The sequence below is a fragment of the Paracoccus aestuariivivens genome (genome assembly GCF_009711225.1).
In the GTDB taxonomy this organism is placed as follows: Bacteria; Pseudomonadota; Alphaproteobacteria; order Rhodobacterales; family Rhodobacteraceae; genus Paracoccus; species Paracoccus aestuariivivens.
Genome location: NZ_WMIE01000001.1, coordinates 112,258 through 167,832 on the forward strand (window position 1 = coordinate 112,258; position 55,575 = coordinate 167,832).

Genomic DNA, 55,575 nt, shown 5'->3' on the forward strand with positions numbered 1-55,575 from the left:
TCGTCTTCCAGCCGCGAGATGCGATCCTTCAACGCAAGCTTCTGCTTTTTCAGGCGTTGCAGGGTCAGCGAATGGGTCAGGCTTTGGCTGACCAAGGCGGCAATGGCCTCGTCCAGATCGCGATGCTCTCGCCGCAGCACCTCAAGGCGGGCGCGGCTGATTTCTTCGCGGGACATCTCGTGCTGGGCGTTCATTTGCGGCCTCGGGCTGGACTGCGGGTGTTATACCCCAGCGCCCCGCCGGTGTTAATGGGCTTGCTGACACGGGTCTTGCGCAGCAACTACCCCGCCCACATATTGAACCTGCCGGATCGCCATTCTGGGGTTCGGCCGACAGTCGCTTTGATGCAAAGGGCTTGGGTATATGACCAAGATCAGTTTGGCCGCTCATCCGTTCCTGCTGGGATTCGATCAGCTTGAACGTCTGGCCGAGCGCGCCGCCAAAGGTGCCGAGGGCTATCCGCCCTATAACATCGAACACCAGGGTCCGAACGGATTCCGCATCACCCTTGCTGTGGCGGGGTTTTCCGATGACGACCTGTCCCTCACGCTCGAGGACCGGCAACTGGTGATTCGTGGCCGTCAGGCCGAAACCGAAGAGGGCCGCGTCTTCCTGCATCGCGGCATCGCCGCCCGTGCCTTCCAGCGCAGCTTCGTGCTGGCCGACGGGGTCGAGGTGGTGTCGGCAGGGCTGGAAAACGGCCTTCTGAACATCGACCTGCGCCGCTCAGTCCCTGACAGCATCGTGCAGACCATACCGATCAGCCGCAAATGAAAGGGGATCGCAGATGAACGAGAAATTCGAATTCAACACCGAGGCGACGGGCAATATCGTCTATATCCGCCGCGTCGAGATGCAGTCGCTGCCCGAGGACGTGCGCCGTCAGGTTCCCGATGCCGACGCCCTATACGCCGTCCATGGCATCGACGGGGAACGCCTTGCGCTGGTCAAGGACCGCGACATGGCCTTCATGCTGGCCCGCCAGAACGAACTAGAGCCGGTCAGCGTCCACTGACCGCCAATCGCGTCGCCGCCCGTCTCAAGCGAAGCGGCGACGCGGCTACCGGACCTAGGCCGGAGGAGCCGTCGTTGTCTCGGCGGCAGGTTCGGTCACGGCGCGCTGCAGGGTGACCGTGCCGCTGGTTTCCTTGGTCCCGCCCACGCAGGTCGCGGTAAAGCTGGTCAGGCCGTCTTCGCCGGGGGCTTCGGAATAGGTCGCCACCTTTCCACCGACGCAGCTATTGCCCAGCACCTGCTGCACCGTTTCGGAATCGAATCCCGCCGGATTGTAGGAACCGGTCAGATTTCCATCGGCGACGGTGACGGTCAGGTGGTTCGGATTGGCGACGGATTTTTCTTCGGGCGTGGCGCAGGCGGCGAGCAAGGCGCAGGACGCGAGAGCCGCACCCAGTTTCGTTACATTCCCAGTCAGCAGAGTCTGCATGATTCCTCCCAGAAAGTAGCGGTTAAAACCCCGTCACGATTACAAACGCGGATGAATGCGTCAACTCGGACAAAAACGGTCGGCGATTTCCCCCTTGGGACACTTTACCGACCGTCCCGATCCGGCCACCCTGTCAGCGCAGCTTGCAGGAGGGAATCATGAAGCTCAGCGCCCGCAACATCCTTGACGGCACCGTGACCGAGATCGTCAAGGGTGCCGTCACCAGCCATGTCCGCATCGACATCGGCAGCACCACCATCACCGCCTCGATCACCAATTACGCTGTGGCGGAACTGGGTCTGACGGTCGGCAGCAAAGCCTCGGCGGTGATCAAGGCTTCGGATGTGATGGTCGGGGTGAAGTAACCCGCCTAGCCCTGCGGAAAGCCGTAGCGCTCCAGCATCGCGCGCACCGCGCGGTCATTGCCATCGCCCGCAAGATTGGTCGCACGCAGGTTTTGCGCCTGCGTGCCCGGCCATTCCGTAATGCGGAAGCGCCCGCCGATCTTGGCCGGACGCGACCCCGCCAAGCGGTGCATCCAGTACAGCCAGACATCATCGGCCATAGGCGCAAGCTTCTGGAATTGCTCGGCATCGGTCACATCGGGATGGAAAACCCCCGGCGCGTAAAGCACGCCACCGACTCCGGTCGGAAAGATCAGACCAGAACAATCCGGACTGCCGATATTACGCTGCCAGTCGTCATAACTGCGCACCTGCCCGTCCAGCAGCGTGACGCGGTGGGCGCGGTGACACACCACCCCCGCATCGGCATGGTCCAGCAAAGCCTCCAGCCAGTCGCTTTCGTAATAGATGTCATCATCCGCCGTCACGATATAGGCGTCGGGCGCTTCAAGCAGCGTCGGGATGATCTTCTTGTAGGACCGCCATTTCGGGCAGATCCGAATCTCGACCCCGCTCAAGCGGCAGGATTGCGGCAATTGGTCCTGATCGCCCTCGTCCAGCCACACGATGACCCGATCCGCCCGCACCGTCTGCGCAAGAAGCGAGCGCAGCACCAGATGCAGACTGGCAAAACGCGGCGGATAGCTGGTCAGGCTGATGACCAGTGGCGCGTTCAGACCATGCGGACGCGCAGAAAGATCGCGCGCCATGATCTCGGATTCGGCCAGACGGATGCGACGCGCATGTTTCCAGCGCCGGAAGGCCGCGCCGATCATCCCTGCCACGCCTTGCGCAGCCAGTCGATATTGCCGATGCGGCGATACCATTTGTCGCCCTGACCGCTGAACACGTCCTCCATCTTGGGCGCGCCCGCGAACAGCACGATCCGCGCCCCCTCGGGCAGTTTCGGATCGCTGAAATAGCTCAGTAGATTGCGCGGCACGCAGTCGTTCTTGAAGCTGACGCACCATTCCTTGGGCCAGTAATGCAGGTTGCCATGCGCGGCGAGCTGCGCGCTCTGGAACTGTTGGCTGATCTCGAAATTCGAGGTCGCGGCCTTGGGATCGGCGAGATAGGCGTCAAGGATATAGCTATGCGCCCCGACCTCGTAGCGGAACACCGAGGAATTCCCGACCGAATTCAGGAAACGGTCGCGACCGGGATTGATCTTGCGCAGAGGTTTGGGCCGGAACAGATCGTCGTCGCGGATGATGAAGAAATCGCCCGGCAGATCGAAAAACGGCGACAGATCGTCCACGACCACCAGATCCAGATCCATGAACAGGGCGGTCATGCCGGTCAGCCCGCCCAGATCGGGCCGGTGCAGCGCAAGCTTGCGCCAGCGCGTGTCGCCATGCCCCTGTGGCAGCCCCAGTTCCGGCAAAGGCATCGCCTCGACGCCGGAATCGATGCCCTTGGGATCGTCGGTGAAGCAGATGAACCGGTGCGGGCGGGCAAGGTGGCGCTTCACCTGCCGGTAAAGCCGGTTCACGTCATCGGCCCCGTAGATCGTGCCCCATTTCATGGTCAGGATGAGAACCGGCTCGGTCATCTGCGCACCTTATGCTGATTTGTCACCGCGATAGGCGAAGGGGGCGTGCCGGTCAACGCCGCCGCCCCCGCGTTCACGCGCTATTCAGCGCCGATCAACCCCATGGATTCCAGTTTCAGCAAGACCTGCTGCGCCGCGTAATCGACATCGAACCCTTCGGTCTGGATGCGCAATTCGGGGTTCTGCGGCGCTTCATAGGGGTCCGAGATACCGGTGAACTCGGTAATCTTGCCCGCCCGCGCCAAGGCATAAAGCCCCTTGCGGTCGCGCCGCTCGCATTCCTCGACCGAGGTCGCCACATGCACCTCGATGAAGGCCCCGTAATCCTCGACCATGTCGCGCACGGCACGTCGCGTCGCTGCATAGGGCGCGATCGGCGCACAGATCGCGATACCGCCATTCTTGGTGATCTCAGATGCGACATAGCCGATGCGCCTGATGTTGATATCGCGATGCTCTTTCGAAAAGCCCAACTCGCTCGACAGGTGCTTCCGGACCACATCGCCGTCCAGCAGCGTCACCGGACGCCCGCCCATCTCCATCAGCTTGACCATCAACGCATTGGCGATGGTCGATTTCCCCGACCCCGACAGGCCGGTGAAAAACACCGTGAACCCCTGCTGGCTGCGCGCCGGAGAGGTCCGGCGCAATTGCGTCACCACCTCGGGGAAGCTGAACCATTCGGGAATGTCCAAACCCTCGCGCAAGCGGCGGCGCAACTCGGTCCCCGAGATATTCAGCACCGTCACCCCGTCCCCGATCTCGTCGGCGGGCTCGTATTGGGCGCGCTCCTGCACATAGACCATATGCTTGAAATCGACCATTTCGACGCCGATTTCCTCCTGATGGCGGCGGAACATGTCCTGCGCCTCGTAGGGGCCGTAGAAATCCTCGCCCTTGCTGTTCTTGCCGGGCCCCGCGTGGTCGCGCCCGACGATCATATGGGTCAACCCGTGATTGCGCCGGATGATGCCATGCCAGACCGCCTCGCGCGGGCCAGCCATCCGCATGGCAAGGTTCAGCAGGCTCAGATGCGTCGTCGAATGGGGATATTTGTCCAGCACCGCCTCGTAGCAGCGGACGCGGGTGAAGTGGTCCACATCGCCCGGCTTCGTCATGCCCACGACCGGATGGATCAGCAGATTGGCCTGCGTCGCGCGTGCGGCGCGAAAGGTCAGTTCCTGATGCGCGCGGTGCAACGGATTGCGGGTCTGGAACGCCACCACCCGCCGCCAGCCCAGCTTGCGGAAATGGCTGCGCAGCTCGTTCGGACTGTCCCGCCGCGCCCGAAAATCGTAATGCGTGGGGGCCTGCAACCCCTTGATCTTGCCGCCCAGATAGACCGGCCCCGCGACATGATGCAGGTAATGCACCGAAGGATGCGCCTCGTCATCCGCGCCAAAGACCATCTCGGCCTCGCGCGATTTGTCGGGATTCCATTTGTCGGTAACCGACAGGATGGCAAGGATCACCCCCTCGGGATCGCGCAGCGCAATATCCTGCCCCGTCTCGATCCCGTCGGCAAAGCTTTGGCTGACATCCAGCGTGATCGGCATCGGCCACAGATAGCCCGAGCCCAGCCGCATTTCCTTAAGCACGCCATTGTAATCCGCCTCGGTCAGGAAGCCTTTCAGCGGAAAGAACCCGCCATTCATCAGCAGTTCCAGATCGCAGACCTGCCGCGCCGTCAGATCCCATGAGGGCAGGTTCCCCGCCTCGGACTTCAGCCGGTCGGCGGCCTCGGGGCTGACGTAAAGTTCCGGAATCGGGACGAGATTGGGCAGGGTCATCGGCTTCTCGACGTTTGGAATGCTGCGGCCAGATTGACCAGCCCGCGCCCGCCTTTCAACCGCCCATGCAAAAGGCCGGGACAAATGCCCCGGCCCTCGCAATCCTGAACCGCAGATCAGGCGGGAATTTCGGCCACATCCACGTTGGGCGCACCGGCCATGTGATGCTCGGCCAGATAGCGCTCGGCATCCAGCGCCGCCATGCAGCCCATACCCGCCGAGGTCACCGCCTGACGATAAACATGATCCGTCAGATCGCCCGCAGCAAAAACGCCGGGAATCGAGGTGCGGGTCGTGCCCGCCTCGACCTTCACATAGCCGCCGTGATGCAGTTCCAGCTGATCCTTGACCAGTTCCGAGGACGGCGCATGGCCGATCGCCACGAACACGCCATCCGCGCCCACGACCTGCTCGGCGCCGGTCTTGACGTTGCGCAGACGCACGCCGGTCACGCCCAAGGGTGCTTCGGTCCCTTGCACTTCGGCCATCTCGTGATCCCAGATGATCTCGACCTTGGGATGCTTGAACAGACGGTCCTGCAGGATCTTCTCGGCACGCAGGCTGTCGCGGCGGTGGACCAGCGTCACCTTGCTCGCGAAATTGGTCAGGAACAGGGCTTCCTCGACGGCGGTGTTGCCGCCACCCAGCACCACGACCTCGCGGCCCCGATAGAAGAACCCGTCGCAGGTCGCGCAGGCCGAGACGCCAAAGCCCTTGAACTTCTCTTCCGAATCCAGGCCCAGCCAGCGCGCCTGTGCGCCAGTCGCCAGAATCACGGCGTCAGCGGTGATTTTCGCACCCGAATCCAGCTCGGCGACAAAAGGCCGCACCTGCAGGTCCAGCTTGGTCACGGTGTCGATAAAGATGCCCGCGCCCATCGCCTTGGCATGGGCCTCCATCTTGACCATCAGGTCGGGGCCCTGGATCTCGGTTTCACCCGGCCAGTTCTCGACTTCCGTGGTGATGGTCAGCTGCCCGCCCGGCTGCATGCCTTGGATCAGCACCGGCGACAGCATCGCGCGCGAGGCATAGACAGCGGCGGTGTAACCGGCCGGACCCGAGCCGACGATCAGCACACGGGTGTGCGACGGAAGGGTTGCGGGGGCCGAATCTACGGGGGCGTGGGACATGGGAACTGGACCTTTCGCGTTTCGCGCCCTAGGTAATCACCCCCGCCGCGTCATGCAATGCACCCGCAAGGCAACCGCGTCGGCGGAAATAATATTGCGCAACCGGACCCGGCAAGATAGCTTCCGGCAAGGTTTCGGGCAAATACAAGGCCCAAGAGGAATAGAATGAGCGCCGCCCGACTGGACGAGATCGACCGCAAAATCCTAGCCGAGCTTCAGTCCGACGGTCGCATGACCAATGTCGAACTGGCCCGCCGTGTCGGCATCTCGGCCCCGCCCTGCCTGCGCCGCGTCCGCGCGCTCGAGGAAGCGGGCTTCATCACCGGCTATCACGCCGACATCAACGCGCATGAACTGGGCTTCGATGTGCAGGTTTTTGCCAGCGTGCGTCTGGTCAGCCAGTCGGAAAAAGACCTCGCTGCGTTCGAGGCTCTGGCCCGCGAATGGCCGCTGGTCCGCGAATGCCACATGCTGAATGGCGAGATCGACTTCATCCTGAAATGCGTCTCGCCCGACCTGCCCAGCTTCCAGCGCTTCCTGACCGAATGCCTGACCTCGGCCCCGAACGTGGCTTCGGTCAAGACCAGCCTTGTGATCCGCTGCGCCAAATCCGAACCGGGCGTGCCGTTTTCCGTGGTCGAGCAACGCGCCGCCGCAAGCTAGTCGCCGCTTGCCGCCTGACTGAAGGTGAAATCCTCGGTCGCGACCCGCTTTTCGTTCAGCATCGCCAGCAACCGCGCCTTCACCTCGGCGTGGTTCTGGTCGATCATGCCGTGCAATTCGGTCTCGAAATCGTCGCGGTTGAAATATTCGTCGATATTCACGATGGCCGCATCCGCGCCGAACCAGATCACCGCCGCCGCCCCTGCCCCGCAGATCACACTGGCAATCGGTCCTCCGGGCGAACACACCGCCGCGCCGGTCGCCGCGCCGCCCCCGATTCCGGTCGCCTTGACCGCGCCCTTGGCTGCGGCCTTGCTGGCGACCTTGGTCGCCATTTTCTTGGCCATGGTCGCCGCCACCGCCTTGATCGCGGGCTTTGCCGCAACCGTCATCGCCACCGCCACCGGAGCGGTGATGGCCACGCGGTTGATCGCATCCTGCTGGATACTGCGCGTCACATCGCCAAGCGCGATTCCCGCGCCCGCGCCCTGCAACTCGGTCTGGATCTGCTGATCCAGCCGCGCCGTGAAACTGGCCAGAAATCCCGCATCCAGATCGTCGGCGACCTTGCCTAGGCCCGCGGCCAGATCGGGAAACAGCCGCGATTCCATCGCATCGCCCATCTGGCCCAAAGCCGCCGAGCCGAGTTCGGTATATTCGCCCAGCACGCTGTAATGGAACTCGGCATAGGAGGGGATGCCCGCATAGACGGGCGCGTAAGCTGCCGCCAACAACTGGTCCAGCCGCGCGGCCTGCGCCTGATAGGCCGCCTCTCCGGCGTCGCGGATCATCGCCTCGATGCGGGATTGCGGGATCTCGCGCGGCGCGGGCGGGATGATGCGCGCCACGACCGGATGATCGCGCATCGCGGCCAGCACGGACAGCCCGATGACGATGACGGCCAGCAGCCCGATCACCGCCCAGAAACTGCGCGCGAACAGGTGCTGCCGTTTCATTCGTCCCGACCCGAGATCAACCGACCGAACTCCATCACCGCGACGAAACTGCGCGCGACCACGAACGAGACCAGCGCCGCATCGACGCTGAAGATCAGCCCGACCCACAGCGCCTCGCGATGCTGCGCGGCCAGCCACAGCTTCGCCCCGTCGAGTGCCGCGAACAACCCCAGCCCCTCGCGCAGCCAGCCGGCGCGCGGCGGCAATTGCGCGATCTGCGCGGCGACCGCCTCGGACAAGCCGACCGAGGTGATCTCGTGCGGGACCGCAATCACCGCCCAGTTCAGCCAGACCAGTGGCAACAGCGCCAGCAAAGCCGCCACCGTGCTACCGATCCCATGTCCCATGACCCGCGCGAAAGGGGGCGTCAGGCTGCGCCCAAGCACGCGGATGGCCCATTGGCTCAGCAGCCCCGCCACGACGCAAAGCGCCAGCAGTACCGCGATGACCAACGGCGGCGAACGCAACGCGACCCATGCCAGAACCGGCACGCCGACCAGCACCGAGGCCCCAGCCGTCAGCCCCGCCCCCATCCTTCCGGTGAACCAATGCCCCAGCGCCGAGCCGGGGATGACCACCACCTCCAGCTCTGCGCGCCTGCGCGATAATCTGGGCCGGTACACCCCCAGCCAGATCGCCACGCCCAGCGCCACCAGCGCCAAAGCCGCCCAGTCGCTGTAGGAAAATCCCAAACGCCACGCCGCCAGCGGCACCAGCAGCAGGACCAAAGCCCTCGCGATTTCCACCAGCGCGGGCATCACTCTTGTCCGACGCGCGGTGTACAGGCAGTGTACGGGCTGTGTACGTCTGCCACAGGACGTTTTTCTTCAATATCAGATAGTTGCTCCGGACGTTGCATGACGGGCGAACGCACCCGTTGCATCAAAGCCGGATGACCGAAATCAGCCGTCCGTAATCCGCCTCGTGGTTATGGGTGGTGCGGCGATACGAGAAGAACCGGTCCGGTTCGCTATAGGTGCAATGCCGCGTCCATTCGGCTTCGACACCCGCTTCGCGCAACCGCATCAAGCCGAATCCGGGCAGATCGAACATCGGCTTGCCATTCGGTCCGCCTGCAAAGAAACGGTGGTGATCCGCGTCTTCCGCCAGCACTTCCTCCATGAATTCATTGCCGACCTCATAGGCTTTCTGGCTGATGCACGGCCCGATGACGGCACGGATTCGGGTCGCGCCCAGATCGGTCATCGCCCCGACCGCCGCCTCGATCACGCCCGACAGCGCGCCGCGCCAACCGGCATGGACCGCACCGATCACACCCGCCTCGGGATCGGCCAGCAGGATCGGCTGGCAATCCGCCGTCAGAACCGCCAGCGCGATTCCCTGCTGGTCGGTCACGATGCCATCGACACGAATCTTTGAAAAATCAATTGGTTCATCGCCCGCGCGCAGCACAGCGACATCCGGCGAATGGACCTGATGCACCGTCGCCATGCGGTTCGGGGCCACGCCCATGGCATCCGCGACCCGACTGCGGTTGATCGTCACGATCTCGCCCTGATCGCTCGAGCCGTAGCCGCAGTTCAGCCCTGCAAACAGCCCCGAGGACGCGCCGCCCTTGCGGGTAAAGAAGCCATGCCGCACGGGTTCGAGCAGCGGGTGGGTCAGGATTTCAAGCGTCGTGTGCATGAGGCTCCAAGGGATCGAAACCGGGCGGCACCGGAGCATTGGGCACCCAGAACGCCAGAACTTTGAATAGCTGACCCATTTCCTCTGGCGCGGTCAAGCGATGAAGCGCGGCCATGGCGCCAGCATCTCCGGCCTGCGCCAAACGCTCGGCCCGCGCGGCGATGCCCAACCGCCCCAGCCATTCGCCTTGCGTGATCATCCGCGAAGACATTGCCCCCACCCTTTGCGCCGTCATCGCCAAAGGCAGAAAATCGACATGCGCCGTCAGATCCGCTTCGCCCGGATGGGCCAATGGATCTTCGGGAAGGTGCTCGCGAAGCGCTTGAAAACTATCGCCTTTTCCGTTCCAGTTTCCGTAATCAAGCATGATGGCACAGCCGCCGAACGCCGCGATCCGGCCCGCAATTTCGGCCGCAACAGGCGCGGCGCCCGGGCACAGCTCGCGGATTTCGCCCTCGGGAGCGGCGGCCCCTGCCTCGGGCGCCGCAAGTCCAAGCGTCAGCTGTCCATCGGGGTCCAAGGCCACGATCCGTTCGGACCAGCCCTGCGCAACACGTTGATATTGCTTGATCGGAAGCGCATCGAAGAACTCGTTCGCGACCAGAAACAAGGGTTGCGCCGGAAGGTCGGCCGCGTTGTCCAGATGGGTGATCTGGCCCAACTTCTTGCGCTGCATCTGACGCAAATGCGCCGAGGCCTCGATCAGCGTGACTTCGGCCGCTTCAATCATACCCGGCACGATCCGGATCGTGCGCAGGATATCGGCCATCAGCGTCCCCCGCCCCGGCCCGATCTCGGCCAAGGTAAAGGGCTTCGGCGCCCCCTGATCCAGCCAGGCCTGAGCCAACGCAAGCCCGACCATCTCGCCGAACATCTGGCTGATTTCCGGAGCGGTGGTGAAATCCCCCGCCGCGCCAAAGGGATCGCGGGTCGCGTAATAGCCATGTTCGGGATGCAGCAGGCAAAGCTGCATATATTCATCCAGCCGCATCGGCCCCGTCAGCCGGATACGCGAGGCGATCAGCCGCCCGAGCGGCGTCATGCGGCCACCTGTCCGACCTGCGGCCGCCTCCGCGCATAGATCACAAAAGCCAGTCCGATCAGCACCATAGGCAGGGACAGAAGCTGCCCCATGCTAAGGCCCCAGACCGCGCCTCCGACGACATGGCCCAGCGGATTGTCTGGCGTAATGAACTGCGCATCGGCCTGCCGGAAAAACTCGACGACAAAGCGCGACAGGCCGTAGCCCATCACGAATGTCCCCAACGCCAGTCCCGGACGCCGCAACCCGCCCCTGCGGACCAGCAAAACCAGCACGAACAGCAACAGGACGCCTTCAAGCGCGGCCTCGTAAAGCTGGCTCGGGTGACGGGCGCAGACTCCGGTCACACCTGCGCAGGTCTGGGCCGCCTCACCCGGAAAAATCACGCCCCAAGGCAGATCGGTCGGTCGGCCCCATAGCTCGGCATTGATGAAATTGGCGACGCGCCCCAGCCCCAGCCCGATCGGCGCGGCGACGGCAAGCGCATCCGCCAGCCGCAGCGGGGCGATCTCGTGCTTGCGGCAATAGATCCACGACGCCAGAACGACGCCCAGAAAACCGCCGTGAAAGGACATACCGCCGTGCCAAAGCTGCAGGATCTGGCCGGGATTGGACAGGTAATAGGCCGGCTCATAGAACAGCACGAAGCCAAGCCGCCCGCCCGCGACCACGCCGACAACGACCCAGGTCAGCAATTCCTCGGCCTGTTCGGGGCGCATCGGCGCACGGTCGCCCCAAAGCGCCGGACGCCGCATCAGCCAGACCAGTATCCGCCAGCCGGCAATTAGCCCGATCAGATAGGCCAGCGCATACCAGCGCAGCGAGAAGGCCATGCCGAACAGGTTGATGGTGAAGATTTCGGGCGAAATGTCGGGAAAGGGGATCATGGGTTCCTCGTCGTCCGGGGCGCAGGCTAGCCGCGCGGCGGGGCGTGTCAACATGCGCCGCCCGATTGAACCGCGGCCTTGTCGGGGCCATATAGGGACAAACCGATATCCGAAAGGCCCGCCATGACCGCGAACAACCGTTTATTCGACGATCTCTCGAAATTGATGACCAATGCCATGGGCGTGGCGCAGGGCGCCAAGGACGAAGCGCAAACCGCGTTCAACAGTTGGATCGACCGCTGGCTGGCCGAACGCGACTTCGTCACCCGCGAGGAATTCGAGGCCGTCCGCGAAATGGCGATCAAGGCCCGCGCCGAAAACGCCGCCCTGCAGGCCCGCCTCGACGCGCTTGAGGGTAAAAGCGGTCAGGGCACCGAGGCCTGATCTTTCAATCGGCCCTGTTGGTCATATAGCAGGATCTCTCCCGCTTCCGTCACAACCACGATCCAGTCGCGGGCGAATGTGACGGCGGCGGCGGTCGCGCCTTCGGGCAACACGATCTGGTCCGGCAAATCCGGTAGCGGCGCCTCGGAAAGGCGCAACCAGAGCAGCGCCACGATCGCCAACACGCCAATTCCCATAACCGCGGCCAGCGAGGTCACGAGGATTCGCAGCCAGCGCAACATCGGCAGCGCTTCCTCAGCCCCCGGTTCCGCCCTATCATCCCGTGCCATGCCTGAAATCCTGATCCACGTCCCCGAGGGACTTTCCGACCGGCTTGATAAGGCCCTTGCCAGCCTCGCGCCAGAGGAGGCTGCGCTATCGCGTTCGCGCCTCGCAAAACTGATCACCGAGGGCGCGGTCCACGGCCCTTCGGGTCCGGTCACCGACGGCAAAGCGAAAAGCGCAGCCGGAGAATACCGCATCGAAATCGGCGATCCCGAGCCGCTTGAAGCCATGCCCGAGGCGATTCCCCTGAACATCGCCTATGAAGACGACGATTTGATCGTGATCGACAAGCCTGCCGGAATGGTCGTCCACCCTGCCCCCGGCGCTCCGAACGGAACGTTGGTCAACGCGCTTCTCGCCCATTGCGCCGACAGCCTTTCCGGCATTGGCGGGGCGGCGCGTCCGGGCATCGTCCACCGGATCGACAAGGAGACCTCGGGGCTTCTGGTGGTCGCCAAGACCGACCGCGCCCATCAGGGTCTGGCCCGACAATTCGCCGATCACTCGGCGCACCGCCGCTATCTTGCCGTCGCGCATGGCATGATCGACGCGGGCGATTCGCGTCTGGGCGGCTTGAAAGGCGTCGTGTTCGAACCCGGCGGTGTGCTGCGCATCACCACCATGCTTGGCCGCCACCCCGGCGACAGGCAACGTCAAGCGGTCAGCTTCCAGCAGGGCCGCCATGCCGTCACGCGGGCCAAACTGGTCGAAAGCTTCGGCACGCCACCCTCGGCGATGCTTGTCGAATGCCGGCTGGAAACCGGACGCACCCATCAAATCCGCGTGCATATGGCCTATGCGGGGCTGGGGCTGATCGGCGACCCGGTCTATGGTGGATCAAGAAAGCCCTCGGTCAAGGTTCTTGGGGCGAATGCTGCGGCGGCGATGGCCGCTTTCCCGCGCCAGGCGCTGCACGCCGCCGAGCTGGGTTTCCTGCATCCGGTCAGCGGCGAGATGCTGACCTTTACCAGCCCGCTGCCGGACGACATGGCGCAGCTGCTGACGATATTGCGTGGCGGTCCCGCCGCCGGTGCTTCCATCACGGAACCCGGCGCGCCATGATTGCGTTCTGACAGGCCCGCCGAAGCGCGGGAAAGGGATTTAAAGATGGCCAATTTCGCAAACCTTCCGGCACCCAGCCCCGAACAGGGCCTTAACCGCTACCTACAGGAGATCCGCAAGTTTCCCCTGCTGGAGCCGGAAGAGGAATATATGCTGGCCAAGGCCTGGGTGGACCATGAAGACCCCGAGGCCGCCAAGCGTCTGGTGACCAGCCACCTGCGGCTGGCCGCCAAGATCGCCATGGGTTATCGCGGCTATGGCCTGCCGCAGGCCGAGGTCATCTCGGAGGCCAATGTCGGTCTAATGCAGGCCGTCAAACGCTTCGATCCGGAAAAAGGCTTCCGGCTGGCGACCTATGCGATGTGGTGGATCCGCGCCTCGATCCAGGAATATATCCTGCGCTCGTGGTCGCTGGTGAAAATGGGCACGACCTCGGCGCAAAAGAAGCTGTTCTTCAACCTGCGCAAGGCCAAGTCCAAGCTGGGCGCGCTCGAGGATGGCGATCTGCGCCCCGAGAACGTGACGCAGATCGCACATGACCTGAACGTTTCCGAGAAAGAGGTCATCGACATGAACCGCCGCCTCTCGGGTGGTGACGCGTCGTTGAATGCGACGGTCGGCTCGGGTGACGGGGAATCCACCGCGCAATGGCAGGACTGGCTTGAGGACGACAATGCCAATCAGGCCGAAGCCTTTGCCGAGGCCGACGAGATGTCGGCACGGCGCGAGATGCTGATCTCGGCGATGGATGTGCTGAACGACCGCGAAAAGGACATCCTGATGGAGCGGCGGCTACGCGACGATCCGATGACCTTGGAGGAGCTTTCCGCCCGTTACGACGTCTCGCGCGAGCGTATCCGCCAGATCGAGGTTCGCGCCTTCGAGAAACTGCAGAACCGCATTCGCGAGCTTGCCCGTCAACGCGGCATCGCCGTCCCCGAGAATGTGTGACAGAATGGACCCGGATTGCCGATAGCTGGCAGTCCGGGTCGAACACCTCTCGCCAGATCGCGCGGGGCAACGGAAACGATTTGTGACTGAACCGCCTCCATCCCCCGACAGAATCACGAAAAATTCCCTGTTCACGACGATCGCATCGGTTGACGGTTTCTGATGGTTGCCTATGCTCAAAATCGTGCAGCGGGGGTTCTGGCGCAGGAATGACGGCGCTTAACCAATATCAACGGCTCGAAGCCGCAGGAAGCTGGCGCGAGACTGCCAAGGTCGAGCCGCGCGATGTCATTATTTCCTTTGGTGACGCCACCTTGGTCCTGACCGACCCGAAAACCGATGTGCCGCTGACGCATTGGTCCTTGCCTGCGGTCACGCGACTTAACCCGGGGGTCACACCGGCGAGATACGCCCCCGGCATCGATGATGACGAATACCTGGAAGTCGATGACGATTTGATGATCTCGGCCATCGAAAAGGTCCATAATGTCATCGAGGCGAACCGGCCACCCAGCCGCCATTTGCGCGGTTGGGTCATGCTTGGAGCGCTGATCCTGCTGGCGATCGGTGCGGTGATATGGATCCCGCCCGCGCTGCTGCGTCACGCGACCGACATCGCTCCTCCGGCGCAACGGGCCGAGATCGGACGTATGGTTCTGGCCGAGATCGCGAAATCGACCGGCTCGGGCTGTTCGCGCCCCTCAGGAGACATGGTGCGCCACAAGCTGGCGGCCCGCTTGATCGGACCGGATGCCGATATCGCCGTCCTGCCCGTGTCGCTGCATGTGGCACGGCGGCTGCCGGGCCCGTTGACGATCATCGGCGAAGACATGATCCAGGGCGAGGCCACACCCGAGATCGCCGCAGGCCACATCCTTGCCGCGCAGGCCGCCGCTGCCGAAGCCGATCCCCTGCTCGAGGCACTGCGTTTTGCCGGCACGCGCGCGACCTTCCAGTTGCTGACCAATGGCCAACTGCCGCCGCACGCCTTGTCGGGTTACGGCGAGGCACTGCTGTCCAAGGCTCCGCCCCGCCCCGAAGACGAGCACCTTCTGGGTTATTTCGCCCGCGCCGGAATTGCGAGCGAGCCTTACGCCCGCGCCCTTGATCCTACGGGCGAGGCCGTTCTTGGCCTAATCGAGGCCGATCCCTTCCGAACGGCCACGCCGAAACCGGTTCTGGGCCAAAGGGACTGGGCCGCGCTGCAGGAAATCTGCGATCAGTGATCAGCGCGGGACCGCGTTGCCAAAACCCGCCTTACGCAAACGCTGCAGCGCCTCGTTCACGGAATCGTCGGTGGCAAATGGTCCCGTCAGCAGGATTTTGGTATCCGCACCCCTTTCGGCCAGACGACCGCGCAGGACCGGAAAGCCCAAGCCTGCGATCTTGCGCGCCAGTTTTTCGCCCTCGGCGCTGTCCTTGAAGCTAGTGATCTGGATGTGACGCGGTTTCGTCGGGCCCGATTGGGCCTTTTTTGCGGGCTCTCTGGGTTTGGCGACCGCATCGGCCTTGGGATTATCCTTTGCTGGCACCTTAGTGGGGAGCGCGGGTGCCACCTTGGACGCAACCTCGATCTTGCTGACGGGCTTAGCCTTGCTGGCGCTGACCGGACGCGCAAAGGCCAATCGCGACAGATCGGTCGGCTTCAGCCCGTCACAAAAGCCCTGAGTCGGGTCTCGCGCGGCATCGCCTGCAGGTTTTCCACCATGCCCGAGCAGCTTGCATAAACGCAGGTTCGGATGGATCTCGCGGCTCATGCTAGCGCGGACGGCCGGCGCGGCGCGGATTGCCGCTTTCAGGTCGTCCAGCGGAGCCGTCGGCGCTGGCTCCGGTCCCATATCCGGCAAAGTATCGAGGGGTCGGGGATCGCTGGCCAGCTCGCCGGGCCGCAGATTGGTCAGGACCAAACGCGACAGGTGTTCGCTCACGATCTGGCTGCGGGATTTGCCTGCATCGGGGTCCAAAGCCGCCAGACGGGGCCGACCGTCCAGACCACGCACGGAAAGGGTCGGAGGATAACCGCAGATCGCACTGCCGTCGCGCGCGACCCGCACCGTCCAATTGCCCTGTTCCCGCAGGAAAACGCAGCCCTTGCTGTCGATATATTGCCTGCCCGCAAAATCCTCGGGCGGAGATTCGGCCGGTTTCAAACCAGCCGCCAGCGCCATGACCGGCGCCAGCACCCCCAATAAGACCCAACCAAGCAATCGTTCCACGTCCAGCCCCCGAATCCTGTCTGACGCATGGATAAGGCAGCAGGGCTGAACGTGCGGTTAACGCAGCTCTATTTTGTGCCAAACATCCGGTCGCCCGCATCTCCAAGACCGGGAACGATGTAACCGTGATCGTTCAACCGCTCATCCAAAGATGCCGTCACGATCGGCACATCGGGATGGACTTCCTTCATACGCGCGACTCCTTCGGGCGAGGCAAGCAGGCACAGGAAGCGGATGTTCTTCGCGCCCTGCTTTTTCAACATGTCGATTGCCGCAACCGACGAATTACCCGTGGCCAGCATCGGATCGACGACAATCGTCATGCGCGCATCCAGTTCCTTGGGAACCTTGCAGTAATATTCGACCGGTTGCAGCGTCTCGGGATCGCGGTACAGGCCGATAAAGCCCACGCGCGCGGCCGGAATGAGTTCCAGAATGCCGTCCATCAGGCCGTTTCCGGCCCGCAGGATCGAGATCAGCGCCAGTTTCTTGCCCTCGAGCAAAGGGGCCTGCATTTCCTGCATCGGCGTCTCGATGGTGATCGTCGTCATCTCGAGTTCGCGCGTGACTTCGTAGGCAAGCAACAGGCTGATCTCGCGCAGAAGGCGGCGGAAACTGGCGGTCGAGGTGGTCTTGTCGCGCATCAGGGTCAGCTTGTGCTGAACAAGCGGATGGTCGACGACGGTCAAATGCTGTTGGTTCATGATAGCTCCTGTTTCAGGCGTGCCTTGGTTTCGGTGTCGCAGAAGGCGGCCTCGGCGGCCCAAAGGTTCATCTGGCGGAATTCGGATTCCGACCATCCGAACCGGTCTGCGAGCATGTCGTATTCGCGTGTCAGCGAGGTATGGAAAAATGGCGGGTCATCGGTCGAGACTGTAACGCGCACCCCCGCATCGGCCAGTCGCGCGATGGGATGACTGGACCAGTCCCGCACCACGCCCAAAGCCACATTCGATCCGGGGCAGACCTCGAGGGTAATTTCACGCTCGGCCAGATCGCGGACCAGTTCGGGGTCTTCGATGGCTCGGATGCCATGGCCGATGCGAGTGACGCCCAGATCCAGCGCATCGCGCACGGATTGGGCCCCGCGCCATTCTCCGGCATGAGCCGTCAGTCCCAGTCCCGCCTCGCGGGCGCAATCGAATGCCCATGCGAAATCCTTGGGTTGGCCGACATCTTCGGCTCCGGCCAGACCAAGCCCCGTGACCCAGCCTCCGGCGGTTTCGGCGGCGCAAATCGCCGTCTTTTTCGCAAGTTCCGGGCCGTAATGGCGGATGCAGGTCAATACCGCGCGGCTTTCGACACCGCTCAGGGCATAGGCATTGGCGACTTCTTCCATCGCACCAAGATGGTCGCGCCATGCGGACAGATCACCGCCGCCGCAGAATTCGGGCGAGACGAACAATTCGACATAGATCGCCCCCTGCTCGCCACATTCGTTCAGCACCGCCGAAAGCAGCCGCGCATAATCCGCAGGCCCCTGAACGACGCTGGTCGCGGCCTCGTAGACGCGCAGGAAATCGTTGAAATCACCGTAGGAGTAGCGGCCCTGATCGTCGAAAACACCCCGCAACTGCTGATGCTTCTCGGCGGCCATTCCACGGATGAATGTGGGCGGAGCCGCACCTTCAAGATGCAGGTGCAGCTCGACTTTCTTGACCGACTTCATAGGAACGACCTTCCCGGCCCCACCGGAGCCAGCTGCAAATGCGCGGCGACCGATGCCGCGATGTCAACGAAACCGACCAGTCCGATGGCTTTCGGACCAAGCCCCCAGCCCAGTACCGGAACGCGCTCCCGCGTGTGATCGGTGCCGGACCAACTAGGGTCGTTGCCATGATCGGCGGTGAAAATCGCCAGATCTCCGGGACGCAACCGCGCAAGGAAGCGGCCAACGATGCCATCGAACCATTCCAGCGCCTGCGCATAGCCCTGAATGTCGCGGCGGTGACCGTAAAGACTGTCGAACTCGACGAAATTCGCGAATGTCAGGCTGCCCGATTCCGCCTTGTCGGCCAAGCGCAACAGATGCTCGGCCAGATCGGCGTCGGATTTGCCCTTATGCAGCTTGCCGATCCCGCGATGCGAGAAAATATCGCCAATCTTGCCAATGGCATGGGTCGCACGGCCAGCCTGATAAGCGGCATCCAGAATGGTCTGACCCGGGGCGGCAATCGCATAGTCGCGGCGGTTGGCGGTGCGGGTGAAGCTGCCCTCGGACCCGACAAAGGGCCGCGCGATCACCCGACCGACGCGCATGGGATGGACCATCGCGGCCACGTCCTCGCAAAGCCGGTACAGACGATCAAGACCGAAGGCGTCTTCATGTGCCGCGATCTGTAGCACGCTATCTGCCGACGTGTAGCATATCGGCCAACCCGTCCGCAGATGCGCGGCCCCGAGGCGTGCGATGATCTCGGTCCCCGAGGCATGTTCGTTGCCCAATATCCCGTCGGTGCGCGCGGCTTGCGCGATGCGCAAGGACAGATCCGGCGGAAAACTGGGGCGGGTGTCGGGGAAATAATGCCAGTCCCAAGGCACAGGCACGCCCGCGATTTCCCAATGCCCCGAGGGCGTGTCCTTGCCACGCGAAACCTCGGTCGCGGCTCCCCATAGCCCTTGCGGATCGGCCCCAAGGCCCGCGACCGCATCGCCACTGGCCAGAAGCGCGGCAGCACCCAGACCCAGACGGTCCAGATGCGGCAGGTGCAGATCACGCGCCCGCGCGATATGGGCCAAGGTATTCGCGCCGGTATCCTGAAGGCCCCCGTTGAAGAATTGTCCGGCATCGGGCGCACCGCCGATCCCGACAGAATCCATGACGATCAGAAACGCTCGTCGCTGGCCATGATCGGTCATTCGGGCGAAACCTCGCATCGGATCAAGGGGCCGGGCTCGGGCCCGTCGCCCATCAGATAGGCGGCCTGCACCGTGGCGACCGCCGCATCAGCTGCGGCCTCACTGGCGGCATGGACAAAACCCAGAGGGCGCCCATCGCCCGCCTCTTGGCCGATACGCAGCAAATCCGCAAGGCCAACGCGAGGATCTATGTGATCTGCGGCATGAAGACGCCCCCCGCCCAAAGCCACAACCGCATGGCCCAAAGCCGCCGTGTCGATGGCGGCCACGCGCCCCGCCGCAGGGATGGGCCGGATCACCGGCGCGGGCGGCAGATAGGCGTCGGGGCGCTCCAGCAGATCCGTCGGCCCGCCCTGTGCCGCAACCATACGGGCGAAGCGTTCGGCGGCAGCCCCCGAGATCAGCGCATGTTCCGCTCCGTCCAGCCCGACCAGTGACAGGCAGGATTGCGACAAGGCCAGCGACAGATCGGCCAAAGCGCCCTGCCCTCCGCTCAGCACGGCCATAGCCTCGCGCAATTCCAGCGCGTTTCCGGCGGCGCGGGCCAGAGGTTGGTCCATGTCGGTGACACAGGCCCGCGTCAGGCAACCCGCGCCGTTCGCCGTCCGGACCAAGGTTCGGGCCAGATCCAGCGCGGCCTCGGGCGAGCGCAGGAAAGCGCCCGAGCCCTGTTTCACGTCCAACACCAGCGCATCCAGACCAGCCGCCAGCTTCTTGGACAGGATCGAAGCGGTGATCAGGTCAATCGAGCCCACCGTCGCGGATTCGTCGCGGATCGCATAAAGGCGCGCATCTGCGGGGGCCAGATCCGGTCCGGCAGCGACGATCGCGCAACCGACATGGGCGACGACATTGCGGAACCCGTCCTCGGGCAGCGCTGTGCGGAAACCGGGGATCGCCTCAAGCTTGTCCAGCGTGCCGCCGGTATGCCCCAAACCCCGACCCGAGATCATCGGCACATAGGCCCCGCACGCCGCGAGAACCGGCGCAAGCACAAGGCTGACAGTGTCGCCAATGCCGCCGGTGGAATGCTTATCGACCACCGGTCCTGACAGATCCCAGCGCAGAACCCGCCCCGAATCGCGCATGGCGCAGGTCAGAGCCACGCGCCCCTCCTCGCCCAGACCGGCCAGCAGCGTGGCCATGGCAAAGGCTCCGGCCTGCGCATCGCTGACCGAGCCATCGGCCAGACCGCGCGCGATCAAGGTCGCGCCAGCCTTGTCCAGCCCGCGCCCGTCGCGGACCCCCGCAATAACCGGACGCGGATCGGCTATCGTCATGCGATCCCCGACATATGGGTCATGTCGAAACGACCCGGCAGCAACTCGCCAATGGTCGTGGCCAAGGTCTTGCCTGCGGTCGTGGCCAGCAGAACCGGTGTGTCATGCTTGCCGAATTCGGCCAGCTTCTGGCGGCAACCGCCACAAGGCGGCACGGGGCTTGGACTATCCGCAATCACCGCGACTTCAATCAGTTCCGTCTCGCCGCTGGCAATCATCAACGCGATTGCACCGGCCTCGGCGCAGGTGCCTTCGGGATAAGCCACATTCTCGACATTGCAGCCCTGATAGATCTGACCCGAGGCCCCTCGGACGGCGGCACCGACCTTGAATCTGGAATAGGGCGCATATGCCCGCTCCCGCACGTCACGCGCCGCATCAAGAAGCGTCATGTCCCACCTTTCACATCAGCGTCATCCACCCCTTCATCATTGCGCCCGACCGCTTGGTGTTGCAAGTCCAAGGCATTCAGGCGCGCCCCCTGTTCGCCGCGTCAAAATTAGTTTAACGCTGAACCATCTTGAGAGGAGGTCGCGTCATGGAAGAACGCAGGCAGGATAACGCAAGACAGGCCGCGCTGGATTACCACGAGTTTCCCCGCCCCGGCAAACTCGAGGTTCGGGCGACAAAGCCCCTTGCCAATGGACGCGACCTGAGCCGGGCATATTCCCCCGGCGTGGCCGAAGCCTGCCTCGAGATCAAGGCAGACCCTTCGACCGCGGCCCGCTATACCGCGCGCGGCAATCTTGTCGCCGTCGTCTCGAACGGCACGGCGGTTCTGGGGCTTGGCAATATCGGCGCCTTGGCCTCGAAGCCGGTGATGGAAGGCAAGGCGGTCCTTTTCAAGAAATTCGCCAATATCGACTGTTTCGACATCGAACTCGACCAGCCCGATCCGGAAAAGCTGGCCGAGATCGTCTGTGCGATGGAGCCCAGCTTCGGCGCGATCAACCTTGAGGACATCAAGGCCCCCGATTGCTTCATCGTCGAAAAGATCTGCCGCGAGCGGATGAACATTCCGGTCTTCCACGACGACCAGCACGGAACGGCCATCGTGGTCGGCGCAGCCGCGACCAACGCCCTGCTGATCGCGGGCAAGAAATTCGACGAGATCAAAGTTGTCTCGACCGGCGGCGGCGCGGCTGGCATCGCCTGCCTCAACATGCTGTTGAAGCTGGGCGTCAAGCGCGAGAACGTCTGGCTCTGCGACATCGCGGGTCTCGTCTACGAAGGCCGCACCGAGCAGATGACGCCGCAAAAGGCCGAATATGCCCAGAAAAGCGATTTGCGGACGCTCGATGACGTGATCGACGGCGCGGACCTGTTCCTTGGCCTTTCCGGTCCCGGCGTGCTGACCACCGAAATGGTCGCCAAAATGGCCAAACGCCCGATCGTCTTTGCGCTGGCCAACCCGACGCCGGAAATCCTGCCCGAAGACGTCCGCTCGGTCGCCCCCGACGCGATCATCGCCACGGGCCGCTCGGACTATCCGAACCAGGTCAACAACGTCCTGTGTTTCCCCTTCATCTTCCGCGGCGCGCTGGATGTCGGCGCGACCACGATCAACGATGAAATGCAACTGGCCTGTATCGAGGGAATCGCGGCGCTGGCCCGTGCGACGACTTCAGCCGAAGCCGCCATGGCCTATCGCGGCGAAACGCTGACCTTCGGCAGCGACTACCTGATCCCGAAACCCTTCGACCCCCGTCTGATCGGCGTGGTTTCCACCGCCGTGGCCAAGGCCGCGATGGAGACCGGCGTGGCCTCGCGTCCGCTGGACGATGTGGACGCGTACAAGCGCCAGCTTGACGGCTCGGTGTTCCGCTCGGCCATGATCATGCGTCCGGTCTTCGAGGCTGCCGCGACCGTGAACCGCCGCATCGTCTTTGCCGAAGGCGAAGACGAACGCGTGCTTCGCGCCGCCAATGCCATGCTTGAAGAGACGACCGATGTGCCGATCCTGATCGGCCGTCCCGAGGTCATCGAGATGCGCGCCGAACGTGCTGGTCTGCCGATCCGCCCCGGCCGTGACTTCGAGATCGTGAACCCCGAAAACGACCCGCGCTACCGCGACTACTGGGGCACCTATCACGAACTGATGGCCCGCCGTGGTGTCACCCCCGAGGTCGCCCGCGCCATCATGCGGACGAACACCACCGCCATCGGCGCGGTCATGGTGCATCGCAATGAGGCCGACAGCCTGATCTGCGGCACCTTCGGGCAGTATCACTGGCACCTGAACTATATCAGTCAGGTGCTTGCCCGTGACGGTCTGCGCCCGCAAGGCGCGTTGTCGCTGATGATCCTTGAAGACGGCCCGCTGTTCATCGCCGATACGCAGGTCCATCACGAACCTACCCCGCAGCAACTGGCCGAAATCACCATCGGCGCGGCCCGCCATGTCCGCCGCTTCGGCCTGACGCCCAAGATCGCGCTGTGCTGCCACTCGCAATTCGGCAATCTGGATACGGATTCCGGCAAGCGTATGCGTGAAGCGATGCAGATCCTCGAATCTCGTAATCTGGATTTCGTCTTCGAAGGCGAGATGCATATAGACGCGGCGCTTGACCCGTCCGTGCGCGAACGCCTGATGCCCCACTCGCGGCTGGAAGGCGCGGCGAACGTGCTGGTCTTTGCCAATACCGATGCGGCTTCGGGCGTGCGCAACGCGCTGAAGATGAAGGCGACCGGTCTTGAGGTCGGCCCGATCCTGATGGGCATGGGCAACCGCGCCCATATCGTGACGCAATCGGTCACCACGCGCGGGCTGCTGAACATGAGTGCCCTCGCAGGCACTCCGGTCGGGCATTACGGTTAAGCCGCGCGACCGCAACACGCTCAGTCAAGAACCTCCTTGCCCGCAGCCCCGCTGCGGGCATTATTCATTCCGCACCTTTGGGAGGAGGAATGAGGATGGGTTATCGCGAGGTTTACGGCGCTTGGAAGGCCGACCCCGAGGCTTTCTGGATGCAGGCCGCCGAGGCGATCGACTGGGTCCGCAAACCCTCGAAGGCGCTGTTCGACGAAAACGCCCCTTTCTATGAATGGTTCTCGGACGGAATGGTGAATGCCTGCTGGAACGCGGTCGACCGCCACGTTTTGGCCGGTCGCGGCGATCAGGTCGCAATCATGCATGAAAGCCCCGTGACGCTTTCGACCAAGGGCATCACCTATCGCCAGTTGCAGGACCGCGTCGCCTCGCTTGCCGGTGCCTTGCGGATGCGTGGTGTCGAAAAAGGCGACCGCGTCATCATCTATATGCCGATGATCCCCGAGGCCGTCGTCGCCATGCTGGCCTGCGCGCGGCTGGGCGCGATCCATTCCGTCGTCTTTGGCGGTTTCGCCGCGCATGAACTGGCCGTCCGCATCGACGATTGTACGCCCAAGGCGATGATCGCGGCCTCCTGCGGGTTGGAGCCCGACCGGGTGGTGCATTACAAGCCGCTGTTGGATCAGGCGATCGATCTGGCCGCCCACAAGCCCGAATTCTGCGTCATCTATCAGCGCGAGCAGGAGGTGGCGAAGCTGGTCGAGGGCCGAGACTTCAACTGGCACGGCTTCCAATATGGCGTCCGCCCCGCCGAATGCGTTCCGGTCGAGGGCAACCACCCCGCCTATATCCTTTACACCTCGGGCACGACCGGCCAGCCCAAGGGCGTCGTGCGTCATACCGCCGGTCATCTGGTCGCGCTGCAGTGGTCGATGAAGAACGTGTTCAACATCGAGGCCGGTGACCGCTTCTGGGCCGCCTCGGATGTCGGTTGGGTCGTGGGACACAGCTACATCTGCTACGGTCCGCTTCTGGCCGGAGCCACCACCGTCGTCTATGAGGGCAAGCCCGTCGGCACGCCCCATCCCGGCACCTTCTGGCGCACGATCCAAAACAACCGCATCAAAAGCTTCTTCACCGCCCCGACCGCGCTGCGCGCCATCCGCCGCGAGGACCCCGAGGGCAAATGGATCAAGCGCTACAAGCTGCATGACCTGCAGGCGCTCTTCCTAGCTGGTGAGCGCGCCGATCCCGAGACCGTCGCATGGGCGCAGGAACATCTGGGCGTGCCGGTTATCGACAATTGGTGGCAGACCGAGACCGGCTGGCCCATCGCCGCCAGCCCTCTTGGCATCGAGGCCCTGCCGATCAAGCTGGGCAGCCCCTCGGTCCCGATGCCGGGCTATGACGTGCGGGTGCTGGACGAGGCGGGCGATCCGGTCTCTTCCGGCACGCTCGGGGCCATCGCCATTCGCCTGCCGCTGCCCCCCGGCACGCTGCCCACGCTGTGGAATGCCAATGAGCGGTTTCGCAAAAGCTACCTCGACCACTTCCCCGGCTATTATGAGACGGGCGACGCGGGCTATATCGACGAGGACGGCTATCTTTACGTCATGTCGCGCACTGATGACGTGATCAACGTCGCGGGGCATCGTCTGTCCACCGGCGCGATGGAGGAGGTGCTGGCCAGCCACGCCGCCGTCGCCGAATGCGCGGTGATCGGCATCGCGGACGAACTGCGTGGACAAATGCCGCTAGGTCTGCTCTGCCTCAAGGCCGGAATCGAGACGCCGCATGCTCAGATTGTGTCCGAGGTCGTGAAATTGGTGCGAGAACGCATTGGCCCCGTCGCGGCGTTCCGCACGGCCTGTGTCGTGAAACGCCTGCCCAAGACCCGCTCGGGAAAGATCCTGCGCGCCACGATGACGAAGATCGCTGACGGGGTCGAGTTCAAGACCCCCGCCACGATCAACGATCCCGCGATCCTTGACGAGATCCGGACCAGCCTGATTACACTCGGCTATCCCGCCGTCGCAAAGACGGGATAACCTTCGGGCGCGGAGCGCTCAGGCGATCTCCGCGCCAAGCGCCTTCATCAGCGGCAGAAAGTCCGGGAACGAGGTCGCAATCGGGCTGCCATCATCGACGCTGATCGGCTGATCCGAGGCAAGACCCGCGACCAGGAAGGACATGGCGATGCGGTGGTCGATATGGGTCGCCGCCGTTGCCCCGCCTTTCAGCCCCCCGGTGCCGTGGACGGTCATGCTGTCCTCGGTGGATTCGACTTTCCCGCCGTTGGCCACCAGACCGATTTCCATCGCGGCGATGCGGTCGCTTTCCTTGACGCGCAACTCGTGGACGCCCTGCATCACCGTCGTGCCCTCGGCGAATGCCGCGATCACCGAGAGGACCGGGAATTCGTCGATCATGCTGGCGGCGCGCTCGGGCGGAACGGTCACGCCTTTCAGCGGACCGTGGCGCACCAGCAGGTCGGCGACGGGCTCACCGCCCTCTTCGCGCGGGTTCTCGAAGGTGATGTCCGCGCCCATTTCCAGCAACGTGACATAAAGCCCGTCGCGGGTCGGGTTGCGGCTGACACCCGGCACACGGATTTCCGAGCCCGGCACGAGCAACGCAGCGGCGACCGGAAAGGCGGCGCTGGACGGGTCGCGCGGGACGGCAACGGGCTGAGGTTTCAGTTCGGGACGGCCGGTCAGGGTGATGACGCGGCCCTCATCCGTCGCCTCGGTGGTGATGGTCGCGCCGAAACCGGCCAGCATGCGCTCGGTATGGTCGCGGGTGGGCTCGGATTCGATCACCACGGTCTGGCCCGGCGCGTTCAGACCGGCCAGCAGCACGGCGGATTTGATCTGCGCGCTGGCGACCGGGGTCTTGTAGCGGGCGGGGACGGGTTCTGCCGCGCCCTTGATCGTCACGGGCAGGCGTTTGCCCTCGCGCGCCGTGACCTCGCAGCCGAAAAGCTCCAGCGGATCGGTGACGCGACCCATCGGGCGGCGCGAGAGGCTGGCGTCGCCGGTAAAGGTCGCGGTGATCGGAGTCGTCGCCATCGCGCCCATGATCAGGCGGACGCCGGTGCCGGAATTACCGCAATCGATGACGCCTTCCGGCTCGGCGAAGCCGCCGACGCCGACACCGTTCACTTTCCACTCACCCTCGCCCAGACGCTCGACCTGCGCGCCGAAAGCCTGCATGGCCTTGGCGGTGTCCAACACGTCCTGCCCTTCCAGAAGGCCGGTGATATGGGTTTCGCCCACCGACAGCGCGCCAAGGATCAGCGCGCGGTGGCTGATCGACTTGTCGCCGGGAATCTTCGCCTCGCCCTTCAAGGGGCCAGAGCGGCGGGCAATCATCGGCAGCGGTTCGGCGGAATGTGACATGGCAGGCCCCTCAAGTGATCGCCAAGGTGATAGCGGTCACGCAAGGGGCTTGCAATCAGCCCTTGCGACGGAAGGTCACGTAATGCGGCACGCGCCCTTCGCGCAGCGCCTTTTGTTCGTAGCGCGTCGACAGCCAATCATCCCAAGGCTCGGCGCTGTCATGGATCAGGTCGAAGCCCGCAGGCGGCACTTCCTCGCGTGTCTGGCGAATGTAATCGGGGATGTCGCTGGCCACGCGGAATTCCGCGCCCGGCTTCATCACACGGGCGAGCGGGATCAGATGCTCGGGCGTCACGAAACGGCGGCGATGGTGGCGCGCCTTGGGCCACGGGTCCGGATAGTTCAGGAAGGCCTTGTCGACCGAGTTTTCCGGGAACACATCCATCAGGTCGCGCGCATCGCCGGGATGGACGCTGACATTTTCGACGCCAGCCGCGCGGATCTTGCCCAGCAGCATGGCAACGCCGTTGATGAAAGGCTCGCAGCCAATCACACCGACTTCCGGATAGCGGGCGGCCATGTGGACCATATGCTCGCCGCCGCCGAAGCCGACCTCCAGCCAGACCGGACGGTCATCGCCGAAGATCGTGCGCGGCTCGACCGGCGCACGCTCGGGATTGTCCTGCACGGTGATGCCGCGCGGACGCAATGTGCCCAAGTCCTCGGACAGGTAGCCTTTCTGGCTTTGCCGCAGGGTCTTGCCGTGACGGCGGCCATAGAAATTGCGGCGCGGGGGATTCGGATCGAATTCGCTCATGCCGCGCCCATAGAAAGGGCGCGGCGTAAGGTCAAGTCATTCCGCAGCGAGTCGCGAAATGATCACCGTCACTTCGGGCTTTTTGCCGATTTCTTCCATCGAAACCTGACGGGTGATCTTGCGGATCGCCTCTTCGAGACGGTCGTCGTTCATCACCGTGCGGCTATCGACCCGCTCGAGGAACTCGGCCAGTTCGGCTTCGATATTGTCGGACAGCGGCACACCGGCCCGACCCGTTTCGGGCAGACCCGACAGTTCCACCCATGCGTCGGGAAGCGCGTTATCGTCCTCGTCAACGATGACCGAGACCATGACCCGACCGTTCAGCGCCATGCGGATACGGTCGCGGACAACCCCGTCCATCGCGCCGATCAGAACATTGCCGTCCAGATACAGGCGACCGGTATCGATCTGGTCGACGACCCGCGGCTTCTCGCCCGCCAGATCGACCATCGTGCCGTTCGTCACCACCATCGAGGGAATGCCGCGCGCTTGCGCAAGTTTCGCGTGCTCACGCAGATGCATATGTTCGCCATGCATCGGGATCACGATCTGCGGCTTCAACAGGTCATGCACCGCTTCGATATCAGGGCGGTTCGCGTGGCCCGAAACGTGGTACAGCCCGTCATCGGCATCATACAGATCCACGCCGGCCTCGCTCAGCTGGTTCTGGATGCGGATCACACCGCGCTCATTGCCAGGAATGGTCCGCGAGCTGAACAGGAAGCTGTCGCCTTCTTTCAATTCGATGCCCAGATAGCGTCCACGCGACAGTTGCGCGCTGGCGGCGCGGCGTTCGCCCTGACTGCCGGTCACGATCAGCATGACCTTGTTGCGCGGCAATTCTGCCGCTTCTTCGGGGCTGATGACCGCAGGAAAGTTGTCCAGGATACCCGTCTCGATCCCGACGGTGACCATGCGGCGCATGGCACGGCCCAGCAGACAGATCTTGCGCCCCGCGGCAATGCCCGCGTCAGCCAGCGTGCGCAGTCGCGCGATGTTGCTGGCAAAGGTCGTGGCCACAACCATCTGCGGCTGTGCCATGACGAAATCCAGAATCGGATTTGCCAGAACGGCTTCCGACCGCCCCGGATGCGTCGCGAAGATATTGGTCGAATCGCAGGTCAGGACTTTAACGCCCTGCCCTTCATTCGCGATTTCGCGCCACAGGATCGGATCGAACCGCTCGCCGACGACCGGAGTGCCGTCCAGTTTGAAATCGCCCGTATGCACGATCCGGCCCGCAGGCGTATCGATGACCAGCGCCGAGCTTTCCGGAATCGAGTGGCTGACCGGAACGAACTGCACCTGGAACGGCCCTGCCGAGATCGTCTCGGGGCGCGCCGCGTGGATCTCGATCTGGTCGACGGGCTGACCCATTTCCTCAAGCTTGAGACGCGCCAGAGCACCGGTGAAGCGGCGGCAATGCACCGGCTTCTTGATCTTGCCCCACAGCAGACCCAATGCGCCGACGTGATCCTCATGCGCGTGGGTGATGAAAATCGCCTCGATGCGATTGCGGTTATCTTCCAGCCAGGCAACATCGGCCATGATCAGGTCGATGCCCGGTGCGGTTTCCATGTCGCCAAAAGTCACGCCCAGATCGACAACGATCAGGCGCTCCTTGCCCGGTTCGCCGTAACCGTAGACATAGGCGTTCATGCCGATTTCGCCCGCGCCGCCCAGCGGCAGATAAATCAGGCGCTCAGCCATTGGCCGTCTCCTTGTTGTAATCGTGGATCAGGCGCAGGCCGTGCATGGTCAGGTCATCCTCGATCGCGTCGAACAGATCAAACCCTTGATCGAAGAGTGGCGCAAGTCCGCCGGTTGCAATGACTTTCATTGCCCGCCCGCGTTCCTGCCGGATCTTCTCGACGATCCCTTGCACAAGGCCGATATAGCCCCAGAAAATGCCTGACTGGATGCAGGCAACGGTATTCGTTCCGATCACCTTTGCAGGCATCGTGACATCGACATGCGGAAGACTGGCCGCACCCATATGCAGCGCCTCGAGCGACAGGTTCACACCCGGCGCAATGACGCCTCCGACATAGGCACCGTCCGTATCGACCACATCGAAGGTCGTGGCGGTGCCGAAATCCACAACGATCAGGTCCGGTCCGTGGCGATCGAACGCGCCGATGGTGTTCACCAGCCGGTCGGGACCAACCACGGTGCCCTGATCCACCCGCGGCGCCACCGGCAGCAAGCAATCCGGCTTGCCGACGACCAACGGGCGCGTGTCGAAATAGCGGTTGCATAGCACGCGCAGGTTGAAAACAACGCGCGGCGCAGTTGAACTGATGATGCAATCCGTGATGTCCAGTTCGAACTTCTGGACCGACATCAATGTGGACAGCCAGACGAAATATTCATCTGCGGTGCGGCGGTGATCTGTCGCGATCCGCCACATCGCCAGGAATTTCTTGCCGTCCCAGACCGAGAAGACCGTGTTGGTATTGCCGGTGTCGATGCAAAGCAACATCCGTCACACTCCGAAAAAGACGTCGGCCGCCGGCAGCACCTGCCGACCGGACGGAGTTTTCAGGATCAGGGCACCCGAACTGTCGATCCCCTCGAACACGCCTTGCGCCTCGGTCACGCCGGTGCGGGCCACGATGGTTTCACCCAATCTTGCGGCACGAGCCAGCCAGGCGTTGCGGATGGGTTCGAAACCATAGGTCTCAAGCTGCTCAAGCCAGCGCGCAAAGGCAGGGGCGAGCAGATCGAGAAACTCCTCGGGCGGGACGGCGAAGCCCGTCTCGCCCTGCACCGATACCGGAGTAACCGCGCGGCTTTCGACTTCGCTGGCTGACGGAGCCGCCGCCAGATTCACGCCGATGCCGACCGCAAGCGCGTGGATCTCACCTCCATGCCCGATGCTTTCCAGCAAAATGCCTGCGACCTTGCCGCCATTCAGCAACAAATCATTGGGCCATTTGATCCCGAGCCGCGCCGACGGCCCGCAGGCATCGGTCAACGCATCGTAAAGCGCCAAAGCCGCGACAAAGGAAATCTGTGCAGCGGCGGCAGGCCCGCCTTTGGGCCGCAAGAAGAGAGTGCCGGCGAAGTTACCCGCCGGCATGACCCATTCCCGTCCACGGCGGCCGCGCGCGGCCACCTGTTCATGTGCAAGGATCCAGACGGGACCGCTCAGCACCGGAGCAAGGCGCATCGCCTCGGCATTGGTGCTGTCGGTACGGGCCAAGACATGCCGGCCCACGCCATGGGGCCAGGTTTCACTCAACGTGTTCGGGCTCGGCCGGAAGCGTCACCTCGGCAGAAGCCGACGTGTTCGGACCCGCCACCAGCGTTTCGGCGGCACGGCCAGCAGCTGTATCGACACCGAACATGGTGATCGCGCCAACGATCATCAGAGCAGCCGGGACCATCAGCGCCAGATACTGGATCGCGCTCATGCGGCTGGTCACGCCATCGCTCTCGGCACCGAAATACATGTAGTAGACGATGCGCAGGTAATAGAACGCGCCGATGACCGAGGCGATCACGCCCAGCACCGCCAGCCAGCCCATGCCCGCATCGACCGCTGCGTTCAGCACACCAAACTTGGCGAAGAAGCCAAGAGTCGGCGGCACGCCAGCCAGCGAGAACATCAGGACCAGCATGGCCAGACCCTTGGCCGGATCGGTCCAGGCGAAGCGGTTCAGCGATGCCAGATCGGTGACCGGTACGCCGTCACGCTCGAGCGACAGGATGAAGGCGAAGGTGCCGACATTCATGACCGCATAGATGGTCATGTAGATCAGCATCGCCTGCACGCCGACAACCGACCCCGAGGCCAGACCGACCAGTGCGAAGCCCATATGCGCAATCGACGAATAGGCCATCAGGCGTTTGACATTGGTCTGGCCGATACCGGCGATCGAACCAAGGAACATCGACATCACGGCCAGCGCGGCGATGATCTGGCTCCAGTCATCCACGACCTGACCGAAGGCGTCAAAGACCAGACGCGCGATCAGGGCCATGGCTGCAACCTTGGGGGCCGAGGCGAAGAAAGCCGTGACAGGGGTCGGCGAGCCTTCGTAGACGTCCGGCGTCCACATGTGGAACGGCACTGCCGAAACCTTGAAGGATAGACCGACCAGCATGAAAACCAGACCGAACAGCACTCCGATCGGAAGCTGGCCGCCCTGCATCGTAGCGATGATACCGGCGAAGTTGGTCGTGCCAGCAAAGCCGTAAACCAGCGATGCACCATATAGCAGCAGACCCGAGCTGAGCGAGCCCAACACGAAATACTTCAGACCTGCCTCGGAGGAACGCGCCGAGTCCTTGCGCATCGCAGCAACGACATACAGCGCCAGCGATTGCAGTTCGAGGCCCATATACAGCGTCAGCAGATCGCCCGACGAAACCATCAGCATCATGCCGATGACGGACAGGGTGACGATGATCGGGAACTCGAAGCGCAGCATGCGGCGACGGTCAAGGTAGTCGACACTCATCGCAAGCACGGCCGCGGCCGAGACCAGCATCACCACCTTGGCGAAGCGCGAGAAAGCGTCATCGATGAACATGCTGTGGAAGGCCACATTGTCCACGCGATTGCCAAGACCGACCATGGCCGCGACGATCAGGAAGGCAATGACGGTGGACCAGAGCAGCGTCCGGGCCAGCTTGTCCTTGCCGAGATAAGCTCCGACCATCAGGGCGGCAAGCGCGTATCCGGCCAGCAGCGCCTCGGGCAGAATGGTCGTGAAATCGAGCGAGGTCATATCCGCCCCCTAGTGGCTGGCTTCAGCCGCGGCGGTTTCCACCACCGGCTGGCTTTGGTTGTAGTCATTGAGCAGCGCGGCGACAGCCGGGCCGGTCACATCGGTCACAAGGCGCGGGTAGACACCCAGGATCAGCGTCATCGCGATCAGCGGCACAAAGATCCAACGCTCGCGCGAGGTCATGTCCGAAATCGACCGCAGGCTTTCCTTGATCAACTGGCCCAACGTCACGCGGCGATACAGCCACAGCGCGTAGGCCGCCGAGAAGATTACGCCCGTCGCCGCAACCAATGCGACCCAGGTATTCTCGCGGAAAGCACCCATCAGCGTCAGGAACTCGCCCACAAAGCCCGAAGTGCCCGGCAGGCCCACGTTTGCCATGGTGAAGAACATGAAGACAGCAGCATATGCGGGCATCCGGTTGACCAGACCGCCATAGGCGTCGATCTCGCGGGTGTGCATGCGGTCGTAGATCACGCCGACGCAAAGGAACAGCGCGCCCGAGATGAAGCCGTGCGACAGCATCTGGAAGATCGCGCCATCGACGCCGACCTGATTCGCGGCAAAGATCCCCATTGTTACGTAGCCCATGTGGGCAACGGACGAATAGGCGATGACCTTCTTCATGTCCGACTGCGCCAGAGCCACCAGCGAGGTGTAGACGATGGCGATGGCCGACATCCAGAACACGACCGGCTGCATGATATCCGAAGCGACGGGGAACATCGGCAGCGAGAAGCGCAGGAAGCCGTAACCGCCCATCTTCAGCAGAACCGCGGCCAGCAGGACGGAACCCGCGGTCGGGGCTTGGACGTGCGCGTCGGGCAGCCATGTGTGGACCGGCCACATCGGCATCTTGACCGCGAAGCTGGCAAAGAAGGCAAGGAACAGCAGCATCTGCGTGCCGCCCAGAACCGTGACGCCAAGCAGACGGTAGGTGGTAGACGGGAAGTCGAACTGCAGCAGTTGGACGATATCCGTGGTCCCCGCCATGCGATACATCGAGATCATCGCAACCAGCATCAGCACCGAGCCGAGGAAGGTATACAGGAAGAACTTGAAGGAGGCATAGATGCGGTCCTTGCCACCCCAGATCCCGATGATCAGGAACATCGGGATCAGGCCCGCTTCGAAGAACAGGTAGAACAGCACCAGATCCAGCGCGGTGAACACGCCGATCATCAGACCTTCCAGCACGAGGAAGGCGATCATGTATTCCTTGACCTTCGTTTCGACCGTCCAGCACGAAAGGATCGTCAGCGGCATCATGAAGGTCGTCAGGGCAACGAACAGGACCGAAATCCCGTCAACGCCCATCTTGTAGCGCAGCCCCATGATCCACGCGTGGTCCTCGACGAACTGGAAACCGGTATTGGCCGGATCGAAGCCGAAAAGCACGAAAAGCGAGATCAGGAAGGTGGCCGTCGTCGCCAGAAGCGCAAACCATTTGGCATTGCGCGCCGCCGCATCGTCCTGACCACGCAGGAAAAGGGCCATGATCCCTGCCGCGATGATAGGCAGGAAGGTAATGATGGAAAGAAGGTTCGTCATATCAGTGCGCGCCCCGCATCATCACCCAGATCAGCAAGCCCACGATGCCCAGCACCATCGCGAAGGCATAGTGGAACAGATAGCCCGATTGCACCCGGACCGCCGCGCGCGTCAGGCGCGGGATAAGGCCCATGGCAACCCCGTTGATCGCCCCGTCGATCGTGGCCCCGTCGCCCTTTTTCCAAAGGATGCGACCAAGGCAAAGCGCCGGGCGGACGAAGATGAAGTTGTAGATTTCGTCGAAGTACCACTTGTTCAGCAGGAACTGGTAAAGCGCGGGCTGGGCCTTTGCGAGGCGCGCCGGCGTTTCCGGACTGCGAATATAGAAGATCCATGCGGTGAACAGGCCGATCAGCATGGCGATAAAGGGCGAGGCCTTGACCCATGCCGGAGCATGGTGGGCCTTGTCCATGATCTCCATTCCCGGACCCATGAAGATCGCGCCACCAACCGGAGCAGCAACCTCGGCATGCTCGGTCGCGCCGTGATCCGCAGCAGCCGGAGCGCCATGGGCCTCAGCAACAGCCGCGGCATGTTCGGTCGCGGGGGCCGCATGTTCGGTCGCAGCATGCTCGACCGGAGCCGTGCCGTGCTCAGCGGGGGCCGCGGCGTGACCTTCCTCGGTCGCTTCATGAGCGACGGGCATATGGAAGAAGCTGGTGACCTTATGATGGTCGCCGAAGAACGGACCATACCAGACCATACCGGCAAAGACCGCACCGACAGCCAGAACGCCCAGCGGGATCGTCATGATGGCGGGGCTTTCATGGGCATGTTCATGCGCATGGTGATCGCCCCGTTCCTTGCCGAAGAAGGTCAGGAAGATCAGGCGCCACGAATAAAAGCTGGTGAAGCAGGCCGCGATGACTAGCATCCAGAAGGCGTAGCTGTTGCCAGCATAGGCGCTCTCGATGATGGCGTCTTTCGACAGAAAGCCAGCAAAGCCGATATGGGTCAGCGGGATGCCGACGCCAGTAATGGCGAAGGTACCGATCATCATGGCCCAATAGGTCAGCGGGATCTTTTTGCGCAGGTTGCCATAGTTCCGCATATCCTGCTCGTGGTGCATCGCGTGGATGACCGAGCCGGCGCCAAGGAACAGCATGGCCTTGAAGAAAGCGTGGGTCAGCAGGTGGAACATGGCGGCGGAATAGACACCGACGCCAGCGGCCACGAACATGTAGCCCAGCTGCGAACAGGTCGAATAGGCGATGACGCGCTTGATGTCGTTCTGCACCAGACCGACGGTCGCGGCGAAGAAGGCGGTCGTCGCACCGACGATCACGATGAAGTTCTTGGCGTCCGGCGCGAATTCATACAGCGGCGACATACGGCAGACAAGGAAGACGCCAGCCGTAACCATGGTCGCGGCGTGGATCAGCGCCGAAACAGGGGTCGGGCCTTCCATCGCGTCCGGCAGCCAGGTGTGCAGCAGAAGCTGTGCCGATTTGCCCATGGCGCCGACGAACAGCAGGAAGCCAAGCAGGTTTGCGGCGTTCCACTCGGTCCACAGGAAATGCATCTGGGTCTGCGCGATTTCCGGCACTTGCGCGAAGATCGCATCGAACTGGATCGAACCGGTCAGCCAATACAAGCCGAAGATGCCCAGCAGGAAGCCGAAGTCGCCGACGCGGTTGACGATGAAGGCCTTCATCGCGGCGGCGTTGGCGCTGGCTTTCTTGTAGTAGAAGCCGATTAGAAGATACGAGGCGACACCGACGCCCTCCCAGCCGAAGAACATCTGCAGCAGGTTGTCGGCGGTCACCAGCATCAGCATGGCGAAGGTGAAGAACGAGAGATAGGCGAAGAAGCGCGCCTTGTAATGCTCGTGATGGTGATCCCAGTTATCGTCATGGGCCATGTAGCCCATTGAATACAGGTGCACGAGCGCCGAGACGGTCGTCACAACGATCAACATGATCGCGGTCATCCGGTCCAAACGGATCGCCCATTCGGTGACGAAATCGCCGGAAACGACCCAGTCCAGCACCGGAATGTGACGCGTCACACCGTCAAAGCTGAGGAACAGATACCAGCTGATGAGGCAGCACAGGAACAACAGACCCGTTGTCAGGACCTGTGCGGCTTTCTCGCCGATCATGCGCCAGCCGAAGCCGGCAATCAGCGACCCGAGAAGGGGCGCGAAGAGGACAATTTTTTCCATACCTTCTTATCCCTTCATCACGTTGACGTCTTCCACCGCGATGGTGCCGCGGTTGCGGAAGAAGACCACGAGAATGGCAAGGCCGATGGCCGCTTCAGCAGCCGCAACAGTCAGGATGAACATGGTGAAGACCTGTCCCACCAAGTCGCCCAGATGGGTCGAAAAGGCGACGAAGTTGATATTCACCGCCAGCAGCATCAACTCGATCGACATCAGGATGACGATGACGTTCTTCCGGTTCACGAAGATCCCGAAAATGCCGGTGACGAATAGTATCGCCCCGACGACAAGATAATGTGTCAATCCGATCATCTTCCTGGTCCCTCCGGGTCTTCACCCGTTGAAATATCCGTTCGCTAGGTGGACCGCGCATCGCGGTCCCGATTGGCTTAGGTAGCCGGGCGTCGGGGGCTTAAAGCCCCTGTCCCGGCTTAACGTCTTTAAGTTCCATGGCCTTGGCCGGATCGCGCCACATCTGCTCGAGCACGTTCTGGCGTTTCAGGCCACGACGGTGGCGCATGGTCAGCAGGATCGCCCCGATCATCGCGACCAGCAGGATCAGGCCCGCGATCTGGAAGTTCAGCAGGTAGCGATCATAGATCAGCATGCCCAGACCCTTGGTGTTCTGGACGCCCTCGACGATTGGGGCGACGCGCTGGCTTTCGGCCAGTTCGGCGTGGTTCCAGCCCGAGAACGCGATGCCCAGCTGCGCCAGCAGCACAAGCGCGATCAGCAGGGCCAGCGGCAAGTATCGGGCCAACTCGCCCCTTAGCTCGGCAAAGTCCACGTCCAGCATCATCACGACGAACAGGAACAGCACGGCCACCGCGCCGACATAGACGACGATCAGCAGCATCGCGACAAATTCCGCGCCCTGCAGGACGAACAGACCCGAAGCCGAAAGGAAGGCAAGGATTAGCCACAACACCGAGTGAACCGGGTTGCGGCTGATCACGACCATGAAGCCTGCGACACAGGCACTGATCGCGAACAGGTAGAAAGCGAAGGTCATCATTCCTCGTCCTCCTCGGCATAGACGCTTTTGGCGATCTCGAGTGCCTTCTGCATCGCAGGCAGCCCGCCGAACATGCTCATCTGAAAGATCGTCTCGGCGATCTCGTTTCTCGTTGCACCGGCGGCCAGCGCCTGACGGATCGTCATGCGAAGCTGCGGCTCGGCCAGCGCGCCCTGAACGGTAATCGCGCCGATGGTGAGAAGCAGACGCGTCTTGGCGTCCAACCCCTCGCGGTTGAAAGTCTTGCCGAACCACATTTCAAGCATGTCGGCCGGCATGATGGGCACCAGCTTTTCCATGGCGCGCATGTCGAAATGTTCCAGCGCGGGGTTCCACGCACGGGCCATTTCCTGGCTGGATGCCAGCATTTGCGCGAAAAGCTTGGTGAACGCATCACTCATCTGTAAGGCGCATCCAGTTGCAGGTTGCGGGCAATTTCGGATTCCCAGCGATCACCGTTCGCAAGAAGCTTTTCCTTGTCGTAGAACAGTTCTTCGCGGGTTTCGGTGGCGTATTCGAAGTTCGGACCCTCGACGATGGCATCCACGGGGCAGGCTTCCTGACAGAAGCCACAATAGATGCATTTCGTCATGTCGATGTCGTAACGCGTGGTGCGGCGCGAGCCGTCCTCGCGCGGTTCGGCGTCGATGGTGATGGCCTGTGCCGGACACACAGCTTCGCACAGCTTGCAGGCAATGCAGCGTTCCTCGCCGTTCGGGTAGCGACGCAGCGCGTGTTCGCCACGGAAACGGGCCGAGATCGGGCCTTTTTCATGCGGGTAGTTCAGCGTCGGCTTGGGCGACACGAAATAGCGCATGCCCAGACCGAAGCCCTTGATGAAATCCCACATCAGGAAATATTTGGTCGCCCGCGCGAAATCGAAGGCCATCAGAAATGCTCCCCTTTCCTGGGTGCCGCGAAGCGGTCGAAGGCGGCGACATATGCGCGTACGCGCGCCGCGTCCTTCGCTTGATCCGCCGTGTCGAGGTTATTGGCGAGGAAATGGGCCAGTTCGATCTTGTCGGTCTCACTGGCTTTGGCAAATGCCTCGGCTAGCTTGTTGGATTGCATGGCTTACCCTCCGATCGCGAAGCGGGCCCAGAAACCGCCCATGACGCCGTAACGTGCAAGGATGGCGACCAGAACGACCCAGCCCAGCGACAGGGGCAGGAACACCTTCCAGCCGATCCGCATCAACTGGTCGTAGCGGTAGCGCGGCACGATCGCCTTGACCATGGCGAACATGTAGAACCAGAACCACATCTTGATGACCATCCACCACCAGCCGTCGGCGATGAACGGAACGGGCGACAGCCAGCCGCCGAAGAACAGCAGCGAGAGCAGCGCGCACATCAGGTAAATGGCGATATATTCACCGGCCATGAACAGCAGGTAGGGCGTGGACGAATATTCGACCATGTGGCCCGCGACCAACTCTGATTCAGCTTCCGCAAGGTCGAAGGGCGGGCGGTTCGTTTCGGCCAGTGCCGAGACAAAGAACAGCACGACCATCGGCAGGTGCGGCAGCCAGTACCAGTTCAACAGGCCGTAGGACCCCTTCTGCGCATGAACGATCTCGGTCAAGTTCATCGAACCGGTCGAGATGATGATGCCGATGATGATCAGGCCCATCGAGACTTCGTAGGAAATCATCTGTGCGGCCGAACGCAGCGAGGCGAGGAAGGGATACTTCGAGTTCGACGCCCAGCCGCCCATGATCGAGCCGTAAACCTCAAGCGAGGAGGCAGCGAACACGAACAGGATGCCCACGTTGATATTGGCCATGACCCAGCCTTCGTCGAAGGGGATCACGACAAAGGCGAACAGCGCCAGCATCATCGACAGGAACGGGGCCAGGAAGAAGACGAATTTGTCCGCTCCGGCCGGAATCACGATTTCCTTGACGATATATTTCAGTGCGTCGGCAAAGGTTTGCAGCAGCCCCCAAGGGCCAACCACGTTCGGACCGCGGCGCATCTGCACGGCTGCCCAAATCTTGCGGTCGCCGTAAACCATGAAGATCAGCGATCCCATGACGAAGGCAATGACGGCCAAGCCCTGCAACAGCAGGCTCAGCGCGAAACCGTAGGATGAGGCCCAAAACTCAGCCATGATCTTTCGTCCCTCTCATCACGCCGCGGGAATGCCGCGCGACTTGCATTCCTGCAAGGTGTCTTTCGTTGTCATTACCGTCAGCCCCAGCGGCTTCTTCTCTGAAAGAGTGAAAACCGAGCCGACGATCATCTTGCCATTGCGTTTGTCGCGCAGTGTCCGAATGTGGCGCGCGTACGGAGTTCCGTTCGCACCCGCCCAATTGGCTAGCGCGCATGTGGCATAGGCGAACGCCGTGTCGGCGTCTACCCCACCACGAAGATTTGCCGTCACTTCGACAAGACTATCTCCGGACTTTTTCTTGCTTGACCACGTCTTGACCACCGCGCCCTCGAAGTCCTTGGGATCAGCGGTAAAGCTTACGGGCAGGTTCAGTTTCATCGGCTTCGTCCGCGCCCGGAACTCGGCCAGTGCCTGCTCTTGCGCGGTCAACCCGCGCGAGCGGACAGGCCCCATATCGGGCACGCCCGACAGGTCCAGTTGCAGATTGTTATTCAACATCGCCAGATCCGCCTCGGTCAGGGCAAAGGCGTCCTGACCTTCCGGACTGTCGAGCGTCATCTCGCTGACCGAACCATCGGGTTCCAGAATCAGGATCTCGCCCGATTTGGTCGAAATCCGCCCGCGCGAGACAACCTTCTTGTCGGGTGCGCCCGCATCGCTTTGAAGGACGGTCACGTTCAGCTCATCCGGTTTGGCGGGGGGCCGCGAATCGTCAGACGGGTCCGAGCCGCAGCCCGTCAGAACTGACACCAATAGCCCGATCCCGAAAAGCGCTGTGAGGCGGCTCCCCATAAGTGTTTACTCCGCTGCTATTGCCGGCGCCTTCCGCGCCGCCGCCGATGCCGAAAGCTCGCCCATCAACGGCGAGGAGCGCGCGATGGGGTTGGTCAAGTAGAAATCTTTCACCGCAAGGCGGAAGCTGGCCTTACCCATGTCGAGACGCTGCAGCGGCTGCCATTCGTTTTCGGGAACAGTGTCGATCGCGGCCAGATGCGGCACGGCCTCGACCAGCTTGCGGCGCAGGCCGGCAAGGCTGTCCCACGGCTGGGTCGCGCCCAGTTCGGCGGAAAGCGCACGCAGGATCGCCCAGTTCTCCTTGCCCTCGCCCGGCGCGAAGTTTGCGCGCATGGCCAGTTGCGGACGGCCCTCGGTGTTGACGAAGAGCCCGCTTTCCTCGGTATAGCAAGCGCCCGGCAGGATCAGGTCGGCGCGGTGTGCGCCGCGATCGCCATGGCTGCCCTGATAGATCACGAAGGGACCGGCGGCGATGTCGACCTCGTCGGCACCAAGATTATAGATCACCTCGGCCCCGTCGATTGCCGCGATCAGGCCGCCTTCGGTCACAGCACCCACATCCAGCGCGCCAACGCGGCCAGCGGCGGTGTGCAGGACCAACAGCTTGCAATTCGCGATCTCGCAAAGGCGCATCGCGTTCGCCAGCACGGCCTCGCCATCGGCTTCGCGCAGCGGGCCTTGGCCGACGATGATCAGGCCCGGCAGTTCCGTGCCTTCCGTGACTTTCGGATCGTCCAGAAGTGCGGCCAGCGCGGCACGGTCATTGCCCAAATGCGCGTAATCGAAGGTCAGATCGACGGCTTCGCCCAGCAGCGCGACATCCGCACCACCTGCCCAAGCGCGACGCAGGCGCGAGTTCAGAACCGGAGCTTCCTCGCGCGGGTTTGTGCCGATCAGCAGGATGCGTTTGGCGCTGTCGATATCCGCAATCGACGCGTTCCCGACATAGGCCGAGCGGTTGCCCGCAGGCAGGCGCGACCCGTCGGTACGGCTCTCGACGCGACCGCCCAGTCCCTCGACAAGCTGTTTCAGGCTGAAGGCAGCTTCGACCGGAACCAGATCACCGATCAGGCCAGCAACTTTTTTGCCCTTCATGGCGCGGGCTGCGGTGGCCAAAGCCTCGGGCCAGGTGGCCGGGCGCAGTTTGCCGTTCTCGCGGATGTATGGCTTGTCCAGACGCTGGCGGCGCAACCCGTCCCAGACGAAACGGGTCTTGTCCGAGATCCATTCCTCGTTCACGCCGTCATGGTTGCGCGGCTGGATGCGCATGACTTCGCGGCCCTTAGTGTCGATGCGGATGCTCGAGCCAAGCGCGTCCATCACGTCGATCGACTCGGTCTTGGTCAACTCCCACGGACGGGCGGTGAAGGCGTAAGGCTTGGACACCAGTGCGCCGACCGGACACAGGTCGATGATGTTGCCCTGCATATTCGAAACCAGAGTCTGGTTCAGATAGCTGGTGATCTCGGCATCCTCGCCACGACCGGTCTGGCCCATCTGGGTGATACCCGCGACCTCGGTGGTGAAACGCACGCAGCGGGTGCAGCTGATGCACCGGGTCATGTGGGTTTCAACCAGCGGGCCAAGGTTCAGATCCTCGGACGCGCGCTTCGGCTCGCGGTAGCGGCTGAAGTCCACACCGTAAGCCATGGCTTGGTCCTGCAGGTCGCATTCGCCGCCCTGGTCGCAAATCGGGCAATCCAGCGGGTGGTTGATCAGCAGGAATTCCATCACGCCTTCGCGGGCTTTCTTGACCATGGGCGAGTTGGTCTTGATCTCGGACGGCGCACCATCCGGACCGGGGCGCAAGTCCTTGACCTGCATCGCGCAGGAGGCGGCGGGTTTCGGCGGGCCACCCACGACCTCGACAAGGCACATGCGGCAGTTGCCGGCGATCGACAGCCGCTCGTGATAGCAGAAGCGTGGCACCTCGATCCCGGCCTGTTCGCAGGCTTGGATGAGGGTCATGTTCGGATCGACTTCGATAATCCTGTCGTCGATCTTGAGCTTGCGAAGATCTGCCATCTTGTCTTTCCTTATCCGTCGCGGTGGCGAAGTATCGCCTTGCCGGAACGATCTCCGGCGGTTTCCGCACGATTCAAATGCTGGCCGAAGGCTGGCCCGTGTTTCAGTTCCGCAGTCATGTTCAAATGCGCCGATCCCATCAGTTCACCCTGACGAAGGAACGGTGCACGACTTTCTGGATGCGCTCGCGGTCGCCGCGGCGCAGGACAACCGTCATGGCGTCGCTGTTCCGGTCGAAGGTGACCGTCCCCCGGATCGCCTCGCCGGTGTTGTAGAAAAGCTCGCGATTGGCGGTCGTGGTGTATCGGCTGCCATCCGAACGCCAACAGGCAATTTCGGCATCGGCGGCATTACCGGTCACGCGCAGGATCGGCTTGCCCGCCAGATTGCGTGTCACCCAAGTCCGCACCCCCGGCCCCGTCGCATCGCAATTGATGTCGGTCGGCGCGAGCATGTCGAACTCGAGATAGAATTTCTGGGCGGTCGGCGCGAACGGGTCCGAAGGCTCTCCGGCAAAGGCGTCGGCCGCGATCATCGCCGCCGCCGATGCCGCCATCAGAGCCAGCCCGATACGGTTCATCCACTTCTTCATTTCGCCACCAGAAGGCTGCCGATGACGCTACGACGGTCGATTTCGGCCTTGCCGATGGCGCAGAAACTTTGCGGGTCGTCCGCTTTCGCGCCCTTACGGGTCAGGAATTCCTCGGCGACACCGTAGATGCGTTTCTTCTCGGACTTATTGTCGAGGAACGCGTCGATCTGCTCGCGCGAGTAACCCTTTTTCTCGGCGTAGGACTTGAGCTTGCGGGCTTCGCCGTAAGCGTAAAGCATCCGCGCGTCGATTGTCGGGCAATTACGCCGGATGCGGTCCGCGATGCGGGCGGCGATCAGGCGGTCGTTGATGTATTTTTCCTGCGACAGCGGTTCCAGCGCAACGGCGGGACCGGCAGCACAGAGCGTCGCGGCGATCATGGCGGCTGGGATGATCTTCATGGCGTGGGCCTCCTTGTCATGGCGCTTCGTCATAACATGAGGCCCCTGCCCGTCCTGCTCACCAAGCCGCGAGGCAGCCATGTTTCCCCCGAACCGGCAGGCGCGCAAACGCGCGAGGCCCCCCGAGGGGGACCGCCTTGTCAGAATGTCGAGGGAAAGGGCCATTGGCGCTTACTCCGCAGCCATGGCGCCCATGCGCCCGGTGCGTTTCGCCTTGATGCGATCCTCGATTTCCTCGCGGAAATTGCGGATCAGGCCCTGGATCGGCCAGGCGGCCGCGTCGCCAAGGGCGCAGATGGTGTGGCCCTCGACCTGCTTGGTCACGTCGAAGAGCATGTCGATTTCTTCGACCTCGGCCTCGCCGCGCACCAGACGGTCCATGACGCGCATCATCCAGCCGGTGCCTTCGCGGCAAGGCGTGCACTGGCCGCAGCTTTCGTGCTTGAAGAACTTGGACAGACGCCAGATCGCCTTGATGATGTCGGTGTCCTGATCCATCACGATCATGCAGGCCGTGCCGAAGGACGAGCGCAGCTCGCGCATGCCGTCATAGTCCATGATGGCGTTTTCGCATTGCTCGGCGGTCAGAACCGGGCAGGACGCGCCGCCGGGGATAACGGCTTTCAGGTTCTTCCAGCCACCACGGACGCCACCGCCATGCTTCTCGATCAGCTCGCGCATCGGGATCGACATGGCTTCCTCGACGACGCAGGGCGCATTGAGGTGACCGGTCAGGCCGAACAACTTGACGCCCGCATTGTTCGGGCGACCGAAGCTGGCGAACCACTCGCCACCGCGACGCAGGATGGTCGGGACGACGGCAATCGATTCCACGTTGTTCACGGTGGTCGGGCAGCCATACAGACCCGCGCCCGCCGGGAACGGTGGCTTCATGCGGGGCATGCCTTTTTTGCCTTCGAGCGATTCCAGCAGCGCGGTTTCTTCGCCACAGATGTAAGCGCCAGCGCCGTGATGCAGGTACAGATCGAAGTCCCAACCCGAACCGGCAGCATTCTTGCCCAACAGCCCGTCGTCATAGCATTCGTCGATTGCCGTCTGCAGAGCCTCGCGCTCGCGGATGAACTCGCCGCGGATGTAGATATAGGCGGCATGCGCGCCCATGGCGAAGCTGGCGATCAGCGCGCCTTCGATCAGCGTATGGGGATCATGCCGCATGATCTCGCGGTCCTTGCAGGTCGCGGGCTCGGATTCATCGGCATTGATGACCAGATAGGACGGACGGCCATCCGATTCCTTGGGCATGAAGGACCATTTCATGCCGGTCGGGAAACCCGCGCCGCCACGACCACGCAGGCCCGAGGCCTTCATCTCGTTGATGATCCCATCGCGGCCGCGCTGGATGATTCCGGCGGTCCCGTCCCAATGGCCACGTTTCTTGGCCCCGGCCAGGCTGCGATCGCCCATGCCGTAGATGTTCGTAAAGATCCGGTCCTGATCGTTCAGCATCTAAGTCTTATCCTTGTCCCTGCGAGGACGCATCGCGCCGCCGCCAGATCCGCCAGGTCACCAGAAGCGACCAGATCAAGGCCCCCATCGCCACCAGATCGGCGAGGAAGGCATATTTCGCGGGCCAGCCCATCTGACCCCCCAACCATTGCACGCCGAGCCAGCCCAGCATGGAAACGGCAATCACCACCGCCACCAGCCGCATCTGGCCCGAATCCTTCGATGTCGCGGCGGCCCCTGCCGCGCGCGACGAGCTATCCTTTAGCGGTCGAGCCATCAAGTGGACTCGCCACGGTCGACCGCGCGGGAATGCTCGGTCTCTCCGCCGCTGGCCAATAGTCTGGCCTGACCGACCCAATCATCCGCCTCGATCCGGCCCCCCATACGGCCAAGCCGGTGGGCAAAATCGGCGACTGCTTCGCCATCCCAGGCAGCGATCTGCTCAAAGCGGGTCACGCCGTTCTCATGCAGCCAATCCGACAGCTTCGGCCCGACCCCGTTGATCCGCCGCAGATCGTCAGCGGGTAGTTCCACCTTCTTAGCCGCGGGTTTGGCCTTGGCCTTGCCGGATGCGGGCTTGGCCTTGGGTGCCGCCTTGGCGACTTCCGGCGCCGCTTTCGCCACCTTGGTTTCCGCGACGACAGACCGCCCGGCAGGCATGGCCCCCGCGACGATCGGCATCTGGTTTGACGAAACTTGCGGCTCTGCCACAACCGAGGCCGGAACCATCATCGCTTCCGGCTGGCTGTCGGCCAGTTCGCGTTTCCAGTCAAGACCGGTCACACCGCCGTCGTCGTGAAACAGTTCGGGGCGATCGTTGCAGACCAACCAGACCAGCATCGCGCCGACCATTCCGAAGGTCAGCAACCCGAGGAACAACCCCGCAGCGAACCCGAGATCACCGATGCCCGAGGTGAACAACAACACGACGATCCCGGCTATCGCGCCCAAGATCCAGCAGTTCCTGTTGCAAACCGAACGTTCCATCGTCACCAGCTTTCCTGTTTGTCCGACGCGCGCCGCGCTAACCCTTAGCCGTTGATAGCACCCTTTTCCGTCTCGGTCACTTTGCCAGCCAAGGCGTGGTGATCGGAACCTCGGTACCGTCAATCCGCTTGATCGTGTCGCCAATCCTGACCGCCAGCCCGACGCTGCCGTTGTGCGCCTCGCCCGACTCGGAGGTCAGGGTCGTCGCACCGCCCAGAGGCTCGACCGAGAAGCGACCGTTCTGCGGGCCCGGAACCGGAACCTCACCGGCAGCGAAGCTGTCGATCAGGGCAGCCAGTTTCTCGACGGTCAGATCCTCGTAGAAGTCCTTGCCGATCTGGGCCATGGGCGCGTTGGTGCAAGCACCAAGGCACTCGACCTCTTCCCAGCTGAAGCGGCCATCTGCCGACAGCGTATGCGGGTTGGCCGCGATCTTTTCCTTGCAGACGCGGATCAGGTCTTCCGCGCCGCAGATCATGCAGGTCGTGGTGCCGCAGATCTGGATATGGGCGACAGTGCCAACCGGATAAAGCTGGAACATGAAGTAGAAGGTCGCCACTTCCAGCGCACGGATATAGGGCATCCCCAGCAGGGTCGCACAATATTCGATTGCCGGACGCGACAGCCAGCCTTCCTGTTCCTGCGCACGCCACAGGACCGGGATGATTGCCGATTGCTGGCGACCTTCCGGATATTTGGTGATCTGGGCATTGGCCCATTCGAGGTTCTTGGGGCTGAACTCGAACGAGTCCGGCTGAACAGGGGAAAGACGGCGCAGCATCAGCGGTCAACCTCTCCGAAAACAATATCAAGAGTGGCGATGATCGCCGGTACATCGGCCAGCATGTGACCCTTGGACATCCAGTCGATCGACTGGAGATGGGCAAAGCCCGGAGCCCGCAGCTTGGCACGCCACGGCTTGTTGGTGCCGTCCGAAACCATGTAGACGCCGAACTCGCCCTTGGGCGCCTCGACGGCGGCATAGACCTCGCCCGCCGGAACCTTGAAGCCCTCGGTGTAAAGCTTGAAGTGGTGGATCAGGCTTTCCATGTCGCGCTTCATATCGGCGCGCTTCGGTGGCGTCAGCTTGCCACGGGCCAGAACGTCGCCCGCGGGTTCCGCGCGCAGCTTCTGGATCGCCTGCTTCATGATCTTGGTCGATTCCCGCATCTCGGCCATCCGGCACAGATAGCGGTCATAGCAATCGCCATTGGTCCCGACGGGGATCTGGAAATCGAACTCGTCATAGCATTCGTAGGGCTGGCTGCGACGCAGGTCCCATGCAAGTCCCGAGCCGCGCACCATAACGCCGGTATAACCCCATTGCAGGGCGTCTTCCTCGGTCACGATGCCGATATCGACCAGACGCTGCTTGAAGATTCGGTTCTCGGTCAACAGGGTGTCAAGGTCATCGACCAGACGCGGGAAGCGCTCGCACCATTCCTCGATGTCGTCGAGCAGGTCCGGCGGCAGGTCTTGGTGAACGCCGCCCGGACGGAAATAGGCCGCGTGCAGACGCGCGCCACAGGCCCGTTCGTAAAAGACCATCAACTCTTCGCGGGCCTCGAACCCCCAAAGCGGCGGGGTCAGTGCGCCGATGTCCAGCGCGCCGGTGGTGAGGCCCATCAGGTGGTTCAGAATCCGCCCGATTTCCGAGAAGAGCACACGGATGATGCTGGCGCGGCGCGGAATGACCGTGCCGGTCAGTTTCTCGATCGCCAGACACCATGCATGTTCCTGGTTCATCGGGGCCACGTAGTCGAGGCGGTCCAGATAGGGCAGGTTCTGCAGATAGGTGCGGCTTTCCATCAGCTTCTCGGTGCCGCGATGCAGCAGGCCGATATGCGGGTCGGCACGCTCGACGATCTCGCCGTCGAGTTCCAGAACCATGCGCAGCACGCCGTGGGCCGCAGGGTGCTGCGGGCCGAAGTTGATGTTGAAGTTGCGGATGCTCTGCTCGCCGGTCAGGGCATCGACAGAGCCGTCGTCATAGCTATTCTTGCGGATGTCGCCGTCCATGGTCATCCCTTACATGCGATGCGTGGCGCGCAGATCTGTTGCGGCCCTACGGTCACTTCTTCGCCTCGGGCGCCTTCTCGTCACCCGGAAGCACGTATTTCGCGCCCTCCCACGGGGACAGGAAGTCGAACTGGCGATACTCCTGAACGAGGCTCACGGGCTCGTAGACCACGCGTTTCTCGTCATCGTTCCAGCGCACCTCGACATAACCCGTGGTCGGGAAGTCCTTGCGCAGCGGATGGCCGCGGAAGCCGTAATCGGTGAGGATGCGGCGCAAGTCCGGATGGCCCGAGAACAGGATTCCGAACATGTCGAAGATCTCGCGCTCGTACCAGTTCGCGCCGGGGAAGACACCGGTCAGCGACGGAACGATCTCGTCCTCGCGGATCTGGGCTTTCACGCGGATACGCTGGTTCTGGTACATCGACAGCAGGTGGTAGACGATGTCGAAGCGCGCCGGGCGCTGCGGGTTATCCACCGCGGTGATGTCGATCAGCGTCGAGAAGCGACAATTTGCATCATTGCGCAGGAACTCGATCAGTCCGACAAGGCCCGAAGGGGTGGCATTGACGGTCAGTTCGCCGAACGCGACCTCGGTCGAGACGACGTCGTTCGCGCGGCGCATCGAGATGTGCTCGGCCAGTTCGGTCAAGGCTACGGTATCGACCATGGCTTACCTCACCAACGTGCCAGTGCGCCGGATGCGACGCTGAAGTTGCAGGATGCCGTACAGCAATGCCTCGGCGGTCGGAGGGCAGCCCGGAACATAGATGTCCACGGGAACGATACGGTCACAGCCGCGCACCACCGAATAGGAGTAATGGTAATAGCCGCCGCCATTGGCGCAACTGCCCATAGAGATGACGTAACGCGGCTCTGGCATCTGGTCATAGACCTTGCGCAGGGCCGGAGCCATCTTGTTGGTCAGCGTACCCGCGACAATCATCAGGTCGGACTGGCGCGGGGACGCGCGCGGCGCGGTGCCGAAACGCTCGAGGTCGTAGCGCGGCATCGAGGTTTGCATCATCTCGACCGCGCAGCAGGCCAGACCGAAGGTCATCCAGTGCAGCGAACCGTTGCGCGCCCAGTTGATGATGTCTTCGGTCGTGGTCAGCAGGAAGCCCTTGTCCTGCAACTCACGGTTCAGTTCGGCCGTGGCGAAATCACGATCCGCGCCAGCCGTATTGGCACCGGTCATCACGCCCATTCCAGCGCCCCTTTCTTCCATTCATAGGCAAAGCCGATCGTCAGCACGCCCAGGAACACCATCATCGACCAGAAGGCGACTTCGGTCAGGCCCGCAAAGGCGACTGCCCATGGGAACAGGAACGCGACTTCGAGATCGAAAATGATGAAAAGAATCGAGACCAGATAGAACCGGACATCGAACTTCATCCGCGCATCGTCGAACGCGTTGAAGCCGCATTCATAGGCGCTGACCTTTTCCGGGTCGGGATTGCGGATCGCGACAATGGCGGCGGCCAGAATCAGCACGATCGCCAAAGCGGAGGCCATTCCCAGAAAAACCAGGATCGGCAGATATTCTTGCAGCAGGTATTCCACTGGATTTGGGCTCCCTTTCGCTCGCAGGAACCCGTTGGCGCCCCGCGATGGGTTTGGCTAAGCGCCCCTTTAGCCCCGCCTGCGGGCAGGGTCAACGGTGAGGCCGCATTGTTCGTGACTGTATCGGGAACATGGAGCAGCGGCCACAGTCTTGCCGCCTGAATCCTCGGCAACACCACCCAAAACCAAGAATTTCAGTCAGGTGAATTGCGTCCGATCTGGCCAAGATGGGTGTCCCGAAATCCGCTTGGCAGCTTCAAACCAAGGCCAATCCCCCGATCCGCACCGACATGGGCCAGCCACAAGCCTCCTGCCGAAATGACCGCAGTCGAGCCCGACGCCACGCCCAGCATCATCAGCAGAAAAGGCAGCGCATAGATATGAGCGGCATTGTAGGTTGCCGCGCCGATCCGTTTGCCCGCGAGATATCCGGCCAAGCTCAGATCCGGCACGATCAGCACAACCAGCCATGCCCACCATGGCCAACCCGGAGACGCGAATCCCGCGACCATGACGCCACCCAGCGCCATGCCTGCACCTTCGGCCTGCTGCCACCCGCGTGCGGGACTCACTCGGCGGCCCGGCTGCGGGCCGCTTCAAGCATCGGCGCGAGGTATCGCCCCGTATGGCTTTCGGGAATTTGCGCCACATCCTCGGGGGTGCCGACCGCGACGATGCGGCCACCGCCATCGCCGCCTTCGGGACCGATATCGATGATCCAGTCGGCGGTCTTGATGACGTCAAGGTTATGCTCGATCACCACGACTGTATTGCCCTGATCGACAAGGCTGTGCAGCACTTCCAGCAGCTTGCGCACATCCTCGAAATGCAGGCCGGTGGTCGGCTCATCTAGGATATACAGCGTCTTACCCGTCGCGCGTCGCGACAGTTCCTTCGACAGTTTGACCCGCTGCGCCTCGCCGCCCGAAAGCGTCGTGGCCTGCTGGCCGACCTTGATATACCCCAGCCCGACCTCGACCAGAGCATCCATCTTTTCCCGGATCGAGGGCACGGCCTTGAAGAATTCCTGCGCGTCCTCCACGGTCATATCCAGCACATCGGCGATGGATTTGCCCTTGAACTGAACCTCGAGCGTCTCGCGGTTATAGCGCTTGCCCTTGCAGGTCTCGCAGGTGACGTAAACGTCGGGCAGGAAATGCATCTCGATCTTGATGACGCCATCGCCCTGACAGGCCTCGCAGCGGCCGCCCTTGACGTTGAAGCTGAAACGGCCGGGCTTGTAGCCCCGCGTTTTTGATTCCGGCAGGCCCGCATACCAGTCGCGGATATGGGTATAGGCGCCGGTATAGGTTGCGGGGTTGGAACGCGGCGTCCGACCGATAGGGCGCTGGTCGATGTCGATGACCTTGTCGAGCAGTTCCAGCCCCTTGATCGTCTCGCAGGGCGCAGGCGTTTGGCGCGCCCCGTTCAGACGCAGGCTGGCAGTCTTGAACAAAGTCTCGATGGTCAGCGTGGATTTGCCGCCACCCGACACGCCGGTCACGCAAACGAACTTGCCCAGAGGGAACTCGGCAGTGACGTTCTTCAGGTTATTGCCGGTCGCGCCAACGACCTTGATGGCCTTGCCTTTCCCCTTGCGACGTTCGTCGGGGACATGGATCTCGCGCTCGCCGGACAGATATTGGCCGGTCAGGCTGGCGGGGTCGGATGCGATTTCGGCGGGCGTGCCCTTGGACACGACCTGCCCGCCATGCACCCCTGCCCCCGGCCCCATATCGAAAACGTAATCGGCGTGGCGGATCGCATCTTCGTCATGCTCGACCACAATGACCGAATTGCCCTGATCGCGCAGCCCTTTCAGCGTCCCCAGCAGCCGGTCATTGTCGCGCTGGTGCAGCCCGATCGACGGCTCGTCCAGCACATAAAGCACACCGGTCAGGCCCGAGCCGATCTGGCTGGCCAACCTGATCCGCTGGCTTTCGCCGCCCGAAAGCGTCCCCGCTGCACGGGACAGTGTCAGGTAATCCAGCCCCACATTCACAAGAAATCCCAGCCGCTCGCGGATTTCCTTGAGGATGGCGGCGGCAATCTCGTTCTTTTGCTTGCTCAGGTGCTTGGGCGCGGCCTCGACCCAGGCCAACGCCTCGCGGATCGAGAACTGCGTGACATGCCCGATATGGTTGCCCGCGATCTTGACCGCCAGCGCCTCGGGTTTCAGCCGGTAACCTTCGCAAGCGCCGCAGGGACGGTTGTTCTGGTATTTCTCGAACTCCTCGCGCACCCACGACGAATCGCTTTCGCGCAGACGGCGCTCCATGTTCGGGATGATGCCCTCGAACTGGCGCGTAACCTCATAGACGCGGCCAGCATCGTCGAAGCGGAACGGAATTTCGTCCGCCCCCGAGCCGCGCAGGAACATCTGCTGCACCGCTTCGGGCAAGTCTTTCCACGCGGTTTTCTTGTCGAAACCGTAATGCTTGGCCAGCGCGTTGATCGTCTGGGTCAGATAGGCCGATTTCGACTTGGCCCAAGGCACCAGCGCGCCCTGCGCCACAGACAAAGCCTGATCCGGCACGATCAGACGCTCGTCAAAGAACAGTTCCATCCCCAACCCGTCACAGACCGGACAGGCCCCGAACGGCGCGTTGAAGGAAAACAGCCGAGGCTCGATCTCGGGAATCGTGAAGCCCGACACCGGACAGGCAAAGTTTTCGCTGAAGGTGATACGCTCGGGATCGCCCTCGGCGGGGGCGGTCTCCAGCAAAGCGATCCCATCGGCCAGATCCAGCGCGGTACGGAAACTGTCGGCGAGGCGCGTCTCCATCCCCTCGCGCACGACGATGCGGTCCACGACCACGTCGATATTGTGACGGAATTTCTTGTCGAGAGTCGGCGGCTCGTCCAGTTCGTAGAACTCGCCATTCACCTTGACGCGCTGGAAGCCCTGCTTCCGAAGCTCAAGGAATTCCTTCTTATACTCGCCCTTGCGGTCGCGGACGATGGGGGCCAGCAGATAGGCGCGCGTGCCCTCGGGCATCTCCATCACGCGATCGACCATGTCCTGCACCTGCTGCGCCTCGATCGGCAGGCCGGTGGCAGGGCTATAGGGCGTGCCGGCGCGGGCGAAAAGTAGGCGCAGGTAGTCGTAGATTTCCGTAACAGTCCCGACGGTCGACCGCGGGTTCTTGGACGTGGTCTTCTGCTCGATCGAGATCGCCGGAGAAAGACCGCTGATATGGTCCACATCCGGCTTGCCCATCATGTCAAGGAACTGCCGTGCATAGGCCGACAGGCTTTCGACATAGCGCCTTTGCCCTTCGGCATAGATCGTATCGAAAGCGAGACTGGACTTCCCGCTGCCGGACAGGCCGGTGATCACCACCAACTTGTCGCGCGGAATATCCATGTCCACGTTTTTCAGATTGTGCTCGCGCGCGCCGCGAACCTCGATGAACTTCTGTTCCATCTGCACGTCCTGATTCCGCCAAGGGCAACAGATAGGCATCTGGCCGAAAATGGCAACCGCGGATCAGAACATCACGCGAACATTTTCCAGTCCAAGCTTTAGATTGCCTCGACCAAAGGCATTTGCTAGCGTTTCGTTATGCATATCGGTATATATCGAATCGCTTCCCTCCCTGTTCTGCTCGCCCTGGCTCTGCTCTGGGCGGGCAGAGCTTTTTCGGCGGACATGGTAGTGCTGAACGCGCCCGACCAGAAACCGGCGACACTGGATGCGACGAGCCTCGCGGCCCTGTCGGCAACAGAAACGACGACGGTATATCGCAGTTCTAAGGGCATCGAATCCGGCATCTACAAGGGCGTCTTGCTATGGGATCTGCTGACCGCGACCGGCATCATGACCGATGACCACAAAGCGGCGCTGCGTCACAGCCTGCTCGTCACCGCAAGCGATGGCCATCAGGTCGTCTTCTCGGTCGGGGAAATCGCACCGGAATTCGGCAACCGCCCTGTCCTGCTGGCTTACGAAATGAACGGCGCGCCGATTCCCGACGGATTGCGCATGGTCGTTCCCGGCGATTTGCGCGGCGCACGCCACATCAAGAACATCGTGACGCTGGACTATCGTTGATCAACCGCCGGTATGGCTCATGTAGCGGCTCATCTGCCCCGAGACATGCTGGCGCGAATAATCGAAATCATGCCCTTTGGGCTTGTGCAAGATAGCATCGCGGATCGACTGCCGCAGCGGCATGTCGCTTTCGCTGGCCCGCAGCGGCGTGCGAAGATCGGCGCGATCCTCTTGCCCGAGGCACATATAAAGCTCTCCGGTGCAGGTCATGCGCACGCGGTTGCAGCTTTCGCAGAAGTTATGGGTCAGCGGCGTGATGAACCCGATCTTCTGGCCGGTTTCGTCGATCCGGACATAGCGCGCCGGTCCTCCGGTCCGTTCGGCCAACGGGGTCAGCGAAAAGCGTTCCTCCAGCCGTCTACTCAGATCCGACAAGGGCCAATATTGCCCCAGCCGTTCATTTTCGGTCATGTCGCCCATCGGCATGACCTCGATGAAGGTCAGATCGTGGTCGTTCTCCGCGCACCAATCCAGCAGTTGGAAAAGCTCGTCCTCATTGAACCCCTTGAGCGCGACCGTGTTGATCTTGACGCGGATTCCGGCGGCCTTGGCGGCTTGAATCCCCTCAAGAACCTGCGGCAGACGGCCCCAACGGGTGATCTTGCCAAAACGGTCTTCATCCAGTGTATCCAGCGAGACATTGACCCGCCGCACACCGCAATCAGCCAATTCGCCCGCAAAACGCGACAACTGGCTGCCATTGGTGGTGAGGGTCAATTCATCCAGCCCCTGCCCCAGATGGCGCGACATGGCACGGAAGAACTGCATGATGTTGCGCCGCACCAAAGGTTCGCCGCCGGTGATCCGCAGTTTGCGCACCCCCATATCGACAAAGACAGAACAAAGCCGATCCAGTTCCTCAAGCGTCAGCAGATCCTTTTTGGGCAGGAACTGCATATGCTCTGACATGCAATAGGTGCAGCGAAAATCGCAGCGATCCGTCACCGAAACCCGAAGATAGGTGATCGGTCGCGCAAAAGGATCGATAAGCGGGGCATGCGTATCCATGAGGATAACATAGGATCGGCCCGTGAACGGAACAAGCGCGCCGTTTGGTTAAGATTGTCGCAACCAAGATTCAGGGTTCCGGTGGACATTCTGCCCCCGCGAAAGGTAGCCTTCCACAACATTACATAGAAGAGGACGAGGGCATGAAGATGACCAAACCGTTCCTGCGCCTCTGCGGCGTGATGACTATTCTCGCCCTTGCGGCCTGCAACCAAGGGGACAGCGCCAAGCAATCCGCACGGCCCGGTAGCGGGGCCGATGATGTCGGCGTCACCACTGAATCCGCCGCAATCGCGGGCGCTACCGCACCGCGCAGTTCGGGCAAGACCGTGTCGGCATCGACCATCGGTGTGGCGGGGGCGCAAACGGCGGCCCAGCTAGATACCACCACGCAGACCGAAAAGGCGCAGGCTGCTTCCACCCCTCAAGGCGGACAGCGCAAACTGGGCACGACCATCGCTTCGCTCGGAGACCCCTCGCAGCCGGGTTTCTGGATCAAGACTCCGCTGGTGACATCCGAAACCAATGGGCGCATCGTGAACCCCGCGACCGGAAAATCGGCCAATGTCACGCTGATTCCCTTGAGCGGCCCCGCAAGCGGGGGCAGTCAGGTCTCGCTGCCCGCGCTGCAAATGCTGGGCGTCAGCCTGACCGACCTGCCCGCGATCGAAGTTTACGAAGGCTGATCTTTGATCCAGCGCACCGCCTCACGGCGGGCATAGGGCTTGAGGCGCGCGCCATGCGCCTCGACCCACGCGCTGACGCGTTCCGGATCATGCTTCGAAAGTTCACGCAGCCACCAGCCAATGGCCTTCTGGATGAAGTTCTCGCGGTCGTCGGCCAAACGCTCCAGCCAGCCAAGCACCCGTTCGCGCTGCTCGGTCTCGTCGGGTTTGGGGTTGCGCAGATGCGTCCAGGGCAAAGTGCCGACCAATGCGGCGCGACGGACCCAGAAATTCGGCTCGGCAAGCCAGCCATCGACCTCGTCCAGACGCGAGGGATCGGCGACCAGACGCTTTTCACCGGCCTTCATCACATGATCCGCAATCGCCCAGCCATCGAATTGCGGCACCCATGAAGCGATCAACCTCCAAGCTCCGCTATCATCGGGGCGAATGCGCGCTTGTGTCAGCAGTTTGGCAGCTGCCACGCGAGCCTCATGGATGTCGGTCGCCCATAGCTGGCGGGCCAGTTCAAGCCGCGCCTCGATATCGAGATCGGTCCGCCAATGCCGCGCCAATCCGTCAATCACCGGCACCGAAACGCCCAGATAGGTGCGCGGCACCTTGTGATAGGCCAAAAGCTCTGCGGCCTTGGTCTCGTCGCCCAGGGCGCGCAGTTCCGTCACTTGCGGGATCTCAGTCATCCGCTTCTCCTTCGCCGGGCGTGGAATTTGGGCGCATGAACCCTCACAGCCGGAAAATGTCAAACGCTCGCTCAGGAACCCGAAGCTTGGAGTAACGTTCCCTGACGGGAAAGGAGGCGGATCATACCCGTCGAAAGTCGGCATTCCGAGACTGTTTGACTGAAGCATGACCGCGCCGACCAACAAGATTGCGTCGTCGGCCGAGGCAAACGACGCAACAGGACGGCTAGACCAGCA

At 62.6% G+C, this 55,575-nt stretch carries 59 protein-coding genes and 1 pseudogene (1 of these 60 only partly in view); 12 read left to right on the forward strand and 48 right to left on the reverse strand.

Annotation, left to right across the window (positions count from 1 at the left end):
• Positions 1–194, reverse strand: the 5' portion of a protein-coding gene (locus GL286_RS00555) for a YdcH family protein (RefSeq protein WP_155093613.1). 25 nt of this gene lie to the left of the window's left edge; only the first 194 of its 219 coding nucleotides appear in the window; it begins with the start codon at positions 192–194; its stop codon lies off the left edge, out of view.
• Between the two features lie 169 nt (positions 195–363).
• Here GL286_RS00555 and GL286_RS00560 point away from each other — a divergent pair, with 169 nt between their 5' ends.
• Both GL286_RS00560 and GL286_RS00565 read left to right on the forward strand, forming a co-directional pair.
• The gene (locus tag GL286_RS00560; protein WP_155093614.1) at positions 364–774 is read left to right on the forward strand and encodes an Hsp20 family protein; all 411 of its coding nucleotides are present in this window, start codon (positions 364–366) and stop codon (positions 772–774) included.
• A gap of 13 nt (positions 775–787) precedes the next feature.
• Entirely contained in the window at positions 788–1,015 is a 228-nt protein-coding gene (locus tag GL286_RS00565) for a DUF1150 family protein (protein ID WP_155093615.1), read from the forward strand.
• Positions 1,016–1,069: 54 nt separating this feature from the next.
• Here the strand turns inward: GL286_RS00565 and GL286_RS00570 are convergent, their stop codons facing one another.
• On the reverse strand, positions 1,070–1,444 hold the full coding sequence (locus tag GL286_RS00570; protein ID WP_155093616.1) for a hypothetical protein: 375 nt from the start codon (positions 1,442–1,444) through the stop codon (positions 1,070–1,072).
• Positions 1,445–1,602: 158 nt separating this feature from the next.
• Between GL286_RS00570 and GL286_RS00575 the strand changes: the two genes are divergently transcribed.
• Positions 1,603–1,809: a TOBE domain-containing protein gene (locus tag GL286_RS00575; protein WP_155093617.1), complete on the forward strand. Its 207-nt coding sequence runs from the start codon at positions 1,603–1,605 to the stop codon at positions 1,807–1,809.
• A gap of 5 nt (positions 1,810–1,814) precedes the next feature.
• Here the strand turns inward: GL286_RS00575 and GL286_RS00580 are convergent, their stop codons facing one another.
• The 4 genes from GL286_RS00580 to trxB all read right to left on the reverse strand — a co-directional run bounded on the left by GL286_RS00580 (position 1,815) and on the right by trxB (position 6,320).
• Positions 1,815–2,675: a glycosyltransferase family A protein gene (locus GL286_RS00580; protein WP_246184791.1), complete on the reverse strand. Its 861-nt coding sequence runs from the start codon at positions 2,673–2,675 to the stop codon at positions 1,815–1,817.
• Positions 2,621–3,400 (reverse strand): hypothetical protein, encoded by a 780-nt coding sequence (locus tag GL286_RS00585; protein WP_155093618.1) that lies wholly within the window; start codon positions 3,398–3,400, stop codon positions 2,621–2,623. Before GL286_RS00585 ends, GL286_RS00580 begins: the two co-directional genes overlap by 55 nt.
• An 80-nt stretch (positions 3,401–3,480) precedes the next feature.
• Complete coding sequence (locus tag GL286_RS00590; RefSeq protein WP_155093619.1) at positions 3,481–5,190, reverse strand: bifunctional sulfate adenylyltransferase/adenylylsulfate kinase; 1,710 nt, start codon at positions 5,188–5,190, stop codon at positions 3,481–3,483.
• A gap of 116 nt (positions 5,191–5,306) precedes the next feature.
• Positions 5,307–6,320: a thioredoxin-disulfide reductase gene (gene trxB, locus GL286_RS00595; RefSeq protein ID WP_155093620.1), complete on the reverse strand. Its 1,014-nt coding sequence runs from the start codon at positions 6,318–6,320 to the stop codon at positions 5,307–5,309.
• A 165-nt stretch (positions 6,321–6,485) separates the two neighbouring features.
• Here trxB and GL286_RS00600 point away from each other — a divergent pair, with 165 nt between their 5' ends.
• A complete protein-coding gene (locus GL286_RS00600; protein ID WP_155093621.1) occupies positions 6,486–6,983 on the forward strand; it encodes an Lrp/AsnC family transcriptional regulator in 498 nt (165 codons plus the stop codon).
• Here the strand turns inward: GL286_RS00600 and GL286_RS00605 are convergent.
• From GL286_RS00605 to lgt, 5 genes are all read right to left on the reverse strand, one after another.
• Positions 6,980–7,939, reverse strand: coding sequence for a hypothetical protein (locus GL286_RS00605; protein ID WP_155093622.1), 960 nt, complete (start codon positions 7,937–7,939; stop codon positions 6,980–6,982). The genes GL286_RS00600 and GL286_RS00605 overlap by 4 nt on opposite strands.
• On the reverse strand, positions 7,936–8,697 hold the full coding sequence (locus GL286_RS00610) for a hypothetical protein (RefSeq protein WP_155093623.1): 762 nt from the start codon (positions 8,695–8,697) through the stop codon (positions 7,936–7,938). Before GL286_RS00610 ends, GL286_RS00605 begins: the two co-directional genes overlap by 4 nt.
• Positions 8,698–8,821: 124 nt before the next feature.
• A complete protein-coding gene (gene pgeF / locus GL286_RS00615; RefSeq protein ID WP_155093624.1) occupies positions 8,822–9,586 on the reverse strand; it encodes a peptidoglycan editing factor PgeF in 765 nt (254 codons plus the stop codon).
• Positions 9,570–10,628 (reverse strand): class I SAM-dependent methyltransferase, encoded by a 1,059-nt coding sequence (locus GL286_RS00620; RefSeq protein WP_155093625.1) that lies wholly within the window; start codon positions 10,626–10,628, stop codon positions 9,570–9,572. Before GL286_RS00620 ends, pgeF begins: the two co-directional genes overlap by 17 nt.
• Positions 10,625–11,515 (reverse strand): prolipoprotein diacylglyceryl transferase, encoded by an 891-nt coding sequence (gene lgt, locus GL286_RS00625; protein WP_155093626.1) that lies wholly within the window; start codon positions 11,513–11,515, stop codon positions 10,625–10,627. The genes GL286_RS00620 and lgt overlap by 4 nt, the downstream gene beginning before the upstream one ends.
• 123 nt (positions 11,516–11,638) lie before the next feature.
• On the opposite strand from lgt, the gene GL286_RS00630 reads away from it, so the two are divergent.
• Positions 11,639–11,899 (forward strand): accessory factor UbiK family protein, encoded by a 261-nt coding sequence (locus GL286_RS00630; RefSeq protein ID WP_155093627.1) that lies wholly within the window; start codon positions 11,639–11,641, stop codon positions 11,897–11,899.
• Here the strand turns inward: GL286_RS00630 and GL286_RS00635 are convergent.
• Positions 11,881–12,189 carry a DUF6476 family protein gene (locus tag GL286_RS00635; protein ID WP_246184792.1) on the reverse strand — a complete coding sequence of 103 codons (309 nt, stop codon included), beginning with the start codon at positions 12,187–12,189 and terminating at the stop codon, positions 11,881–11,883. The genes GL286_RS00630 and GL286_RS00635 overlap by 19 nt on opposite strands.
• On the opposite strand from GL286_RS00635, the gene GL286_RS00640 reads away from it, so the two are divergent.
• The 3 genes from GL286_RS00640 to GL286_RS00650 all read left to right on the forward strand — a co-directional run bounded on the left by GL286_RS00640 (position 12,188) and on the right by GL286_RS00650 (position 15,423).
• Positions 12,188–13,246, forward strand: a complete 1,059-nt coding sequence (locus GL286_RS00640; protein WP_155093628.1) for an RluA family pseudouridine synthase — start codon at positions 12,188–12,190, stop codon at positions 13,244–13,246. The genes GL286_RS00635 and GL286_RS00640 overlap by 2 nt on opposite strands.
• 45 nt (positions 13,247–13,291) lie before the next feature.
• Positions 13,292–14,197 carry an RNA polymerase sigma factor RpoH gene (rpoH, locus tag GL286_RS00645; RefSeq protein WP_155093629.1) on the forward strand — a complete coding sequence of 302 codons (906 nt, stop codon included), beginning with the start codon at positions 13,292–13,294 and terminating at the stop codon, positions 14,195–14,197.
• Positions 14,198–14,406: 209 nt separating this feature from the next.
• Complete coding sequence (locus GL286_RS00650; protein ID WP_155093630.1) at positions 14,407–15,423, forward strand: hypothetical protein; 1,017 nt, start codon at positions 14,407–14,409, stop codon at positions 15,421–15,423.
• Here the strand turns inward: GL286_RS00650 and GL286_RS00655 are convergent, their stop codons facing one another.
• The 6 genes from GL286_RS00655 to GL286_RS00680 form a co-directional block, all read right to left on the reverse strand.
• The gene (locus GL286_RS00655; RefSeq protein ID WP_343038799.1) at positions 15,424–16,413 is read right to left on the reverse strand and encodes an SPOR domain-containing protein; all 990 of its coding nucleotides are present in this window, start codon (positions 16,411–16,413) and stop codon (positions 15,424–15,426) included.
• A 68-nt stretch (positions 16,414–16,481) separates the two neighbouring features.
• Positions 16,482–17,117 carry a uracil phosphoribosyltransferase gene (gene upp, locus GL286_RS00660; RefSeq protein ID WP_155093631.1) on the reverse strand — a complete coding sequence of 212 codons (636 nt, stop codon included), beginning with the start codon at positions 17,115–17,117 and terminating at the stop codon, positions 16,482–16,484.
• On the reverse strand, positions 17,114–18,082 hold the full coding sequence (locus GL286_RS00665; protein ID WP_155093632.1) for an adenosine deaminase: 969 nt from the start codon (positions 18,080–18,082) through the stop codon (positions 17,114–17,116). The genes upp and GL286_RS00665 overlap by 4 nt, the downstream gene beginning before the upstream one ends.
• Entirely contained in the window at positions 18,079–19,272 is a 1,194-nt protein-coding gene (locus GL286_RS00670) for a phosphopentomutase (protein WP_155093633.1), read from the reverse strand. Before GL286_RS00670 ends, GL286_RS00665 begins: the two co-directional genes overlap by 4 nt.
• Entirely contained in the window at positions 19,269–20,552 is a 1,284-nt protein-coding gene (locus GL286_RS00675; protein WP_155093634.1) for a thymidine phosphorylase, read from the reverse strand. The genes GL286_RS00670 and GL286_RS00675 overlap by 4 nt, the downstream gene beginning before the upstream one ends.
• Positions 20,549–20,944 (reverse strand): cytidine deaminase, encoded by a 396-nt coding sequence (locus tag GL286_RS00680; RefSeq protein ID WP_155093635.1) that lies wholly within the window; start codon positions 20,942–20,944, stop codon positions 20,549–20,551. The genes GL286_RS00675 and GL286_RS00680 overlap by 4 nt, the downstream gene beginning before the upstream one ends.
• A gap of 146 nt (positions 20,945–21,090) precedes the next feature.
• Between GL286_RS00680 and GL286_RS00685 the strand changes: the two genes are divergently transcribed.
• Together GL286_RS00685 and GL286_RS00690 are read left to right on the forward strand one after the other, a co-directional pair.
• The gene (locus tag GL286_RS00685; RefSeq protein ID WP_155093636.1) at positions 21,091–23,370 is read left to right on the forward strand and encodes an NADP-dependent malic enzyme; all 2,280 of its coding nucleotides are present in this window, start codon (positions 21,091–21,093) and stop codon (positions 23,368–23,370) included.
• Positions 23,371–23,465: 95 nt separating this feature from the next.
• Complete coding sequence (locus GL286_RS00690; protein ID WP_155093637.1) at positions 23,466–25,370, forward strand: propionyl-CoA synthetase; 1,905 nt, start codon at positions 23,466–23,468, stop codon at positions 25,368–25,370.
• Positions 25,371–25,388: 18 nt separating this feature from the next.
• Here the strand turns inward: GL286_RS00690 and aroA are convergent, their stop codons facing one another.
• The 28 genes and pseudogenes from aroA to uvrA form a co-directional block, all read right to left on the reverse strand.
• Positions 25,389–26,720 (reverse strand): 3-phosphoshikimate 1-carboxyvinyltransferase, encoded by a 1,332-nt coding sequence (gene aroA / locus GL286_RS00695; protein WP_155093638.1) that lies wholly within the window; start codon positions 26,718–26,720, stop codon positions 25,389–25,391.
• Positions 26,721–26,775: 55 nt separating this feature from the next.
• Positions 26,776–27,477 carry a tRNA (guanine(46)-N(7))-methyltransferase TrmB gene (gene trmB, locus GL286_RS00700; RefSeq protein ID WP_155093639.1) on the reverse strand — a complete coding sequence of 234 codons (702 nt, stop codon included), beginning with the start codon at positions 27,475–27,477 and terminating at the stop codon, positions 26,776–26,778.
• A gap of 36 nt (positions 27,478–27,513) precedes the next feature.
• The gene (locus GL286_RS00705; protein WP_155093640.1) at positions 27,514–29,190 is read right to left on the reverse strand and encodes a ribonuclease J; all 1,677 of its coding nucleotides are present in this window, start codon (positions 29,188–29,190) and stop codon (positions 27,514–27,516) included.
• Positions 29,183–29,962, reverse strand: coding sequence for a type III pantothenate kinase (locus GL286_RS00710; protein ID WP_155093641.1), 780 nt, complete (start codon positions 29,960–29,962; stop codon positions 29,183–29,185). The genes GL286_RS00705 and GL286_RS00710 overlap by 8 nt, the downstream gene beginning before the upstream one ends.
• A 3-nt stretch (positions 29,963–29,965) precedes the next feature.
• Positions 29,966–30,724, reverse strand: coding sequence for a biotin--[acetyl-CoA-carboxylase] ligase (locus GL286_RS00715; protein ID WP_155093642.1), 759 nt, complete (start codon positions 30,722–30,724; stop codon positions 29,966–29,968).
• Complete coding sequence (gene nuoN, locus GL286_RS00720) at positions 30,717–32,216, reverse strand: NADH-quinone oxidoreductase subunit NuoN (RefSeq protein WP_155093643.1); 1,500 nt, start codon at positions 32,214–32,216, stop codon at positions 30,717–30,719. The genes GL286_RS00715 and nuoN overlap by 8 nt, the downstream gene beginning before the upstream one ends.
• Positions 32,217–32,225: 9 nt before the next feature.
• On the reverse strand, positions 32,226–33,767 hold the full coding sequence (locus tag GL286_RS00725) for an NADH-quinone oxidoreductase subunit M (RefSeq protein ID WP_155093644.1): 1,542 nt from the start codon (positions 33,765–33,767) through the stop codon (positions 32,226–32,228).
• A 1-nt stretch (position 33,768) separates the two neighbouring features.
• Positions 33,769–35,931: an NADH-quinone oxidoreductase subunit L gene (gene nuoL / locus GL286_RS00730; RefSeq protein ID WP_155093645.1), complete on the reverse strand. Its 2,163-nt coding sequence runs from the start codon at positions 35,929–35,931 to the stop codon at positions 33,769–33,771.
• 6 nt (positions 35,932–35,937) lie between these two features.
• Positions 35,938–36,243 (reverse strand): NADH-quinone oxidoreductase subunit NuoK, encoded by a 306-nt coding sequence (gene nuoK, locus GL286_RS00735; RefSeq protein WP_134678823.1) that lies wholly within the window; start codon positions 36,241–36,243, stop codon positions 35,938–35,940.
• Positions 36,244–36,343: 100 nt separating this feature from the next.
• The gene (locus GL286_RS00740; protein ID WP_155093646.1) at positions 36,344–36,946 is read right to left on the reverse strand and encodes an NADH-quinone oxidoreductase subunit J; all 603 of its coding nucleotides are present in this window, start codon (positions 36,944–36,946) and stop codon (positions 36,344–36,346) included.
• Positions 36,943–37,347 (reverse strand): carboxymuconolactone decarboxylase family protein, encoded by a 405-nt coding sequence (locus GL286_RS00745; RefSeq protein ID WP_155093647.1) that lies wholly within the window; start codon positions 37,345–37,347, stop codon positions 36,943–36,945. Before GL286_RS00745 ends, GL286_RS00740 begins: the two co-directional genes overlap by 4 nt.
• A complete protein-coding gene (nuoI, locus tag GL286_RS00750) occupies positions 37,344–37,835 on the reverse strand; it encodes an NADH-quinone oxidoreductase subunit NuoI (protein ID WP_155093648.1) in 492 nt (163 codons plus the stop codon). Before nuoI ends, GL286_RS00745 begins: the two co-directional genes overlap by 4 nt.
• Positions 37,835–38,017, reverse strand: coding sequence for a hypothetical protein (locus GL286_RS00755; RefSeq protein ID WP_155093649.1), 183 nt, complete (start codon positions 38,015–38,017; stop codon positions 37,835–37,837). Before GL286_RS00755 ends, nuoI begins: the two co-directional genes overlap by 1 nt.
• 3 nt (positions 38,018–38,020) lie before the next feature.
• Entirely contained in the window at positions 38,021–39,058 is a 1,038-nt protein-coding gene (gene nuoH / locus GL286_RS00760) for an NADH-quinone oxidoreductase subunit NuoH (protein ID WP_155093650.1), read from the reverse strand.
• Positions 39,059–39,076: 18 nt separating this feature from the next.
• Positions 39,077–39,736 carry a hypothetical protein gene (locus tag GL286_RS00765; RefSeq protein WP_343038804.1) on the reverse strand — a complete coding sequence of 220 codons (660 nt, stop codon included), beginning with the start codon at positions 39,734–39,736 and terminating at the stop codon, positions 39,077–39,079.
• Between the two features lie 123 nt (positions 39,737–39,859).
• Positions 39,860–41,881 carry an NADH-quinone oxidoreductase subunit NuoG gene (gene nuoG, locus GL286_RS00770; protein ID WP_155093652.1) on the reverse strand — a complete coding sequence of 674 codons (2,022 nt, stop codon included), beginning with the start codon at positions 41,879–41,881 and terminating at the stop codon, positions 39,860–39,862.
• A gap of 139 nt (positions 41,882–42,020) precedes the next feature.
• Positions 42,021–42,461: a hypothetical protein gene (locus tag GL286_RS00775; RefSeq protein WP_155093653.1), complete on the reverse strand. Its 441-nt coding sequence runs from the start codon at positions 42,459–42,461 to the stop codon at positions 42,021–42,023.
• 8 nt (positions 42,462–42,469) lie between these two features.
• Positions 42,470–42,874 (reverse strand): DUF5333 domain-containing protein, encoded by a 405-nt coding sequence (locus GL286_RS00780; RefSeq protein ID WP_155093654.1) that lies wholly within the window; start codon positions 42,872–42,874, stop codon positions 42,470–42,472.
• A 171-nt stretch (positions 42,875–43,045) separates the two neighbouring features.
• Positions 43,046–44,341, reverse strand: coding sequence for an NADH-quinone oxidoreductase subunit NuoF (gene nuoF, locus GL286_RS00785; protein WP_155093655.1), 1,296 nt, complete (start codon positions 44,339–44,341; stop codon positions 43,046–43,048).
• Positions 44,342–44,348: 7 nt separating this feature from the next.
• Complete coding sequence (locus tag GL286_RS00790) at positions 44,349–44,618, reverse strand: DUF5337 domain-containing protein (protein ID WP_155093656.1); 270 nt, start codon at positions 44,616–44,618, stop codon at positions 44,349–44,351.
• On the reverse strand, positions 44,618–45,328 hold the full coding sequence (locus GL286_RS00795) for a hypothetical protein (protein ID WP_155094481.1): 711 nt from the start codon (positions 45,326–45,328) through the stop codon (positions 44,618–44,620). Before GL286_RS00795 ends, GL286_RS00790 begins: the two co-directional genes overlap by 1 nt.
• A 79-nt stretch (positions 45,329–45,407) precedes the next feature.
• A pseudogene (gene nuoE, locus GL286_RS00800) lies at positions 45,408–46,109 on the reverse strand (NADH-quinone oxidoreductase subunit NuoE); the annotation flags it as partial.
• The gene (locus GL286_RS00805) at positions 46,109–47,347 is read right to left on the reverse strand and encodes an NADH-quinone oxidoreductase subunit D (protein WP_155093658.1); all 1,239 of its coding nucleotides are present in this window, start codon (positions 47,345–47,347) and stop codon (positions 46,109–46,111) included. The gene GL286_RS00805 and the pseudogene nuoE, both read right to left, overlap by 1 nt.
• A 52-nt stretch (positions 47,348–47,399) precedes the next feature.
• Complete coding sequence (locus GL286_RS00810; protein ID WP_155093659.1) at positions 47,400–48,017, reverse strand: NADH-quinone oxidoreductase subunit C; 618 nt, start codon at positions 48,015–48,017, stop codon at positions 47,400–47,402.
• Positions 48,018–48,020: 3 nt separating this feature from the next.
• On the reverse strand, positions 48,021–48,545 hold the full coding sequence (locus GL286_RS00815; RefSeq protein WP_155094482.1) for a NuoB/complex I 20 kDa subunit family protein: 525 nt from the start codon (positions 48,543–48,545) through the stop codon (positions 48,021–48,023).
• A complete protein-coding gene (locus GL286_RS00820; protein ID WP_170294997.1) occupies positions 48,545–48,910 on the reverse strand; it encodes an NADH-quinone oxidoreductase subunit A in 366 nt (121 codons plus the stop codon). The genes GL286_RS00815 and GL286_RS00820 overlap by 1 nt, the downstream gene beginning before the upstream one ends.
• A gap of 194 nt (positions 48,911–49,104) precedes the next feature.
• The gene (locus GL286_RS00825) at positions 49,105–49,482 is read right to left on the reverse strand and encodes a DUF4260 domain-containing protein (protein WP_343038805.1); all 378 of its coding nucleotides are present in this window, start codon (positions 49,480–49,482) and stop codon (positions 49,105–49,107) included.
• Positions 49,479–52,337 carry an excinuclease ABC subunit UvrA gene (gene uvrA, locus GL286_RS00830; RefSeq protein WP_155093660.1) on the reverse strand — a complete coding sequence of 953 codons (2,859 nt, stop codon included), beginning with the start codon at positions 52,335–52,337 and terminating at the stop codon, positions 49,479–49,481. The genes GL286_RS00825 and uvrA overlap by 4 nt, the downstream gene beginning before the upstream one ends.
• Positions 52,338–52,568: 231 nt before the next feature.
• On the opposite strand from uvrA, the gene GL286_RS00835 reads away from it, so the two are divergent.
• The gene (locus GL286_RS00835) at positions 52,569–52,964 is read left to right on the forward strand and encodes a molybdopterin-dependent oxidoreductase (protein WP_170294998.1); all 396 of its coding nucleotides are present in this window, start codon (positions 52,569–52,571) and stop codon (positions 52,962–52,964) included.
• Here the strand turns inward: GL286_RS00835 and moaA are convergent, their stop codons facing one another.
• Positions 52,965–53,972 carry a GTP 3',8-cyclase MoaA gene (moaA, locus tag GL286_RS00840; protein ID WP_155093662.1) on the reverse strand — a complete coding sequence of 336 codons (1,008 nt, stop codon included), beginning with the start codon at positions 53,970–53,972 and terminating at the stop codon, positions 52,965–52,967.
• Between the two features lie 143 nt (positions 53,973–54,115).
• Here moaA and GL286_RS00845 point away from each other — a divergent pair, with 143 nt between their 5' ends.
• Positions 54,116–54,658 carry a hypothetical protein gene (locus tag GL286_RS00845; RefSeq protein ID WP_246184793.1) on the forward strand — a complete coding sequence of 181 codons (543 nt, stop codon included), beginning with the start codon at positions 54,116–54,118 and terminating at the stop codon, positions 54,656–54,658.
• On the opposite strand, the gene GL286_RS00850 is transcribed toward GL286_RS00845, so the two are convergent.
• Positions 54,646–55,338, reverse strand: coding sequence for a DNA alkylation repair protein (locus tag GL286_RS00850; RefSeq protein ID WP_155093663.1), 693 nt, complete (start codon positions 55,336–55,338; stop codon positions 54,646–54,648). The two genes, GL286_RS00845 and GL286_RS00850, sit on opposite strands and share 13 nt — an antisense overlap.
• Positions 55,339–55,575: the final 237 nt, after the last annotated feature.

Bases quoted from the DNA above. Each gene is read 5' to 3' on its own strand.
- GL286_RS00560 (WP_155093614.1), top strand. From the start codon at position 364: ATGACCAAGATCAGTTTGGCCGCTCATCCGTTCCTGCTGGGATTCGAT.
- GL286_RS00565 (WP_155093615.1), top strand. From the start codon at position 788: ATGAACGAGAAATTCGAATTCAACACCGAGGCGACGGGCAATATCGTC.
- GL286_RS00570 (WP_155093616.1), bottom strand. From the start codon at position 1,444: ATGCAGACTCTGCTGACTGGGAATGTAACGAAACTGGGTGCGGCTCTC.
- GL286_RS00575 (WP_155093617.1), top strand. From the start codon at position 1,603: ATGAAGCTCAGCGCCCGCAACATCCTTGACGGCACCGTGACCGAGATC.
- GL286_RS00580 (WP_246184791.1), bottom strand. From the start codon at position 2,675: ATGGTATCGCCGCATCGGCAATATCGACTGGCTGCGCAAGGCGTGGCA.
- GL286_RS00585 (WP_155093618.1), bottom strand. From the start codon at position 3,400: ATGACCGAGCCGGTTCTCATCCTGACCATGAAATGGGGCACGATCTAC.
- GL286_RS00590 (WP_155093619.1), bottom strand. From the start codon at position 5,190: ATGACCCTGCCCAATCTCGTCCCGATTCCGGAACTTTACGTCAGCCCC.
- trxB (WP_155093620.1), bottom strand. From the start codon at position 6,320: ATGTCCCACGCCCCCGTAGATTCGGCCCCCGCAACCCTTCCGTCGCAC.
- GL286_RS00600 (WP_155093621.1), top strand. From the start codon at position 6,486: ATGAGCGCCGCCCGACTGGACGAGATCGACCGCAAAATCCTAGCCGAG.
- GL286_RS00605 (WP_155093622.1), bottom strand. From the start codon at position 7,939: ATGAAACGGCAGCACCTGTTCGCGCGCAGTTTCTGGGCGGTGATCGGG.
- GL286_RS00610 (WP_155093623.1), bottom strand. From the start codon at position 8,697: ATGCCCGCGCTGGTGGAAATCGCGAGGGCTTTGGTCCTGCTGCTGGTG.
- pgeF (WP_155093624.1), bottom strand. From the start codon at position 9,586: ATGCACACGACGCTTGAAATCCTGACCCACCCGCTGCTCGAACCCGTG.
- GL286_RS00620 (WP_155093625.1), bottom strand. From the start codon at position 10,628: ATGACGCCGCTCGGGCGGCTGATCGCCTCGCGTATCCGGCTGACGGGG.
- lgt (WP_155093626.1), bottom strand. From the start codon at position 11,515: ATGATCCCCTTTCCCGACATTTCGCCCGAAATCTTCACCATCAACCTG.
- GL286_RS00630 (WP_155093627.1), top strand. From the start codon at position 11,639: ATGACCGCGAACAACCGTTTATTCGACGATCTCTCGAAATTGATGACC.
- GL286_RS00640 (WP_155093628.1), top strand. From the start codon at position 12,188: ATGCCTGAAATCCTGATCCACGTCCCCGAGGGACTTTCCGACCGGCTT.
- GL286_RS00635 (WP_246184792.1), bottom strand. From the start codon at position 12,189: ATGGCACGGGATGATAGGGCGGAACCGGGGGCTGAGGAAGCGCTGCCG.
- rpoH (WP_155093629.1), top strand. From the start codon at position 13,292: ATGGCCAATTTCGCAAACCTTCCGGCACCCAGCCCCGAACAGGGCCTT.
- GL286_RS00650 (WP_155093630.1), top strand. From the start codon at position 14,407: ATGACGGCGCTTAACCAATATCAACGGCTCGAAGCCGCAGGAAGCTGG.
- upp (WP_155093631.1), bottom strand. From the start codon at position 17,117: ATGAACCAACAGCATTTGACCGTCGTCGACCATCCGCTTGTTCAGCAC.
- GL286_RS00665 (WP_155093632.1), bottom strand. From the start codon at position 18,082: ATGAAGTCGGTCAAGAAAGTCGAGCTGCACCTGCATCTTGAAGGTGCG.
- GL286_RS00670 (WP_155093633.1), bottom strand. From the start codon at position 19,272: ATGACCGATCATGGCCAGCGACGAGCGTTTCTGATCGTCATGGATTCT.
- GL286_RS00675 (WP_155093634.1), bottom strand. From the start codon at position 20,552: ATGACGATAGCCGATCCGCGTCCGGTTATTGCGGGGGTCCGCGACGGG.
- GL286_RS00680 (WP_155093635.1), bottom strand. From the start codon at position 20,944: ATGACGCTTCTTGATGCGGCGCGTGACGTGCGGGAGCGGGCATATGCG.
- GL286_RS00685 (WP_155093636.1), top strand. From the start codon at position 21,091: ATGGAAGAACGCAGGCAGGATAACGCAAGACAGGCCGCGCTGGATTAC.
- GL286_RS00690 (WP_155093637.1), top strand. From the start codon at position 23,466: ATGGGTTATCGCGAGGTTTACGGCGCTTGGAAGGCCGACCCCGAGGCT.
- aroA (WP_155093638.1), bottom strand. From the start codon at position 26,720: ATGTCACATTCCGCCGAACCGCTGCCGATGATTGCCCGCCGCTCTGGC.
- trmB (WP_155093639.1), bottom strand. From the start codon at position 27,477: ATGAGCGAATTCGATCCGAATCCCCCGCGCCGCAATTTCTATGGCCGC.
- GL286_RS00705 (WP_155093640.1), bottom strand. From the start codon at position 29,190: ATGGCTGAGCGCCTGATTTATCTGCCGCTGGGCGGCGCGGGCGAAATC.
- GL286_RS00710 (WP_155093641.1), bottom strand. From the start codon at position 29,962: ATGTTGCTTTGCATCGACACCGGCAATACCAACACGGTCTTCTCGGTC.
- nuoN (WP_155093643.1), bottom strand. From the start codon at position 32,216: ATGACCTCGCTCGATTTCACGACCATTCTGCCCGAGGCGCTGCTGGCC.
- GL286_RS00725 (WP_155093644.1), bottom strand. From the start codon at position 33,767: ATGACGAACCTTCTTTCCATCATTACCTTCCTGCCTATCATCGCGGCA.
- nuoL (WP_155093645.1), bottom strand. From the start codon at position 35,931: ATGGAAAAAATTGTCCTCTTCGCGCCCCTTCTCGGGTCGCTGATTGCC.
- nuoK (WP_134678823.1), bottom strand. From the start codon at position 36,243: ATGATCGGATTGACACATTATCTTGTCGTCGGGGCGATACTATTCGTC.
- GL286_RS00740 (WP_155093646.1), bottom strand. From the start codon at position 36,946: ATGATGACCTTCGCTTTCTACCTGTTCGCGATCAGTGCCTGTGTCGCA.
- GL286_RS00745 (WP_155093647.1), bottom strand. From the start codon at position 37,347: ATGAGTGATGCGTTCACCAAGCTTTTCGCGCAAATGCTGGCATCCAGC.
- nuoI (WP_155093648.1), bottom strand. From the start codon at position 37,835: ATGGCCTTCGATTTCGCGCGGGCGACCAAATATTTCCTGATGTGGGAT.
- GL286_RS00755 (WP_155093649.1), bottom strand. From the start codon at position 38,017: ATGCAATCCAACAAGCTAGCCGAGGCATTTGCCAAAGCCAGTGAGACC.
- nuoH (WP_155093650.1), bottom strand. From the start codon at position 39,058: ATGGCTGAGTTTTGGGCCTCATCCTACGGTTTCGCGCTGAGCCTGCTG.
- nuoG (WP_155093652.1), bottom strand. From the start codon at position 41,881: ATGGCAGATCTTCGCAAGCTCAAGATCGACGACAGGATTATCGAAGTC.
- GL286_RS00775 (WP_155093653.1), bottom strand. From the start codon at position 42,461: ATGAACCGTATCGGGCTGGCTCTGATGGCGGCATCGGCGGCGGCGATG.
- GL286_RS00780 (WP_155093654.1), bottom strand. From the start codon at position 42,874: ATGAAGATCATCCCAGCCGCCATGATCGCCGCGACGCTCTGTGCTGCC.
- nuoF (WP_155093655.1), bottom strand. From the start codon at position 44,341: ATGCTGAACGATCAGGACCGGATCTTTACGAACATCTACGGCATGGGC.
- GL286_RS00790 (WP_155093656.1), bottom strand. From the start codon at position 44,618: ATGGCTCGACCGCTAAAGGATAGCTCGTCGCGCGCGGCAGGGGCCGCC.
- GL286_RS00795 (WP_155094481.1), bottom strand. From the start codon at position 45,328: ATGGAACGTTCGGTTTGCAACAGGAACTGCTGGATCTTGGGCGCGATA.
- GL286_RS00805 (WP_155093658.1), bottom strand. From the start codon at position 47,347: ATGGACGGCGACATCCGCAAGAATAGCTATGACGACGGCTCTGTCGAT.
- GL286_RS00810 (WP_155093659.1), bottom strand. From the start codon at position 48,017: ATGGTCGATACCGTAGCCTTGACCGAACTGGCCGAGCACATCTCGATG.
- GL286_RS00815 (WP_155094482.1), bottom strand. From the start codon at position 48,545: ATGACCGGTGCCAATACGGCTGGCGCGGATCGTGATTTCGCCACGGCC.
- uvrA (WP_155093660.1), bottom strand. From the start codon at position 52,337: ATGGAACAGAAGTTCATCGAGGTTCGCGGCGCGCGCGAGCACAATCTG.
- moaA (WP_155093662.1), bottom strand. From the start codon at position 53,972: ATGGATACGCATGCCCCGCTTATCGATCCTTTTGCGCGACCGATCACC.
- GL286_RS00845 (WP_246184793.1), top strand. From the start codon at position 54,116: ATGAAGATGACCAAACCGTTCCTGCGCCTCTGCGGCGTGATGACTATT.
- GL286_RS00850 (WP_155093663.1), bottom strand. From the start codon at position 55,338: ATGACTGAGATCCCGCAAGTGACGGAACTGCGCGCCCTGGGCGACGAG.